The sequence below is a fragment of the Planococcus sp. NCCP-2050 genome, from assembly GCF_023708025.1.
Lineage (GTDB): Bacteria > Bacillota > Bacilli > Bacillales_A > Planococcaceae > Planococcus.
This window is the reverse complement of record NZ_BRCX01000001.1, coordinates 802819-860489: the sequence shown is the minus strand read 5'-3', so window position 1 is coordinate 860489 and position 57671 is coordinate 802819. Positions and strand designations below refer to the sequence as shown.

55 protein-coding genes (2 of these 55 only partly in view) are annotated in these 57671 nt (G+C 42.7%); 36 read left to right on the top strand and 19 right to left on the bottom strand.

Annotated features, from left to right (window positions below):
• The 4 genes from NFU07_RS04315 to NFU07_RS04300 form a co-directional block, all read right to left on the bottom strand.
• A protein-coding gene (locus tag NFU07_RS04315; RefSeq protein WP_251475212.1) for a hypothetical protein crosses the window boundary here: on the bottom strand, nucleotides 1–294 show its 5' portion. The gene continues 597 nt to the left of window position 1, outside the view; the window shows 294 of its 891 coding nt (coding positions 1–294); it begins with the start codon at nucleotides 292–294; its stop codon lies off the left edge, out of view.
• A 144-nt stretch (nucleotides 295–438) separates the two neighbouring features.
• On the bottom strand, nucleotides 439–1161 hold the full coding sequence (locus NFU07_RS04310) for an amino acid ABC transporter ATP-binding protein (RefSeq protein WP_246807304.1): 723 nt from the start codon (nucleotides 1159–1161) through the stop codon (nucleotides 439–441).
• The gene (locus tag NFU07_RS04305; RefSeq protein ID WP_052650895.1) at nucleotides 1154–1813 is read right to left on the bottom strand and encodes an amino acid ABC transporter permease; all 660 of its coding nucleotides are present in this window, start codon (nucleotides 1811–1813) and stop codon (nucleotides 1154–1156) included. Before NFU07_RS04305 ends, NFU07_RS04310 begins: the two co-directional genes overlap by 8 nt.
• Nucleotides 1814–1841: 28 nt before the next feature.
• Nucleotides 1842–2624, bottom strand: coding sequence for an ABC transporter substrate-binding protein (locus tag NFU07_RS04300; RefSeq protein ID WP_251475209.1), 783 nt, complete (start codon nucleotides 2622–2624; stop codon nucleotides 1842–1844).
• Between the two features lie 158 nt (nucleotides 2625–2782).
• Between NFU07_RS04300 and NFU07_RS04295 the strand changes: the two genes are divergently transcribed.
• The gene (locus NFU07_RS04295; protein WP_251475207.1) at nucleotides 2783–3391 is read left to right on the top strand and encodes a pyroglutamyl-peptidase I; all 609 of its coding nucleotides are present in this window, start codon (nucleotides 2783–2785) and stop codon (nucleotides 3389–3391) included.
• A 37-nt stretch (nucleotides 3392–3428) separates the two neighbouring features.
• Here NFU07_RS04295 and NFU07_RS04290 read toward each other — a convergent pair whose 3' ends face one another.
• A complete protein-coding gene (locus tag NFU07_RS04290; RefSeq protein WP_251475205.1) occupies nucleotides 3429–4088 on the bottom strand; it encodes an HAD family hydrolase in 660 nt (219 codons plus the stop codon).
• Nucleotides 4089–4265: 177 nt separating this feature from the next.
• Here NFU07_RS04290 and NFU07_RS04285 point away from each other — a divergent pair, with 177 nt between their 5' ends.
• Both NFU07_RS04285 and NFU07_RS04280 read left to right on the top strand, forming a co-directional pair.
• A complete protein-coding gene (locus NFU07_RS04285; RefSeq protein ID WP_251475203.1) occupies nucleotides 4266–5417 on the top strand; it encodes an acyltransferase in 1152 nt (383 codons plus the stop codon).
• Nucleotides 5418–5440: 23 nt separating this feature from the next.
• Nucleotides 5441–5734, top strand: a complete 294-nt coding sequence (locus NFU07_RS04280) for a hypothetical protein (protein WP_251475202.1) — start codon at nucleotides 5441–5443, stop codon at nucleotides 5732–5734.
• 100 nt (nucleotides 5735–5834) lie between these two features.
• Here the strand turns inward: NFU07_RS04280 and NFU07_RS04275 are convergent, their stop codons facing one another.
• From NFU07_RS04275 to aceA, 3 genes are all read right to left on the bottom strand, one after another.
• Nucleotides 5835–5963 carry a YhfH family protein gene (locus NFU07_RS04275; RefSeq protein WP_199876594.1) on the bottom strand — a complete coding sequence of 43 codons (129 nt, stop codon included), beginning with the start codon at nucleotides 5961–5963 and terminating at the stop codon, nucleotides 5835–5837.
• Between the two features lie 19 nt (nucleotides 5964–5982).
• Nucleotides 5983–7527: a malate synthase A gene (aceB, locus tag NFU07_RS04270; RefSeq protein ID WP_251477094.1), complete on the bottom strand. Its 1545-nt coding sequence runs from the start codon at nucleotides 7525–7527 to the stop codon at nucleotides 5983–5985.
• 61 nt (nucleotides 7528–7588) lie between these two features.
• Nucleotides 7589–8878: an isocitrate lyase gene (aceA, locus tag NFU07_RS04265; RefSeq protein ID WP_235196830.1), complete on the bottom strand. Its 1290-nt coding sequence runs from the start codon at nucleotides 8876–8878 to the stop codon at nucleotides 7589–7591.
• Between the two features lie 174 nt (nucleotides 8879–9052).
• Here aceA and NFU07_RS04260 point away from each other — a divergent pair, with 174 nt between their 5' ends.
• Together NFU07_RS04260 and NFU07_RS04255 are read left to right on the top strand one after the other, a co-directional pair.
• The gene (locus tag NFU07_RS04260; protein WP_251475197.1) at nucleotides 9053–9703 is read left to right on the top strand and encodes a LytTR family DNA-binding domain-containing protein; all 651 of its coding nucleotides are present in this window, start codon (nucleotides 9053–9055) and stop codon (nucleotides 9701–9703) included.
• A gap of 68 nt (nucleotides 9704–9771) precedes the next feature.
• The gene (locus NFU07_RS04255; protein ID WP_251475183.1) at nucleotides 9772–10266 is read left to right on the top strand and encodes a cupin domain-containing protein; all 495 of its coding nucleotides are present in this window, start codon (nucleotides 9772–9774) and stop codon (nucleotides 10264–10266) included.
• A 775-nt stretch (nucleotides 10267–11041) separates the two neighbouring features.
• Here the strand turns inward: NFU07_RS04255 and NFU07_RS04250 are convergent.
• Nucleotides 11042–12406, bottom strand: a complete 1365-nt coding sequence (locus tag NFU07_RS04250; protein ID WP_251475174.1) for an aspartate kinase — start codon at nucleotides 12404–12406, stop codon at nucleotides 11042–11044.
• Between the two features lie 124 nt (nucleotides 12407–12530).
• Here NFU07_RS04250 and NFU07_RS04245 point away from each other — a divergent pair, with 124 nt between their 5' ends.
• Genes NFU07_RS04245 through thrB form a run of 3 tightly spaced genes read left to right on the top strand, consistent with a single transcriptional unit; the run spans nucleotide 12531 to nucleotide 15783 of the window.
• A complete protein-coding gene (locus NFU07_RS04245) occupies nucleotides 12531–13823 on the top strand; it encodes a homoserine dehydrogenase (protein WP_251475172.1) in 1293 nt (430 codons plus the stop codon).
• Nucleotides 13820–14881: a threonine synthase gene (gene thrC / locus NFU07_RS04240; RefSeq protein ID WP_251475170.1), complete on the top strand. Its 1062-nt coding sequence runs from the start codon at nucleotides 13820–13822 to the stop codon at nucleotides 14879–14881. Before NFU07_RS04245 ends, thrC begins: the two co-directional genes overlap by 4 nt.
• Nucleotides 14878–15783, top strand: a complete 906-nt coding sequence (gene thrB / locus NFU07_RS04235; protein ID WP_251475168.1) for a homoserine kinase — start codon at nucleotides 14878–14880, stop codon at nucleotides 15781–15783. The genes thrC and thrB overlap by 4 nt, the downstream gene beginning before the upstream one ends.
• A 40-nt stretch (nucleotides 15784–15823) precedes the next feature.
• Here the strand turns inward: thrB and NFU07_RS04230 are convergent, their stop codons facing one another.
• A complete protein-coding gene (locus NFU07_RS04230) occupies nucleotides 15824–17248 on the bottom strand; it encodes an NAD-dependent succinate-semialdehyde dehydrogenase (protein WP_251475166.1) in 1425 nt (474 codons plus the stop codon).
• A 381-nt stretch (nucleotides 17249–17629) separates the two neighbouring features.
• On the opposite strand from NFU07_RS04230, the gene NFU07_RS04225 reads away from it, so the two are divergent.
• The 10 genes from NFU07_RS04225 to NFU07_RS04180 all read left to right on the top strand — a co-directional run bounded on the left by NFU07_RS04225 (nucleotide 17630) and on the right by NFU07_RS04180 (nucleotide 27680).
• The gene (locus NFU07_RS04225; RefSeq protein ID WP_251475165.1) at nucleotides 17630–18829 is read left to right on the top strand and encodes a hypothetical protein; all 1200 of its coding nucleotides are present in this window, start codon (nucleotides 17630–17632) and stop codon (nucleotides 18827–18829) included.
• A 49-nt stretch (nucleotides 18830–18878) separates the two neighbouring features.
• Complete coding sequence (locus NFU07_RS04220; protein WP_251475163.1) at nucleotides 18879–20054, top strand: amidohydrolase; 1176 nt, start codon at nucleotides 18879–18881, stop codon at nucleotides 20052–20054.
• A 22-nt stretch (nucleotides 20055–20076) separates the two neighbouring features.
• Complete coding sequence (locus NFU07_RS04215) at nucleotides 20077–21393, top strand: M20 family metallo-hydrolase (RefSeq protein WP_251475162.1); 1317 nt, start codon at nucleotides 20077–20079, stop codon at nucleotides 21391–21393.
• Between the two features lie 284 nt (nucleotides 21394–21677).
• Entirely contained in the window at nucleotides 21678–21851 is a 174-nt protein-coding gene (locus NFU07_RS04210) for a hypothetical protein (RefSeq protein WP_251475161.1), read from the top strand.
• 539 nt (nucleotides 21852–22390) lie between these two features.
• Nucleotides 22391–23389 (top strand): GNAT family N-acetyltransferase, encoded by a 999-nt coding sequence (locus tag NFU07_RS04205; protein WP_251475159.1) that lies wholly within the window; start codon nucleotides 22391–22393, stop codon nucleotides 23387–23389.
• A gap of 53 nt (nucleotides 23390–23442) precedes the next feature.
• Nucleotides 23443–23922, top strand: coding sequence for a hypothetical protein (locus NFU07_RS04200; protein ID WP_251475157.1), 480 nt, complete (start codon nucleotides 23443–23445; stop codon nucleotides 23920–23922).
• A gap of 24 nt (nucleotides 23923–23946) precedes the next feature.
• Nucleotides 23947–24258: an MGMT family protein gene (locus NFU07_RS04195; protein WP_251475155.1), complete on the top strand. Its 312-nt coding sequence runs from the start codon at nucleotides 23947–23949 to the stop codon at nucleotides 24256–24258.
• 99 nt (nucleotides 24259–24357) lie between these two features.
• On the top strand, nucleotides 24358–25092 hold the full coding sequence (locus tag NFU07_RS04190) for a gamma-glutamyl-gamma-aminobutyrate hydrolase family protein (protein ID WP_251475153.1): 735 nt from the start codon (nucleotides 24358–24360) through the stop codon (nucleotides 25090–25092).
• Between the two features lie 149 nt (nucleotides 25093–25241).
• Entirely contained in the window at nucleotides 25242–26297 is a 1056-nt protein-coding gene (gene cax, locus NFU07_RS04185) for a calcium/proton exchanger (protein WP_251475152.1), read from the top strand.
• Between the two features lie 84 nt (nucleotides 26298–26381).
• Complete coding sequence (locus NFU07_RS04180; RefSeq protein WP_397443716.1) at nucleotides 26382–27680, top strand: glucose-6-phosphate isomerase; 1299 nt, start codon at nucleotides 26382–26384, stop codon at nucleotides 27678–27680.
• 56 nt (nucleotides 27681–27736) lie between these two features.
• On the opposite strand, the gene NFU07_RS04175 is transcribed toward NFU07_RS04180, so the two are convergent.
• Nucleotides 27737–28174, bottom strand: coding sequence for a hypothetical protein (locus NFU07_RS04175; protein WP_251475148.1), 438 nt, complete (start codon nucleotides 28172–28174; stop codon nucleotides 27737–27739).
• Between the two features lie 11 nt (nucleotides 28175–28185).
• Complete coding sequence (locus tag NFU07_RS04170) at nucleotides 28186–29475, bottom strand: helix-turn-helix domain-containing protein (protein ID WP_251475146.1); 1290 nt, start codon at nucleotides 29473–29475, stop codon at nucleotides 28186–28188.
• Nucleotides 29476–29966: 491 nt separating this feature from the next.
• Between NFU07_RS04170 and NFU07_RS04165 the strand changes: the two genes are divergently transcribed.
• On the top strand, nucleotides 29967–30569 hold the full coding sequence (locus NFU07_RS04165; RefSeq protein ID WP_251475143.1) for a YflT domain-containing protein: 603 nt from the start codon (nucleotides 29967–29969) through the stop codon (nucleotides 30567–30569).
• A gap of 100 nt (nucleotides 30570–30669) precedes the next feature.
• Nucleotides 30670–31473: a YflT domain-containing protein gene (locus NFU07_RS04160; protein ID WP_251475142.1), complete on the top strand. Its 804-nt coding sequence runs from the start codon at nucleotides 30670–30672 to the stop codon at nucleotides 31471–31473.
• A gap of 19 nt (nucleotides 31474–31492) precedes the next feature.
• Here the strand turns inward: NFU07_RS04160 and brnQ are convergent, their stop codons facing one another.
• Nucleotides 31493–32824 (bottom strand): branched-chain amino acid transport system II carrier protein, encoded by a 1332-nt coding sequence (gene brnQ / locus NFU07_RS04155; protein WP_251475139.1) that lies wholly within the window; start codon nucleotides 32822–32824, stop codon nucleotides 31493–31495.
• 172 nt (nucleotides 32825–32996) lie between these two features.
• The gene (locus tag NFU07_RS04150; protein ID WP_251475137.1) at nucleotides 32997–33284 is read right to left on the bottom strand and encodes a hypothetical protein; all 288 of its coding nucleotides are present in this window, start codon (nucleotides 33282–33284) and stop codon (nucleotides 32997–32999) included.
• A gap of 357 nt (nucleotides 33285–33641) precedes the next feature.
• On the opposite strand from NFU07_RS04150, the gene NFU07_RS04145 reads away from it, so the two are divergent.
• Together NFU07_RS04145 and NFU07_RS04140 are read left to right on the top strand one after the other, a co-directional pair.
• On the top strand, nucleotides 33642–34277 hold the full coding sequence (locus tag NFU07_RS04145; protein ID WP_251475135.1) for an S-layer homology domain-containing protein: 636 nt from the start codon (nucleotides 33642–33644) through the stop codon (nucleotides 34275–34277).
• Nucleotides 34278–34481: 204 nt separating this feature from the next.
• On the top strand, nucleotides 34482–36749 hold the full coding sequence (locus tag NFU07_RS04140; RefSeq protein WP_251475133.1) for a phosphodiester glycosidase family protein: 2268 nt from the start codon (nucleotides 34482–34484) through the stop codon (nucleotides 36747–36749).
• A 38-nt stretch (nucleotides 36750–36787) separates the two neighbouring features.
• Here the strand turns inward: NFU07_RS04140 and NFU07_RS04135 are convergent, their stop codons facing one another.
• On the bottom strand, nucleotides 36788–37684 hold the full coding sequence (locus NFU07_RS04135) for an accessory Sec system S-layer assembly protein (RefSeq protein WP_251475130.1): 897 nt from the start codon (nucleotides 37682–37684) through the stop codon (nucleotides 36788–36790).
• A complete protein-coding gene (secA2, locus tag NFU07_RS04130; RefSeq protein ID WP_251475127.1) occupies nucleotides 37681–40047 on the bottom strand; it encodes an accessory Sec system translocase SecA2 in 2367 nt (788 codons plus the stop codon). Before secA2 ends, NFU07_RS04135 begins: the two co-directional genes overlap by 4 nt.
• A 218-nt stretch (nucleotides 40048–40265) precedes the next feature.
• Here secA2 and NFU07_RS04125 point away from each other — a divergent pair, with 218 nt between their 5' ends.
• The gene (locus tag NFU07_RS04125; RefSeq protein ID WP_251475124.1) at nucleotides 40266–41342 is read left to right on the top strand and encodes a glycosyltransferase family 4 protein; all 1077 of its coding nucleotides are present in this window, start codon (nucleotides 40266–40268) and stop codon (nucleotides 41340–41342) included.
• 75 nt (nucleotides 41343–41417) lie between these two features.
• Here NFU07_RS04125 and NFU07_RS04120 read toward each other — a convergent pair whose 3' ends face one another.
• Nucleotides 41418–42464 (bottom strand): LCP family protein, encoded by a 1047-nt coding sequence (locus tag NFU07_RS04120; protein ID WP_251475121.1) that lies wholly within the window; start codon nucleotides 42462–42464, stop codon nucleotides 41418–41420.
• A gap of 160 nt (nucleotides 42465–42624) precedes the next feature.
• Nucleotides 42625–43260 carry a YigZ family protein gene (locus tag NFU07_RS04115; protein ID WP_251475118.1) on the bottom strand — a complete coding sequence of 212 codons (636 nt, stop codon included), beginning with the start codon at nucleotides 43258–43260 and terminating at the stop codon, nucleotides 42625–42627.
• A gap of 159 nt (nucleotides 43261–43419) precedes the next feature.
• On the opposite strand from NFU07_RS04115, the gene NFU07_RS04110 reads away from it, so the two are divergent.
• From NFU07_RS04110 to NFU07_RS04080, 7 genes are all read left to right on the top strand, one after another.
• A complete protein-coding gene (locus NFU07_RS04110) occupies nucleotides 43420–44565 on the top strand; it encodes a sensor histidine kinase (protein WP_251475115.1) in 1146 nt (381 codons plus the stop codon).
• A 27-nt stretch (nucleotides 44566–44592) separates the two neighbouring features.
• On the top strand, nucleotides 44593–45267 hold the full coding sequence (locus NFU07_RS04105; RefSeq protein ID WP_052650931.1) for a response regulator: 675 nt from the start codon (nucleotides 44593–44595) through the stop codon (nucleotides 45265–45267).
• A gap of 44 nt (nucleotides 45268–45311) precedes the next feature.
• Nucleotides 45312–46481, top strand: a complete 1170-nt coding sequence (locus NFU07_RS04100; protein WP_251475112.1) for a nuclear transport factor 2 family protein — start codon at nucleotides 45312–45314, stop codon at nucleotides 46479–46481.
• Between the two features lie 142 nt (nucleotides 46482–46623).
• The gene (locus NFU07_RS04095; RefSeq protein ID WP_251475109.1) at nucleotides 46624–47460 is read left to right on the top strand and encodes a DegV family protein; all 837 of its coding nucleotides are present in this window, start codon (nucleotides 46624–46626) and stop codon (nucleotides 47458–47460) included.
• 37 nt (nucleotides 47461–47497) lie between these two features.
• A complete protein-coding gene (locus NFU07_RS04090) occupies nucleotides 47498–48823 on the top strand; it encodes an ATP-dependent helicase ComFA (RefSeq protein ID WP_251475106.1) in 1326 nt (441 codons plus the stop codon).
• 56 nt (nucleotides 48824–48879) lie between these two features.
• Nucleotides 48880–49479, top strand: a complete 600-nt coding sequence (locus NFU07_RS04085; protein ID WP_251475103.1) for a ComF family protein — start codon at nucleotides 48880–48882, stop codon at nucleotides 49477–49479.
• A 32-nt stretch (nucleotides 49480–49511) separates the two neighbouring features.
• Nucleotides 49512–49853 (top strand): PilZ domain-containing protein, encoded by a 342-nt coding sequence (locus tag NFU07_RS04080; RefSeq protein WP_251475100.1) that lies wholly within the window; start codon nucleotides 49512–49514, stop codon nucleotides 49851–49853.
• Nucleotides 49854–49891: 38 nt separating this feature from the next.
• Here NFU07_RS04080 and NFU07_RS04075 read toward each other — a convergent pair whose 3' ends face one another.
• A complete protein-coding gene (locus NFU07_RS04075; protein ID WP_251475097.1) occupies nucleotides 49892–50596 on the bottom strand; it encodes an SDR family NAD(P)-dependent oxidoreductase in 705 nt (234 codons plus the stop codon).
• 126 nt (nucleotides 50597–50722) lie between these two features.
• Between NFU07_RS04075 and hpf the strand changes: the two genes are divergently transcribed.
• From hpf to ftsE, 6 genes are all read left to right on the top strand, one after another.
• Nucleotides 50723–51304, top strand: coding sequence for a ribosome hibernation-promoting factor, HPF/YfiA family (gene hpf / locus NFU07_RS04070; RefSeq protein ID WP_251475094.1), 582 nt, complete (start codon nucleotides 50723–50725; stop codon nucleotides 51302–51304).
• A 276-nt stretch (nucleotides 51305–51580) separates the two neighbouring features.
• A complete protein-coding gene (secA, locus tag NFU07_RS04065; RefSeq protein WP_251475092.1) occupies nucleotides 51581–54097 on the top strand; it encodes a preprotein translocase subunit SecA in 2517 nt (838 codons plus the stop codon).
• 109 nt (nucleotides 54098–54206) lie between these two features.
• A protein-coding gene (gene prfB, locus NFU07_RS04060) for a peptide chain release factor 2 (protein ID WP_251477092.1) occupies nucleotides 54207–55308 on the top strand; the annotation gives its coding sequence in 2 pieces (ribosomal slippage) (nucleotides 54207–54278 and nucleotides 54280–55308; 1101 coding nt in all).
• A 190-nt stretch (nucleotides 55309–55498) separates the two neighbouring features.
• Nucleotides 55499–56371 carry a YitT family protein gene (locus NFU07_RS04055; protein WP_235196791.1) on the top strand — a complete coding sequence of 291 codons (873 nt, stop codon included), beginning with the start codon at nucleotides 55499–55501 and terminating at the stop codon, nucleotides 56369–56371.
• 48 nt (nucleotides 56372–56419) lie between these two features.
• Nucleotides 56420–56761 carry a cytochrome c551 gene (cccB, locus tag NFU07_RS04050; protein WP_235196790.1) on the top strand — a complete coding sequence of 114 codons (342 nt, stop codon included), beginning with the start codon at nucleotides 56420–56422 and terminating at the stop codon, nucleotides 56759–56761.
• 274 nt (nucleotides 56762–57035) lie between these two features.
• Nucleotides 57036–57671: the 5' portion of a cell division ATP-binding protein FtsE gene (gene ftsE / locus NFU07_RS04045; RefSeq protein ID WP_251475090.1), read on the top strand. The gene runs 51 nt beyond the window's last position; the window shows 636 of its 687 coding nt (coding positions 1–636); its start codon is at nucleotides 57036–57038; its stop codon lies beyond the right edge, outside the window.

The following is a 57671-nucleotide window of genomic DNA, read 5'->3' as shown; positions in this document are numbered from 1 at the left end:
ATCGATTTCTTCAAATATGATTTTTACGCCATTTTCCAAAGTCCGCTCGACAAGGGTATAAGTGCCAATCGGAAGCCCTAGCAACGTGATTTCATGTTCAGAAATAAGATCTTCATCTTCTTGTACAGGTTTTGCATCTGCTAGGGTGAAAAACGTCGGCTTTTCCACCATTAATTTCATTTCTCCTAACGAATAAACTTCTGTTTCGTTTTTCAGGAACATCATGCCGGTAAATAAGATCAGCGCCATGAAAAAGAAAACAGCTATTGAGAGTACAATCTTTCGAATCAACATTTCCACCTCTATTATTTCAAACTGCTTTGATTATATCATGAGGGCAGGAAAATAAACGGAGGAGATATGAGCATCGGATGAACAAGTGCTGATTAGAAAAGAAGTTGCACGTGAATAGAAAAAAGCGTCGCTTCGGGCGCTTTTCTATAACACTTTCTCCAAAAAGTCTCTAGCACGTTCTGTTTTCGGGCTGTTGAAAAATTCAATCGGCTGACCGTCTTCGACCAATACCCCGTGGTCGAGGAAGATGACACGGTCTGCTACTTCGCGGGCAAAGCCCATTTCGTGTGTGACAACGGCCATTGTCATGCCGGATTTTGCCAAGTCCTTCATGACTTCGAGCACTTCTTTCACCATTTCCGGATCGAGAGCGGAAGTCGGTTCGTCGAAAAGCATGAGTTCCGGTTCCATTGCTAAAGCCCGTGCAATGGCAACACGCTGTTTTTGTCCGCCAGACAAGCTGCTTGGATAGGCTTTTTCCTTATCCGACAATCCGACGCGTTTTAGCAATGTCCGCGCCTTTTCTTCGGCCAACGCTTTTTTCTCGCCTTTGACTTTCATCGGTGCATACGTCAAATTTTCTAAAACCGTCAGATGAGGGAAGAGGTGGAAATGCTGGAACACCATGCCGATCTGCTGGCGGATTTTCTGGATGTCTTTTTTGGGACCGGACAAGTCCTGTCCATTTACAATAACTGAACCGGAAGTGGGGGTCTCCAACAAATTCAAGCATCTCAGGAAAGTTGATTTTCCTGAGCCGGAAGGGCCGATGATTGAGACCACTTCGCCTTTTTTGATTTCTGTGGAAATATCCTTCAAAACTTCATTACTTCCAAACTTTTTATACAGCTTTTCTACTTTAATCACTTAGTTTCAACCTCCGTTCGAACAATCTGCCAAGAACCGTCAATCCCATGACCAGACACCAGTAAATCAAGCCGACGAATAATAACGGCTCGAAGTTGCGGAATAGGTCGGAGCCGACGACTTGTGCGCGGCGCATCAAATCAAGATAACCGATGGTCGAAACGATAGCTGATTCTTTCGTCAAAGTGATGAATTCATTCATTAAAGCAGGAAGGATATTTTTCAATGCCTGCGGCAAAATGATGTCTTTCATCATTGCGCGATAAGGGATGCCAAGAGCTTGTGCCGCTTCCATCTGCCCTTTATCCACAGCTTGTATGCCAGCCCGGATGATTTCTGAGATGTAGGCGGAAGAGTTTAATCCGAATGCCAGAATCGCAGAAAGGAAAGGCGAGATGTCGTAGCCCGTTAGTTGCGGGATGGAATAATAAATAATCATCAACTGCAAAATCAAAGGAGTGCCACGGAAAATCGATGTATAGGCATCAGCGAACCAACGCAGGGGTTTGATGCTGCCGATTTTGAATAATGCCAAAATCGTCCCAAGAATTGCTCCTAAAATGATGGCAAAGAATACGAATTTCAACGTCACCCAAATCCCTTCCAACATGAAAGGGATATACGGGACGATTTGCGAAAAGTCCAAGTTCATTGTATCCAACTCTTTTCTCTAAGGAAGATTACTCTTGAATCTCCCATTTCTCTTTTAGTTCATCAATCTTGCCGCTTTCTTCCATTTCAGCAAGGACAGCATTCACATCTTCCACAAGATCGCCGCCTTTCGGGAAAGCAACGGCCATTCCAGGAGAAGCGGTTGTCGGATCATCAAATGCATCCAGGTCTTGGGCTTCGATATAGCCTTTCGCCACGGCTTTATCCATATAAGCTGCATCGATGCGGCCGGACAATATCTCTTGGATCAAAGCTCCGGAATCATCCAATGCTTTCAGTTCAAAATTGATGCCTTCGTCTTCGATGATGCTATTCGCACCTTCTTCTTGAATTGTGCCGAGCTGGACACCCACGACTTTTCCTTCCAGATCTTCAAGGCTTTTCACATCCGACCCTTTAGGGGTTAAGAACATCTCGCCGGAATGGTTGTATTCTGTAGAAAAGTCGACGTTCTCTTTACGCTGTTCGGTAGCGGACATGCCGGCAATAACCATATCCACACGGTCGTTTTGAAGAGCACCGATCAAGCCGTCAAATTTCATATCGGTAATTTCGAGTTTATAGCCGAGTTCATCGGCAATGTGGTTGGCCAAATCAATATCAAATCCCACAATTTCCCCATCAACGTTGCGGGATTCAAAAGGAGGGAATTCTGCTGAAGTACCCATTTTCAACACTTTTGTTTCATCCGAAGCTTCCGAGCTTCCTGAAGTTGAGTCATCATTTCCGCAAGCTCCGAGCATTAATGCAGCGGATGCAGCTAAAGCCAATAAAACATTTTTCTTTTTCATATGTAATTCCTCCAAGTTTTCGAATATTTATTCAACTAAATGAATTTTAACAAATTAATATCAAATAATAAAGGGTTTTTTATTCTATTTAGTGAATAAAAATGTATTTCAATTTTTCTGTATTTTCAGCTATAATAGAGGGGAGAGGTGTGAAGAGGATGAAAAAACTATTGTTGACCGGTTTTGAACCGTTCTTGGACTATACTGTCAATCCGACGATGAAAATAGTGGAAGAGTTGGACGGGGAAATGATTGCCGGCTATGAGATTATCGGAAAGGTGATGCCAGTAGATTTTAATAAGTCAGGTAAACAATTCTTATCTTACATAGAAAAAATTAAGCCAGACGCAATTGTATCGTTGGGATTAGCAGCGGGGCGCTTTAAGATTACACCTGAGCGTATCGCTATCAATTTTAAAGATGGAGCAGCAGACAATGAAGGGCATAGGCCGGTAGACGAAGCGATTGTGTTCGGTGGAGAGCCCGCTTATTTATCAACGCTGCCCATCCGAAAAATGGTCGCCCGCTTGATTCAAAACGGATTGCCTGCAGATATTTCAAATACAGCAGGTGCATATCTATGCAATAATATTATGTATGAAGGCCTCCATCTAGCTGCTATCCGACAACTGAATATGCCGACTGGGTTTATCCATATTCCCGCTTCCCATGAATTAGGGATTCAACACGGCAATATTCCAAGTTGGCCGCACAGCGATTTAGTAAAAGGCATTCGCCTTTGTATTGAAGTGATGGGAGAAGAATAAAAAAGCGATCTGCCGAATTACCGGCGGATCGCTTTTCTTAGATAATTTCCCAGTTTCGCTGTTCAGCGACTGTACGGAGGCGTGCTTCTGGTTGAACGGCTACAGGATGGCCGACAAGTTCCAGTACGGGCAGGTCGGAATGGCTGTCCCCATAGGCGAAGCTATTTGCCCAATCGATTTCTTTCCCGGCCAATACTTCATGGATCTTTTGGGTTTTCATCGGCCCTTGAATATGATTGACCTTAGCTTGATGGTCCAGGATGCTATTTGCATAAGGAATTTCTGTGCCGATAATGGTTTGGATCGGCAAGTTATCGGTCACCGAATAAAGCAAAGGGGTAAAAGCCCCTGAAACCAACATCACATAATCGCCTTTTTCGACGTGATTTTTTAGCCGCTCAACAACTTTCGGGTTAAAATCATGATGCATTTTGTCAGCAATCTCTGAGAAGTAGGATTCCATTTCGGGTTTAGTGAAGCTTTTAAGCGCAGTTAGGTAAGCTTGAACAGAACGCTCGCGCATTTTTTGGACTGAGACAAGTTTTAATTTCGAACCGATATAGGGCGGCATGATTGCGCGGTAGAACTGGCGATACCTGCTGCTGTGGATCGGGTGGTTTTTTAAATGGTCCATCATCAACTGAAAAGTTTCTTTTGAATATAAGGTTCCGTCAAAATCGAATATCGCTACACGCATGAAAATCACTCCGGTCGTTGTAAATTTCTTGTAATAACATCATAACGGAAAGGAGGGGAGTCTTCTACTTGTTTATCCGATATATTAAAGGAACCTAAACGTACTAATTTTATGATAAGATGGAGGGAGGCAAGAGTGGCACTTTCACTTTGCAATTTCTTCCGGAGGTAGTGGGATTTGAAAAAAGAAATTAAATCGATATATTACATACGGGTGTTTGCAATGATGATGGTTGTTCTGGTCCACGTGACAGCGCCATATAGCCATCTGTTTTCACCGAATACGATTCAACATATGTCCTATCATTTCCTGAACAATATCGTGCGTGTGGAAGCCGGTTTGTTCATCATGCTCGTAGGAATTGTGTTTTTCTATAATTACCGGAACCGCGAATGGACCCCGAAAGTCCTTCTCGATTATTTCCGCAAACGGGTTGTATACATATTAATTCCATACGTTGTCTGGTGCATCATCTATGAAGCGGATGCAATCTATTATAACCATAAAGTGTTCGATCTCGCTGGCATCATTGACAATATTATTGACGGCGGCAGCAAATACCAGCTTCATTTTATCTCGCTAGTGGTCCAATTCTATTTGATTTTCCCAATTCTGATGTTCATTGTACAAAAGTCGGCTTTCCTACGGAAATACTTGTGGCTCGTCGGTATTGTCATTGAATTCGTCTATTATTTTGCGAATCTCAAATATCAGTTGGTCACGGGACCGTTCTTTATGTCCACGATGGCGGCATTTTTGCTGGGCGCTTGGATCGGTCTCCATTACGAGGAATTGACTGCGAAAGTCAGCAAAACTAAGACAGCTTGGCTCTTCTTGGCATTTCTTTCAATGGCGATCCCGTATGTGCTGATTCGTTATCAAAATGCGTTTAATACACGGGTGCCAATACCAGAGGAATTATATAAATTGATCGGCATCGGTTTCCTGGTAGTTGGTGGAATTTTCTTCTTTTATCTATCAGAGCGCTTTGTCATGTCATTCACTGAAAGCACCACGTTAAAAATCAAAAATATCGCTTATTACTCTTTCGGCTTCTATTTGATGCATCCTTACGTTATCACGCAAGTAAATATCTATTTTCCGATCAAGGATGGATGGTATTCTTGGCATTTCATGATTTTCTTCCAGTATTTCTTAGTGGCGGTCATTTGTTATTTCGTCATTTGGTGGTTCCACCGCTTTATTCCTTTTGCAAGTTTTGTTTTCGGGAAACTTCCAAAAAATGCGCCTTTGTTCTGGCAAGTGAAAAAGCCTGCTTCAGCTGATGTTTATCCCGTTTCCAGTGAAGGGTATAGAAAGGAAACGTAACGAGTTTGACAGGAGGTCATCGCATGACGGAAAAAAGGATCACGGTAGGGTATATCGAGTTGACGGAAGATGAATCACAAGAGCTTTATGAGCAAGTGAGCAAAGATAAAAAAATAGATGGCTATGAGGGTTTGCAAAGCTTAATGGAGGATTTCGATTCACTCATTATTGAACCGGAGTCTAAGCCACTGGCAGATGTGCTGGATGCTGAAGAGGCGCCGGCGGAAGAGAAACCTCGAGGCATTCGTTTCATTGAAATTTTTAACAAACTAGAAGAAGATTCGCGTTACCGCATTCAATCATCCAATCAGGATTGATGGATGGAACCGCTCCAGCAACTGCGCTGGAGTGGTTCTTTTTTGTCTATAAGTAATAAAAAAGAAGGCTCCTCCATATGTAGGAGAGGCCTTCAATCAATTATTCGTCTTTGCTTGCGATGCAGCGTTCGCATTCGTAGATGATGGATTCACGTTGTTCTTTGATTTCGCATCCGCATTCCCGGCATTCTTTCTTAGAGCGTGTTTCGTATGTTTTTGTCGTTTTCATAGGGATCTCCTCCAGTATGTTAGTTTAGTTTTTCATATCCTGGCAATGTCAAAAATTCGGCAAAATCATTTTGTAAAGTCAGCTCTGTAAACAATTCACGGGCTTCTGCGAAACGTCCTGATAGATAAATGGCATCTCCGACAGTTTCTTTGATCGTATTTGCTTCTTCTTCGATGATTTCATGGAATAACTCAATCGTTATGTCCCGTCCATCTTCCAAAATTCCATTTGGGTGGCGGATCCACTGCCATACTTGGGATCGGGAGATTTCGGCAGTGGCTGCATCTTCCATCAAATGATTGATGGGTGCGGCTCCGTTGCCGGATAGCCAAGAAGCAATATACTGGATGCCGACAGAGATATTGGCACGCAATCCCTCTTCCGTTATGTTGCCGGTCGGCACTTCCACCAAATCTTCTGCACTCACCTGAACATCTTCCCGCTTCCGGTGAATCTGGTTTGGCAAAGGCATCAAGTCGTCAAATTGCTCCATCGCCACGGCGACCATTCCTGGATGGGCGACCCATGTGCCGTCGTGGCCATCTGCTGCTTCCCGCCGCTTGTCTTCCGCCACTTTTCGGAAAGCCATTTCGTTCGCTTCCGGATTTCCTTTGATCGGAATCTGTGCTGCCATGCCGCCAAGTGCCGGTGCATTTCGCTTATGGCAAGTCTGGATGCATAATTGGGTATAGGCTCGCATAAACGGCACCGTCATCGTGACTTGTGCCCGGTCAGGAAAAAGGTATTCCGGACGGTTTCGCATGCGCTTGATGACACTGAAAATATAATCCCAACGGCCGCAATTGAGTCCAGCTGAATGGTCACGCAGTTCATAAAGAATTTCGTCCATTTCAAAAGCTGCGAGAATGGTCTCAATCAGCACCGTCGCCCGGATGGTTCCTTGCGGGATTCCGAGTTCGTCTTGTGCAAAAACGAAGACATCATTCCAAAGCCTTGCTTCCAAGTGGCTCTCCATTTTCGGAAGATAGAAATAAGGACCCGTGCCTCGGTCAATCAACTCTTTTGCGTTATGGTAGAAGTAAAGGCCGAAATCGACTAAGCTGCCTGAAGCAGCACGTCCATCTATCTCGATGTTCTTCTCGGATAAATGCCAGCCGCGTGGACGTACCATCAAGACAGCCGTGTCTTCGTGCAAAGAATATTTCTTTCCAGTTCCAGGCGCTTCAAAAGAAATCGTCCGTCTGACCGCATCGCGCAAATTGATCTGCCCGTCGATGACATTGAACCAATTCGGTGCGGTCGCATCTTCTAAGTCGGCCATGAACATCTTAGCGCCTGAATTCAATGCATTGATCAGCATTTTCCGGTTTGTCGGACCGGTAATTTCCACACGCCGGTCTTTCATATCATCTGGCAACGGAGCAATCGTCCAGTCGTTTTCGCGGATATACTTCGTTTCCGGAAGAAAATTCAGCGGTTTTCCACGATCAATTTCTTGCTGGCGGACTTGCCGCTCTTCAAGCAAACTTAACCGCCTGTCATCAAAATGTACGTGCAGCTTTTCAATAAAAGCCAGTGCTTCAGGAGTTAAAATTGTTTCCATTTCAGGTGTCACTGTATTTTTAATGGAGACATTCGATTTCGTGATCAATCAAATCACCCTTTCATTTCACCGATTGGAATTGGGCCGTTTCAGTCGAACCTTTCATGGCAGTGGTCGAGCTTGTGCCGCCCGAAATGATTTGTGAAACTTCATCGAAGTAGCCGGTTCCCACTTCACGCTGATGTCGAGTTGCTGTATAGCCTTTTGCTTCACTTGCAAATTCAGCTTGCTGCAATTTTGAGTAAGCGGCCATGCCGTTGTCTTTATAATCATGCGCAAGCTCGAACATGCTGTGGTTCAATGCATGGAAGCCGGCCAACGTGACGAACTGGAATTTATAGCCCATCTTCCCAAGCTCCACTTGGTACTTCGCTATGGTTTCTTCATCGAGCTTCGCTTTCCAGTTGAAGGAAGGCGAGCAGTTGTAAGCGAGCAATTTGCCTGGGAATTTCGCATGGATTGCATCGGCGAATTGTTTTGCCTCTTCCAAGTTCGGGTGCGAAGTTTCGCACCACACTAAATCAGCGTAAGGAGCATAAGCAAGGCCGCGTGCAATGGCTTGATCGATTCCAGCTTTCGTCCGGTAGAATCCTTCCGGTGTGCGTTCACCTGTGATGAACGGATGGTCTAATGGATCGATATCACTGGTAATCAAATCAGCGGCATCTGCGTCAGTCCGTGCGATTAATACAGTTGGTACACCGAGCACATCAGATGCTAAGCGAGCAGAAACCAAATTGCGCACAGCGTTTTGCGTCGGCTGCAAAACTTTCCCGCCTAAATGGCCGCATTTCTTTTCCGAAGCCAATTGGTCTTCAAAGTGGACGCCAGCTGCACCGGCTTCAATCATCGCTTTCATTAATTCGAATACATTCAACGGGCCGCCGAAGCCTGCTTCTGCATCTGCAACAATCGGTGCGAACCAGTCGAATCCTTCATTGCCTTCGACATGATCGATTTGGTCGGCGCGCTGCAATGCCTGGTTGATCTTTTTGACAACCGTCGGTACCGAGTCGACCGGATATAAACTTTGGTCCGGATACATTTGTCCAGCTGAGTTAGCATCAGCGGCAACTTGCCAACCGCTCAAATAGATCGCTTCCAGTCCGGCTTTGACTTGCTGGACGGCTTGGTTGCCGGTCAATGCGCCTAAAGCGTTGACGAAATCTTTTTCATGGATCGAGCGGAACAAACGCTCAGCTCCTTTTTTAGCTAAAGTATATTCAATTTGAATGGATCCACGAAGTTTAACGACATCTTCTGCGGAGTAAGGGCGTTCAATTCCATTCCATCTGCTGTCCTGCTCCCAGCTCTTTTTCAATTCTTCTGCTTGTTGTTGTTTGCTGACCATTTAACCATCCCTTTCGAATAAAAATTTTAATTCTACTGTATTAATACAGTTTGTTTTGATGTATATTAATATATAACAGAATAGTTTGACTGTCTTGAATATTGGATAAAACGAGTTATTCGCTGATGAAAGAAAGGATTTCACGACAAAGACATTTGAAAGGGGAATCGCTGTATGGATAAGTTGGTATTGGAACAAGTGGGCTTTATTATGGGGGATTGGATTCCGAAAGAAGCTTCGATTGCGATTGCGGTAGAGGGGAAGTATGTCTATTACAAAGCGGGAAAACGGGATCTCCATATCGGTTTAGGCGACAAAGTTTTGCCGGGGAGTATAGCTGCCCGTACATATATAGAAGGAAAGCGAATCGAAATGCTCGTCGAGGAATCGGTACTTGGAGCCGCTTATTTTGGTGTCGGCTACCCGATTGAAGTGGCTGGGAAAGCAGGCGTTCTAGTGATTATCTTACCGCCTGACCATATGATCCAGCCAAAACAGCCCGTACATTTTTTAACTGGAAAAGTGGAAGAAACATGGCGTCCAGTTCCGATCGATCGAATTTCACATATTGAAAGCAGCCAAAAGAAGACATGGTTTTATGCAGAAGAGGAAACCTATTGTTCAATCCATACTTTAAAATATTTGAAAGATCGCCTTCCGGATCTATTCCTGCCTATCCACCGTTCCTATATCGTCAATATTTCATTCATTAAAGAAATCTCCAGAGATTTTTCCTCCAATTATTTAATGACAATGAAAGACGGTTCGATTTTGCCGATCAGCCAAAACTATGTAAGCACGGTAAGGGAGCGGTTGGGTTTTTAAAACGTTCTCCGTTTTAAGCAAGCATTACTGGGGAAGAGAGGGGGTAAGAAGACAAAGGAGTGAAACAGATGCCAGAGGAACAATTTGTACATTTTGAAGATGATGGATCCATCCCGAATAATCCGAGGCTTCCGGTAGTCATTTATCCAAGCGTATTTAAAGGAAATCCGGAAGAAATCGAAGCGGTATTCAATCGGAATGATTGGACGAATAGCTGGACAGACGGTGTGTTCGATTATCACCATTACCACAGCAATACACACGAAGTACTGGGTGTGCGTTCAGGATCGGCAAAAATCCAGCTTGGCGGAGAACAAGGAAAGGCGTTTGACGTCCAAACAGGCGACGTGGTCGTTTTGCCAGCGGGAACGGGCCACAAATTGCTTGAAAGCACAGAAGATTTCCAAGTGGTCGGAGCTTATCCGGACGGACTCAAGCCCAATAAAAAATTGGGTGAACAAGATGAACGGCCGGAAGTGCTCGAAGATATTTTGGACGCCCCTTTGCCAAAATACGATCCGGTGCACGGAGAAGACGGCCCATTGCTAACGAATTGGTCATAAGAAAAGCGGAGGCAGCTCGTCAGCCGCGACAAGCGCTGGAAGCCTTAGCGGAAATGGCGTTCTTTGCCATTGCAGCTAAGACTGAAGCGACCTCGAGCGGCTAGCTGCCGGAGTCTGGACAATAAGAAAAGCGGAAAGAGCCATGGAGCTTCGAAAGGCATAAGGCGGACCGCGAGGAGGCTGTTGCCGCCGCAGTGGGCTGACTTATGCCCCGAGAAGCTGGTTCTTGCAGCTGGACAATAAGAAAAGCGGAGGCAGCTTGTCAGCCGCGACAAGCGCTGGAAGCCTTAGCGGAAATGGCGTTCTTTGGCATTGCAGATAAGGCTGAAGCGACCTCGAGCGGCTAGCTGCCGGAGTCTGGACAATAAGAAAAGCGGAAAGAGCCGTGGAGCTTCGAAAGGCATAAGGCGGACCGCGAGGAGGCTGTTGCCGCCGCAGTGGGCTGACTTATGCCCCGAGAAGCTGGCTCTTGCAGCTGGACAATAAGAAAAGCGGAGGCAGCTTGTCAGCCGCGACAAGCGCTGGAAGCCTTAGCGGAAATGGCGTTCTTTGCCATTGCAGCTAAGACTGAAGCGACCTCGAGCGGCTAGCTGCCGGAGTCTGGACAATAAGAAAAGCGGAAAGAGCCGTGTAGCTTCGACAAGTTTAAGGCGAATTGCCGAAGCGGCGCTTTTTGCCGCACAGGTAAGGCGTCTTAAGACCTCGAGAAGCTGGCCGGTTAGCCGGAAAATGAAAGCCCCCTGACATTGGAAATGTCAGGGGGCTTTGGATATTTTTATAACGAATAAGATGGAACAAAAAATTCCTTATACAATTCTTTCAAAATTTTTTGTTCGTCTTTCTGTAGGACGCCGAACACCAAACTGACTTCAGAAGAGCCTTGGTTGATCATTTCGATATTGGCACCCGTCCGTGAGATGGCTTCTGTAGCGCGGGCTGCGAGCCCAGTTGTATATTTCATGCCTTCACCTACTAGCACCACCATCGAGAACTTGCTGTTCAAATGGACGTCATCGGCGTTCAATTCATTTTTTACCCGGCTGACAATGCGAAATTCTTTTTCAGGAGTCAACTGGTGGCTCCGTATGATAACGGATAAATTGTCTATGCCGGATGGGATATGTTCATAAGAAACGTTTTCGTCTTCAAGAATTTGCAGCAGCTTCCGGCCAAAGCCGACTTCCCGGTTCATCAAATACTTACTGACGTATAAAGTGGAGAAGCCGCTGTCCGCTGAGATGCCGGTAACGGGGCGTTTGGAATAATCCCTTTCCGCAACAATCATCGTGCCTTGTGCATTCGGATTATTCGTATTTTTGATGCAGACGGGTACAGAAGCTTTAAATGCCGGCATTAATGCTTCATCGTGAAGGACGGCAAAGCCGGCATAAGACAATTCACGCATTTCACGGTAAGTCATCACTTCAATTTCCGCCGGGTTTTCTACGATCCGCGGATTCGCGGCGAAGACACAATCCACATCCGTGAAGTTTTCGTAAAGTTCCGCTTGGATAGCTGCAGATAAGATGGAACCGGTAATATCGGAACCGCCGCGGTCAAATGTCCGCAGCTCTCCGTTTCGGGTGAAGCCGAAAAATCCGGGGAAAACGGATATGGAGTTTTTCTTGCGCAAGGTCGATAAGTTGTCATTTGAAATCGGCAGCGCTTGCACGCGGGCGGGAGCTTCCGTGACGATGAGCCCCGCTTCTTTTGGATTGATGTATTCGGCCTGCAACCCGATAGAAGTCAAATAAGCTGCAACGAGCTTAGCGGAGTTGTCTTCGCCGCTCGCTTTGAATTGATCGAAGAATAGAGAAGGGTTTTCTTGGCTGAATGATAAACGGCCGGCAAGGTCCGCAGCTATGATAGCTGTAATCTCACTATCCAGCTCCAAATCGGCGGCAATTTGTGTATAGCGGTCCACCACTTTTTGGAGAGCCGGGGCTGTATCTCGTCCGGCTAATGCGGCTTCGGCTAAATCGATTAAAAGATCGGTTACTTTTGTATCGCCGTCGAATCGTTTGCCGGGAGCTGATACAACGATCACTTTTCGGGATGGATCTTCACGGATGATTGAGGCCACTTTTTTTAATTGCTGAGCGTTTGCGACGGATGTTCCACCGAATTTACATACCTTCATCTTATCAAGTCCAATCTGTTAATAGTGAATTTAGGGTTGTGTTAAATTTTATATAATACTATAATGTCTTTATGTAGAAAACAACTGTATTTTCACAGTGTACACACCTTGGGAGGAATCGTCAATGAAAAATGAAATTTCAATCGGCTTGCTTGGACTGGGAACAGTCGGGACCGGTGTAGCAAAAATTCTGCAGCAGCATCAGCAGGACCTTCACCACAAACTTGGCGTACCTGTCACGATAAAAAAGGTGCTGGTCCGAAACCATAATAAGGAAAGATTATCAAGTTTAGATCAAGAAGTCTTCACGACCAATATCCAGGAAATCTTGACCGATCCTTCCCTTGATATCATTGTAGAAGTGATGGGCGGCATCGACGGTGCAAAGAAAGCGATCGAAGAAGCGCTAAAGTCAGGCAAGCAAGTCGTGACAGCCAATAAAGACGTGATGGCTGAATATGGACATGAATTATTAAAACTTGCAGATGCTGAGAAATGCGATCTGTTTTATGAAGCAAGTGTCGCAGGCGGCATCCCGATAATCCGGACATTGGAAGACGGATTAGCTTCTGACCGGATATCGAGTTTAATGGGGATTGTCAATGGGACGACGAATTTCATCTTAACGAAAATGAAAAAGGAAAATATGAGTTATGAAGATGCGCTAGCCGAAGCTACCCGGCTTGGATATGCAGAAGCAGATCCATCCTCAGACGTAGACGGTTTGGATGCAGCCCGGAAAATGGTCATTCTTTCTTCTTTGGCTTACTCGACGGAAGTCCATTTGGATGATGTACTCGTAAGAGGCATGAAAGAAATCAAAGATGGAGACCTCGAAATGGCTGGGAAATTCGGCTATACCATGAAAATGGTCGGATCATCCAAAAAAGACGAAGAAGGCATCGAAGTTTCTGTGGAACCTATTTTCTTAGCGAATTCCCATCCATTGGCTTCTGTCAATAATGAGTTCAATGCAGTATACATATATGGCGATGCAGTGGGAGAAACGATGCTGTATGGCCCGGGGGCAGGTTCGCTGCCAACAGCCACTTCAGTGGTTTCGGATATCATTGCTGCTTGCCGCAATCTGTTACTGGAAGTGAACGGCAAACGCGTCCATTCAGCACAGCACGAACGCGTCATCAAACCGGAAACGAGCCGGTATTCAAAGTATTTCCACCGTCTGCTAGTGAAGGACGAAGTGGGCGTTCTGTCGAAATTGACTTCTATCTATAGTAAAAACAATGCAAGCCTCCAGTCGGTCATACAAAATCCGGCAGTAAACGAAGGCCAAGCAGAACTGATTTTATTGACCCATCAAATTTCACGCCAGCAGCATTTGGACGTACTCAAAGATTTAGAAGGGACGGCAAGCGTCATCAGCCATTACCGTATTGAAGGGGAGGAAACAGCATGAGATGGCCAGGATTGATCGAACAATATAAAGAGTGGCTGCCAGTAAGCGATGCGACGCCGGCATTGACATTGCAAGAAGGAAATACGCCGTTGGTGCATTTGGAGAAATTATCGGAAGAATGGGGCATCAACTTATACGTGAAATTGGAAGGCGCTAATCCTACAGGTTCCTTTAAAGACCGTGGAATGGTCATGGCAGTGGCAAAAGCGAAAGAAGAAGGGAAAACAGTGCTTGTCTGTGCTTCGACTGGTAACACTTCCGCTTCTGCAGCGGCTTACGGTGCAAGAGCGGGCATGCGCACAATTGTCGTCATCCCGGAAGGACGCATTGCACTCGGCAAATTGGCTCAAGCTAAAATGTATGGGGCAGAAATCCTTGAAATCAAAGGCAATTTTGATGAAGCATTGCAGATGGTCCGGGAAGTCGGCCAAGAAGCTGGAATTGCCCTTGTTAATTCGGTAAATCCGTATCGCTTGGAAGGACAGAAGACGATCGCTTTTGAAGTCATCGACCAATTAGGGCAAGTGCCGGATCTTTTCGCTCTTCCTGTTGGAAATGCAGGGAATATCTCTGCCGCGTGGAAAGGTTTTAGCGAATATGCCGAGAAAACAGGCGAAAAGCGTCCGGTATTATTAGGCGTTCAAGCCGCAGGGGCAGCGCCGATCGTCAATAATCAAGTTGTTGAAAATCCTGAAACCGTGGCAACAGCTATCCGCATCGGCAACCCTGCCAGCTGGCAGCTTGCATTGAATGCGCTCGACGAATCGAATGGCACTATACTCGCCGCAACAGATGAAGAGATTTTAAAAGCTTATCAACTTTTAGCTTCAACAGAAGGTGTCTTCGCAGAACCTGCTTCATGTGCGTCCATTGCTGGATTGAAGAAACAAGTCGAAAGCGGCATGATTGAAAAAGGCTCGACTGTCGTAGCGGTTTTGACAGGCAACGGCTTAAAAGATCCCGAAACAGCCATTTCAGTAAATGAACACAAAGCACAGCTCGTGCCTGAAGACATGGAACGATTTTGGGAGGATTTAAAAAAAGGAGTGAAATTATGAAATGGAATGATTTCACTGTAACTGTCCCAGCTTCAACGGCAAATCTCGGGCCAGGTTTTGATTCAATCGGGCTGGCTCTCGATCTCCATATGACGATTCACGTTTCAGAAAATCCTGTTTGGACCGTAGAATATGCGAATGAAGAGTATCGCCATCTTCCAAACTCAAAAGACAATTTGATTGTACAAACGGCCGAAAAAGTGGCGAGTCAATACGGAAAACTGCTAGCTCCGGCAAAATTGCTGATTGAAACCGATATTCCACTTGGCCGCGGACTTGGCAGCAGTGCATCAGCAATTGCCGGTGGAATCGAGATTGCCGATTGTCTGTTGGGATTAAGGCTTACCAAGCAGGAAAAGGTTAAGATAGGCACTGAAATGGAAGGGCATCCTGACAATATTTCAGCATCTTTGCTGGGCGGTGCTACGATTTCATATGCAAATGGGGAAGATCTCGCAGTCGTGCATGTACCGAAAGCCGATATCGGAATCATCATCTTAGTGCCGCAGGAAGTTTTTTTGACGAGTGAGTCCAGAGGTTTGCTGCCGGAAAAATTGGACTATAAAAAAGCGATCAGCAGCAGTGCAGCTGCCAATGTCGTGTCAGCTGCGATTGCTAGCGGAGATTGGCAAACGGCTGGGCGCATGATGGAAAAAGATGAGTTCCATGAAACTTATCGTAAAGCAAAATTTCCTGGATTCGATGAAATTCGTGCAGTTTGCAGGAAAGCGGGCGCATATGGTACAGCGATCAGCGGAGCCGGCCCGTCACTTTTCATCGTGATGGAAAAAGGAAAAGAACAGGAGCTTAGCCGGATTTTAAGTAAGCAATTCCCACATTACGAATGCCTCGCAACCAAACCTGCTGAGACGGGGATCAAATCCGTTCAAACAGTTTTATAAAAACCAAAAGGTCCAGGGAAAAAATCCCTGGACCTTTTTATTATAATTTGATCGAAATGTATTTGGTTTCAACGAATGCTTCGAGTCCTTCTTGTCCGCCTTCGCGCCCGAGTCCACTTTCTTTCATGCCGCCGAACGGTGCTTGTGCTGTAGAAGGGGAGCCGTCATTCCAGCCGACAATCCCATAATCCAGGTTTTCAGCAAGATACGTTCCGCGGGACATGCTGTCGGTAAAGAAATAGGCAGCTAAACCGAAACGCGTATCATTTGCGAGTTTTACGGCTTCCTCGTCTTTCTCGAATGACATGATGGGAGCCACTGGCCCGAACGTCTCCTCATTCATCACAAGCATATCGGAATTGGCATTCACCAAAACAGTCGGATTGTAGAAGTAAGCGTCGTTTTCAGATTTTCCGTCGCCGCCAATCAATACTTTCGCACCTTTAGAAACGGCGTCTTGTACATGTTTTTCCACTTTTTCATAGCCATCTTTATCAACGAGCGGCCCAATCGTTACTCCTTCGTCAAGGCCATTCCCGACTTTTAACTTAGCTGTCGCTTCCTGAAGCATTGTTGAAAACTTATCAACGATGCTGGACTGCACATAAATCCGGTTTCCGCATACACAAGTTTGCCCAGCATTGCGGAATTTTGAAGCCATGACGCCTTCGACAGCGAGTTCAAGATTCGCATCATCGAGCACGATAATCGGTGCATGACCCCCAAGTTCCAAGGAAAGGTTAAGCATCGTTTCTGAGCTTTGCTTCATCAGTTCCTTGCCGATTTCAGTTGATCCGGTAAAAGTCAGTTTCCGTACATCCGGATGGCTTGTAAATACCTTGCCGATTTTGCTCGCACTTCCCGTCACAAGATTGATAACGCCTTTTGGAAATCCAGCCTCTTCCGCCAGTTCGTAGATTCGAACGGCAGTGAGCGGCGTGAGTTTTGCAGGTTTAGCAACAAAGGTACAGCCGGCTGCTAGAGCAGGGGCCATTTTGCGGGCCATCATGGCTGCCGGGAAGTTCCACGGAGTAATAGAAACAACGACGCCCACTGGCTGTTTATTGATTTGAATTCGTTTGCCTTCTTTGCTTGCGGGAATCGTTCGGCCGTATAAACGTTTGCCTTCTTCTGCAAACCAAGAAATGAAAGATGCGGAATATTCAATTTCACCGATGGCTTCAGCTAAAGGTTTTCCCATTTCTTTTGTCAAGATTGCTCCGACTTCTTCTTTATGTTCAAGAAGTAAATCATGCCATTTCATTAACAATTCTGCCCGCTCATAAACTGTCGTCTTTGACCAGCTAGGAAATGCAGCCGAAGCAGCTTCGATGGCTGCTGTTGCTTCCGCTTCGCCGCCATTTGGAACTGTGCCGACTTGTTCACCGGTAGCCGGGTTCATGACTTGGATTACGTCATCTCCGTTTACAGTCCATTCCCCATTGATATAATGTTTGCCTTCCATTGTTCAATTCCTCCTTTTATTCACACGTACTCTAATTATATCTTTTACCTCTAACCTGAGTGCCTTAAACAAAACCATTTTTTCGGAATGAACGCATGAAAAACGGAAAGAACAAAAAATTTATAAATTTTTTTATTTAATTTGGCTAGAGCCACTAATATGCAATATATAGCTGTTGGAATCGGTTACATTTACTTGGTAGCACTTGTTGATTTATCCGTAATTTCATAATAGTCATTTTATTCTATTTATCTAATGTAAAAACTATGCTAATATTGCAACATTACTTTAATGGAGTAAAGTACGCCGTACTGGCCAGCGCGTATTAACCCATTAAAGCAAGAGAAAATCATACAGTTAAGAGAAAGAGGAGGAAGCACTATGGCGCAAATGCTGGCTTTAGCAATAATGATTTTTATACTTTTTATCGGTGAAATGATTTCAATACGGACGAAAGCATGGATCCCATCCATCTTTGTCAGCGGCGTGCTTTTCCTCATTGGTTACTGGACTTTCTTCCCGGAAGACATTGTTTCAATAGCCGGCGTTCCGCCAGTTGTTGCAACAATGCTCATTTACTTGTTGATCACAAATATGGGGACGTTATTGTCTCTTGAAGAATTAAAAAATCAATGGCGCACGATTTTAATTGCCCTTTCTGGAATTCTTGGGATTGTGGCTTTCTTGTTTGCGATTGGCACGTTCCTTTTCGATTTTGAGACGGTAGTTGTAGCGATACCGCCTTTAGTCGGTGGATTAGTATCCGCCTTGATCATGTCTGAAGGTGCCGCTGCTGCTGGATTGCCTACATTGGCTGTTTTTGCGATTGTCATCTATGTAGTCCAAGGTTTTGCTGGGTACCCGTTAACGTCGATCATGTTGAAGCGTGAAGGTAGAATGCTTTTAAACAAATACCGCAATAATGAATTGCCTGAACAAAAGCTGGTTTCATCACAGAAAACAGCAGAACCTGTCAACTCTGTTAAAGAACCGAGAATGTTCGCGAGGATGCCTGAAAAATACAATACGGATTTCTTCAAATTCTTTAGATTATCGCTAGTAGCTTACTTGGCTTATTTAGTGTCTACACTGGCTGCACCAGTCGTAGAAATCAGCCCATTCGTCCTTTGCCTTCTTTTCGGGGTTATTGGCCGTTCAATCGGTTTCTTAGAAAAACACCCTTTGATGAAAGCGAATGGTTTCGGTTTTGCCATCATGGCACTCTTGCTTTACATCTTCGATGGATTGAAAACAGCGACGCCAAGTATGATGCTTGAAATTTTGTATCCGTTAATCGGCTGTATCGTCATTGGTGTTGCCGGCATGTATGTCTTTTCATTCTTCATGGGGAAAGTGCTGAAAGTCAGCAAAGAAATGGCATTTGCCGTTTCATTGACTGCCCTTTACGGTTTTCCGGCTGACTATATTATCACTAACGAAGTCATCAATTCATTGACGAAAGATGAAAAAGAACGTGAAGTATTGACAAGCCATATGCTGCCGCCAATGCTTGTAGCCGGTTTTATCACAGTAACGATTGTTTCCGTTATACTAGCAGGAATATTTGTCGGATTCCTATAATCCCTATTCAATAGAAGAAAAAATTGTCAACTAGTGGAGGAGAGCATTAATGTTAAATGAAATCATCAAAAACGCGATTCAAGAAAACAATGAAGAAATGATTGAGATCAGAAGAAAATTGCATAGCGAACCGGAACTTTCGTGGGAAGAAGTAAAAACTTCTCAGTTTGTCTTCGAATATTTGACGGATCTCGGTATCGAATGCCGAAAAACAGAGCCCACGGGCGTTATCGGGAATTTAAAAGGAGGGAAAGATGGAAAAACAGTGGCGCTTCGAGCGGACATGGATGCATTGTCAGTTGAAGAGTTGAATGTTGATCTTCCTTATAAATCAAAAGAGGCTGGGAAAATGCATGCGTGCGGACATGATGCCCACACCGCGATGCTATTAGCAGCAGCTAAAGCGTTAGTCGCTGTTAAAGATGAAATTCCTGGAACCGTCCGCTTTATTTTTCAGCCAGCGGAAGAAGTAGCTACCGGCGCAAAAGCTATGGTTGAACAAGGCGCAGTCGAAGCTGTCGATGAGGTTTTTGGCATTCATATTTGGTCGCAGAGTCCGAGCGGCACAGTTGCCTGCAACCCGGGTCCGTCTTTCGCTTCAGCAGATATCTTCAAAGTCCATTTTAAAGGGCAGGGCGGCCACGGAGCTATTCCAGAAGATTGCATCGATGCAGCTGTCATTGCTTCTTCGTTTGTGATGAATGTGCAATCGGTCGTTTCACGCACCATTGATCCGCAGCAGCCGGCAGTCGTAACCATCGGGAAAATGATTGTCGGTACACGTTTTAATATTATTGCAGAAAATGCTGAGATTGAAGGGACGGTACGGTGTTTTGATGCCGCGACGCGCGACCATATTGAAAAACAATTAGAAGTATACGCAGCTAATACAGCGGCCATTTACGGCGGAACAGCGACTGTCGAATACATTCGTGGGACTCAAGCAGTCATTAACGGGGAAGAAAGCGCAGCGCTTGTCCAGCAAGTAGCATCTGAGGCCTTTGGAGAAGGATCTATATATAATGAAAAGCCGACGATGGGCGGAGAAGACTTCTCCTTTTACTTAGACGAAGTGCCGGGGAGTTTTGCTTTAGTCGGGAGCGGAAATACAGAAAAAGATACGGAGTGGGCACATCACCATGGCAAATTCAATATTGATGAAGATGCTATGGCCACTGGTGCTGAACTATATGCCCAATACGCGTGGGCTTATTTAACAAAATAATAGAAATGGAGGGTGTAATTTTATGGCTTTGGAGAATCCGGTATTCGAAGATTTAATGAAAGACTTTGATAGCCGTTTGACGCATTCCGGCATAGACGGGAAAAGAGTGGCAAGAAGAATTTATGAACTGTCGCATATCGGCTATACCCAAATCGGAGGAGTAAAGCGGCCAGGATTTTCAGATGAAGAAAAAATGGCTAAATCATTAGTGAAAAAATGGATGTTTGAAGCTGGGTTTGATGTTACGGAAGACGGGGCTGGAAATATAAGAGGCAGACTCGCAGGGAAAGATTCAAAAGCGAGAGCCATTGCTTCCGGATCACATTTAGACAGCGTACCGAATGGTGGGAACTTTGACGGCCCTCTTGGCGTTTTATCTGCTTTAGAAATAGTGGAAGCATGGAAAGCATCGAATTACATTCCTGAAATCCCTTATGAAGTCGTTGTTTTTTCAGATGAAGAAGGCTCGCGTTTTAACAGTGGGTTAAGCGGAAGCCGTGCGATGATTGGAGCTATCAATGAAGAAGAAATAGCAGGGATGCGTGATTACAATGGAGACAGCCTGGAACAGGTATTAGCTCATTATGGCAGCAGCATTCAACAGTTCAAAGAAGCAAAGCGAGATATAGGGGAACTGGAATTGTTTGTGGAAGTGCATATAGAGCAAGGGAAAAAATTAGAAAAAGCGGATCAGCCGGTTGGCATTGTGAGCGGAATTGCGGGACCTGCATGGCTGGAAGTTGAATTTACTGGGGAAGCAGGACATGCCGGCAATACCCCGATGATCGGGCGAAGAGATCCGTTGGTAGCAGCAGCCGAATTTATTCAACGGATACCTGAATTCCCAGGAGCAATCAGTGAAACTGCAGTTGCAACCGTAGGCAAATTAGAAGTTCTTCCAAACGGGATCAATGTGATTCCTGAAAAAGTGGTGCTGCATGCAGACATCCGTGACATCTATGAAGACACAAGAGATGCTCTTTTAAATCGGATTATCGAAGAAGCCGAGTCGATTGCCAAGAGCCGGAATATCCATCTCACAATTAAACAAAATACAAAGATTAAACCTGTACCGATTGACCAAGAATTGCAGGCACAATTAGCACAATCGCTTCGGAAGTTCGGTATTGAACCGACATATATTCCAAGTGGTGCTGGCCATGATGCGATGATTTTAGGCCGCTATATCCCGGTTGCGATGCTATTTGTCAGAAGCAAAGACGGCATCAGCCATAATCCGAAAGAATGGTCATCCTTGAATGACTGTATTTACGGAATACATGTTTTAAAAGACTTTATCGAAAACAAGATGGGTGAAATTAAAACAAGTTCATACTGAAAATTCCTTAGCTTTTTATCGCTAAAAATCCCGCTTTCTTTGAAAAGCGGGATTTTTATTTTAAATAATATAAAAATTTAAACTTTGATGTCTATTTGATAGAAAACAGGGTATATATGTAAAAGAACAATAAAAACAGTAAACTTCTGGGAGGCGATAAAATGGTATCTGCATTTAATAATGTGTCTGATTCACGAGCTTTTACGGAACATAAACTTTTAAAGAAATCGAGAGATTGTTTTTCTAGCGAGTCTGATCGGATAGCTGACACAGGCGAAAGATTTATGAAATACTTCATGAAAAACGCTACAAAAGAAGGTGTATTATTTAAGACGATCAAAGAGATTACGACGGAAATGAATACACCGCACCAGACCTTAACCCGAGTTTTAAAAACATTGGAAAACAAACAGATTATTTATCGCCGGAATGGAATTATCGGGCTATGGAAAGATTAAAATAAACTCCCTCTTCTAAACTGAAGAGGGAGTTTATTTTATGAGAAAAGCGTTCTTTTGTTTCCTGCCATAAAAATATATATTTATAATAGTCCATTAAACCTACTTTAGAACCTATAAATGTTTTTTGAGATGTTTTTGAAGTCTAAATACTCAAACTTTCTAAAGAAAATTTCATTTTTTTTTGAAAAAGTGTGGATAGAACTAATATTTTATGATATAAATGAACTATAATTATCTGAATTTTTAGAAATAATTGTTTATTGTTGAATTGAATCTCTCCCCTTTTCCAATCCTCTGCTTCGAGAGGGCAGCCGACTGAGCATATTTCTAAACTTTAGAGATACAGTTTATGCTTTTGTATCGGAAGTTCGTGGGAATAATAGGATTCTACCCTCACCTCCTTATTGAAACCTTTTTCACGGTGAAACATATGTTGGTTTGATTGGATAGAAGTTTGACGAGAAACACTCCGTATAGAGATAAAAGTGAACAGAAGAAAAGACGAATTTTTTTAGTTGAAAACAGGGGTGAGTAGAATGTTTGAGGTTGTATCCATACATGACCATATGCGCTGGGAAAAGATACTCCATCTTTTTCAAGCATCCGATATCTATTACACAAGCCAATATTTTTTAAGTGCGATGAAACTGGATCCGGGAGAAGCGTTGATGTTTTACTATATCGATGAGGAAGGCGAAATCGCTTATCCGTTTATCAAACGTGCGATTGAAGGGCAATCTTCATCCTACTTTGACATTACTACGCCTTTCGGCTACGGCGGCCCTTTAGTTAGGGGAGTGAAGAACATGCCATTACTGATTCAAAACTTTCTTCATGTATTCTCAGAATACTGCCGGCAAGAAAATATTATTGTCGAATATATCCGTTTTCATCCGTTAAAAGGGAATGCGGAATTGTTTAAGGAACATTTGAATCTGCTGCCTGTTTATGAGACATTTACGCTTCAGTTGGATCCCGTTTCACAAACTTCCTCTATTCAGTCAAATGAGCAATGGGAGAATGGCTTTGTCATAAAAAAGTTGGGAACAGTCCGGCATATGTTTGAATTTCTGGTGCTTTATTATTCGGGTGTCAGGCGAAAAGAAGATGCAGACAGCTATTATTTCTTTACGAATGATTATTTTGAAGCGTTAATTAGCTCATTAGGTCCAAACCTTCATTTATTTGGTGCTTATCACGAAAATAAATTAATATCCGCCTCCTATGTGCTGACTTTAGGCAATACCATTTACCATCATCTCGAAGGAAATCTGGAGGAGCCGGAATCCGAAGATGCGACGAAGATGCTTTTATTGAAAATAGCCGAGTGGGGAAGAGACAATTATTATGAATTCTTTCATCTTGGCGGCGACTATTCCGAAAATGAGGAAGTGAGTACCGGCGTAAAAGCGGAAATAAGCAATATGCCGGCTTCTGTATTTTATATATGTAAAAAAATACACAATAGCTCAATCTATAAACAATTGATCTCTGAGGAAGAATCCGACGTGATAAAACGCTATCGCAATATATGAGAAAAAGAATGCCAGGCATTCGAACATCTATATAATACGGGGGAGGATCATTTATGAGATACTTGCAATATAAGGGGTTAGTGGAAAGAGAATATAAAAAATCCTTGAGAAAAGTCATGTATGATTTATGTGTGGAAGAAGGGCTTACTGCGTCTGAAGGGGCCAAAAAATTAGGGATAGCAAAGGAAGTTTTCTCGTACTGGCAAAGATATTACCGGTTAGAACCTAGACAAATGCTATTTGATCAAACAATTAATGATTTAGAAGGAATGCAAGAGCTTTACGCAGGTGAAGCGGAAGCCGCGGATTTTTCAAAGCCGCTTCAATACGAAAAGGAAGAATCCGTCAAAGGATTGGAAGAATTGATCGAAAGAATGATCAGCTATTATAAATTCCTTCATTTTAAAACAGAAGGAATGGCGGCGGAAACAGCTATTTTGCCTCTATACGAATTTAGCTATGTAGTCGTTGAACGTTATCGGAACGGAGAGCTATTAAAAGAAGTAAAAGAAAAGGCAGTAGCAGAACAGTAAGTTAACTAGATAGGATTGAACAAAATGCAGCCGTTTACTGTAAAAGCGATCGAAATTATTGCGCGTATCCCAGAAGGGAAAGTAATGACCTATGGACAAATTGCAGCTCATGCTGGAAGTCCAAGAGGTGCCCGGCAAGTTGCGAGACTGCTCCACAGCATGAGCAGAAAACACGGATTGCCGTGGCATCGTGTTGTTAATGCCCAAGGGAAAATAGTTGTACAAGATGAAGAATCCCGTTTTGCCCAGCTTCATTCCCTTCAAGAAGAAGGTGTGGAAGTGGCGCAGGATGGGATTGTTGATTTGAATCGTTATCGATACGATCCTTCGCATTGAATTTTAGAAATCCTTTCTGCCGATAGTTTAACGGTGTTTTATATTGAAGAATGAGGGTAAATAAAATACTGTGGCTTTTTAAAAGAGAGGATTTTAAATATGAAAAATGAACATAAACCCGTTATTGGGATAACTGCACGTGTAGAAAAAGATCAAATGTATTCGTTGGATCCTGTTTATGGACGTGCCATTCTGCAAGCAGGCGGCTTGCCTTTAATCGTTCCGATTGTAGACGAAGAAGATATTCCGCTCCTTTGTGAACGATTGGATGGATTGATTGTTACAGGCGGTGGCGATATAAACCCAACTCTATACGGGGAAGAACCGCATATCCGTTTAGGAGCAGTTTACCCAGGCAGTGACCAATATGAAAAAGAACTGATCTTAAATTTCCTTGAATTGGATAAACCTTTTATCGGAATGTGCCGAGGCATGCAAATGCTGAATGTTTCACTGGGCGGAACCATCTATCAAGATCTAGAAGCGCAATATGAAGGAACATTGTATCAGCATAAGCAAATGGCTATGCGGACGCACCGGACCCATTCAGTGACGCTAGAGGATGAAAGCCGTTTGATTAAAATTATGGAAGAAAAAACGTTTAACGTTAACTCTTTCCATCACCAAGGGATTAAAGATGTTTCTGACAAGCTGAAAATTGCTGGACGCGCGGCTGATGGACTAGTTGAAGCGTTAGAAAGCGAAAATCACCAATTTGTTATGGGTATCCAATGGCATCCTGAAGAATTTGCGCTGCAAGGCGACGAAGCTTCAAAGAAACTCTTTGAACGTTTTGTAAAAGAATGTGCAAAAGATAAGGTGCAAAATCAATAAATGAATCAAATATATAATGTAAAGAGGCATGCGACCGGTACTTTCCGAGGCACATGCCTTTTCCCATTATTCTACCCCCTTCCTTCAATTTTTTAAAGTGTCGATTGTGATTTCTTCGGGTATGGAAAAGCTAAAAAGGAGGTGGGGAAATGAATCGGATTTTTAGCATATTGGTCATCGTCAGTGTCCCTCTAGCCATTATTGGTTCGTTTCTGGAATGGCCAAGTATTGTCATGTTTGTCCTTTGTTCAATCAGTATTATCGCTTTATCCAGTTTTATGGGACGCGCGACTGAAAGTTTAGCAATTGTAAGTGGGCCGCGTATCGGGGGGCTGCTAAATGCTACGTTCGGCAATGCGGTAGAACTGATTATTTCTATTTTTGCGCTTCAGGCGGGATTGGTCGGCGTAGTTTTAGCATCTTTGACAGGTTCCGTGCTTGGCAACTTGCTACTTGTGGGTGGTTTATCTTTCTTCTTGGGTGGCCTTAAATTCAAGAGACAGAAATTCAGCATCCAGGATGCTTCGCATAATTCCGGTTTGTTGATATTTGCGGTAGTCGTTGCATTTGTAATACCCGAAATTTTTTCGATGACTATGACAGATCGCGAGACCATTCAATTAAGCGTTGGTATTTCCATCATTATGATTCTATTGTATTTGGCAGGATTGATCTTTAAATTGGTTACTCACCGAGGGGTTTATATCCATTCAGAAGCCGATATTGAAGAAGAACGTGAAGAGCCCGAATGGACGAAGCCAAAAGCCATTATCATTTTGTTCGCTGCCACTTTAGTGGTCGCTTTTATTTCAGAGAATTTAGTCCATACGTTTGAAGAAGTAGGAGAACAATTCGGCTGGTCTGAACTATTTATCGGGGTCATTATTGTAGCGATTGTCGGTAACGCAGCAGAACATGCCTCTGCCCTAATAATGGCATTGAAAAATAAAATGGACGTCGCGGTTGAAATTGCCATTGGCTCGACTTTGCAAGTAGCCATGTTCGTAGCTCCGGTGCTCGTATTGATTTCTTTGTTCATGCCAGTCCAGATGCCACTGGTTTTCACGATTCCCGAACTTGTAGCGATGATTACAGCTGTATTCCTGGCGATTAATGTAACGAATGATGGGGAATCAAATTGGTTCGAAGGCTTAACCTTATTGGCCGCGTATCTGATCATGGGCATCGGATTTTATTTGCTGTAAATTATCTGTGACTTTCGACATATTCTCCCTTGTTCTGAAGGAATCATGGTAAAATAAATATATTAAAAGAAGGCGGTGGTTTCCATAGGAACTATATCTTTGAATGACAAATACATTAAATCGTTTGTAGAAAAAGATGAACTGACGGCTTTACAAGATTTCATTGAAAACGCACATAAAAAAATTCATGAAGGTACGGGTGCAGGGGCTGATTACCTTGGGTGGCTGAACTGGCCATCAACTATGGATGAAGCAGAAATTTCCCGTATTGAAGAAACGGCATCAAAATTGCGCGAAGATGTGGAAGTTCTAGTTGTTATCGGAATTGGCGGATCGTATTTAGGCGCTAAAGCAGTGCAGGAATTGCTAAGTCCAGCGTTTGGCCGTAAAGGACTGGAAGTTGTTTATGCAGGCCAGCACATTAGCGGCAGATACCTTGAAGAATTGCTTGCTTATATTGAAGGCAAAAAAGTGGCTGTAAATGTTATTTCGAAGTCAGGAACAACGACAGAACCAGCAATTGCTTTCCGGAAGCTTAAGGCGTGGATGTATGAAGCGTATGGGGAAGAGGAAGCAGCTCGCCGCATTATCGTCACAACGGATGAATCGGCTGGGGCGCTTCGCAAAACGGCTGATGAGGCAGGATACGTTTCGTTCGTGATTCCAGGTGACATCGGCGGACGCTATTCTGTGTTAACCCCGGTAGGGCTGCTGCCTTTGGCGGCGGCTGGCGTAGATATCCGCGAGTTGCTAAACGGGGCCAAACAAGCGGAAGCGGACTTGATCTCCACCAATTTAGAGGAGAACGCAGCTTATTCTTATGCAGCTTATCGCCAAGTATTAAATGCACGCGGCTATTCCACTGAAGTAATGGCAAGTTTCGAACCTGTTATGGCAGGCATGAACGAATGGTGGAAGCAATTGTTTGGTGAAAGTGAAGGCAAACAAGGCAAAGGGATTTTCCCGGCATCGGTCATTTATTCGACGGATTTGCACTCGCTTGGCCAATACTTGCAAAACGGTCGCCGCATGTTATTCGAAACCATGGTCAGTTTTACGGAAGATCAGCAGCAAAGCCAAATTCCATTTGATGAAGAAAATGGAGACGGCTTGAATTATCTTGTGGATAAAACTTTGCATGAAGTGAATCAGCAGGCGCTAAATGCTACAGCTATGGCCCATCATGACGGAGGCGTGCCGATTTTGCAATTGGAGATTCCAAAACTGGATGCCTATCATACAGGATATTTACTGTATTTCTTCATGAAAGCTTGTGCCATGAGCGCTTACCTCTCAGGGGTCAACCCATTCGACCAACCCGGAGTCGAACAGTACAAACAAAACATGTTCCAGCTTCTTGGGAAACCGGGATACGAGAAATAAAAAAAAGAAAAAGCAGCTGCCTTTAAATTAGGCAGCTGCTTTTGGTTTTTATAAGATTAAGCTTGGAATTTGTTTTTAACGGACCAAGGCTCGGGAACACGGTGTTGCATAGCCACATCTTTGCGAATAGACCAAGGTTCAGGAACACGGTGTTGCATAGCCACGTCCTTGCGAATAGACCAAGGTTCAGGAACACGGTGTTGCATAGCCACATCTTTGCGAATAGACCAAGGTTCAGGAACACGGTGTTGCATAGCTACATCTTTGCGAATAGACCAAGGTTCAGGAACACGGTGTTGCATAGCAAAGTTCTGATGAACAGACCAAGGTTCAGGGACGCGGTGTTGCATAGCAAAGTTCTGATGAACAGACCAAGGTTCAGGAACGCGATGCTGCATAGCCACATCATTTTCGTTTGGGTTAATCAAGGAAGTAGCAGCAAGACTTGTGAAAACTAGTGTAGAAGCCAAGATTAATTTAGATAATTTCCTCATTGAATTCACTCCTATTTAATTGTAATAAGATTCTTATAAGCCAAACGGGAATTATTAAAGGCAAAAGACGAGTCTTTGTACCTTTCTTGATTATAGTATAGATTACCCAATAATCCATAATAATAACCAATTTCATAAAAATTATCATTAACGCTTAAACTTGGCAAAAAAGTATCAACTACTAAGGATTCAAATTGGTCATACTCACCATTTAAATAATGGGACAAACAGAAGAATTCCATAATAGCTTCTTTGAAAGCATGGTTAGTTGGTAAATCAAGATTGAGATGCTTCTCAACAACTATCTTTTTCCCTTTATTTTGCCATCGAACAGCTTCTTCAATATTTTTTAATTCAATATTACATTTTATAATCAAGCAATAACTTAATAAGATATCAGCAGTATATTCAGCAGGAACAAATTCTAATGCTGTAGTTACATGATGAATACTAGATTCGAAATTTTGAAATAAAAAATGTGAATAACCCACATTAAATTCTGTAGTAAATCTCAAAATATCAATTTCAAGTTTTCTGCCAATAGTTAATGCGTTTTTAAAGTGTTCTGTAGCTATCTTGAAATTACCAATACGTTGTTGTGTCATTGCTATATTTAAATGACACTCTACAATACGTTTTGGAACAAATTCTTGCTGATATATTTTTAGAGCTAAGTCTGTATATTTAAAGGCTAATTCAGTTTCCCAACATTGAGAAGAAGAAATACCGATGGAATAGTATAGATCTCCCAGCTCAGATGGAGAGGTAGTGGAAGGCGCAATTTTTTCAGCCATCAAGTAAGTTTTCAAAGCTGTTTCATGATCGTTTAAAATATAATGATAATTTCCATTGTATTTATGGAAGAGGTAAAATTGCTCTTGATTCATGAATTCTTTGAAGCGTTCCATCTCTTTTAATTTCAATTCTGCGGTATCTAGATCACCTATGACGATGAAGTACCGAATTTGTTGAATACTATATTCTAATTCAATATCTTCATTTACATGCAACAACGGATGATCTTTAATATCGGAATACTGCTCCATGATCTTTCCTTTGTTCTGAGGATGTACTAATGAAGATTTAAAATTTTTAACCAAAACTTTTCCGACTGGATTGTCTTTAGGGGCCAGAGGGATTTCGAGCTTTTTACACAATGCTTCTAAGTCAGCTAAAGAAGGTTCTTTTAAACCGGATTCTATTTTTTTTAATTCTCTAGGAGAGAGGATACCGGAAGCAACTTCCTCTAAGCTGATTTTTTTCTTTAATCGATGATACTTCAGGCGCAACCCAGTGTCCATTGATTCTCTCCTTTCCGTTTGAATGGGCAGAACTTCAAGCATCCATGTAGGAGAGTTTCTTTCCAGCTTTGACGTTGGTTCCGGGAAGTAATGCATAGAAAGATTGTTAAGTACTATAGTTTCCGCCTCCACAACTTATATTATACGAAAATGTAATATCTTTAATCCATGATATCATCAATTTTCAAAATATACTGCCTTTTTAATGCCTATTTTTTGTAAATTAAATAAAAAGGAAGAATGACCTAGGCATAAAATTATTAATTGGATGAAATGGTTAATATATCTAAAAATCTTTTTCTCGGCTTTTATAATAACATATTAAATAAATATTAAAATGATTAATTTCGCATTACATAAATTAAAATTAAAACTTTTTACTTCTTTTGTAGTGAAGAAATACCTGTAGAATATTCCTTCTAGTTTAAGGTGATGATGGGAAGGGGAAAGCAATAACAAACACATTAAAACAATTGATGGAGGTTTTGAGGATGGCTACTGATAAAAAAGTGTTAGCGGTTGTGTTTTCTGAAAATGATTTAATTCATAAACTTGAGGATCTTCAAAAAGATGGATATGAAGAAAAAGATCTTCATCTACTTGCACAGGATTCAGATCGTCTGGACGACATTGATAATGGAAGTGATATCGATGTACAGAAAGCGGGGTCTTTTAAAGATAAGTTCAAAGGCTTTATAACAGGTGAAGGCAGTGTACTCGGTGGTGTGAAATCTTTAGATCTTTCTGAGGAAGAAACGAAAAAGTATACAGCTGACTTAGCTAACGGTGGAATACTGATTTATGCAGACGAGCGTAAAGGCATTGAAGAGGTTATTGGAGAAAGCGCTTTTAAAGACAGAGAAGGAAATCCTGTGGAATCTTCAACAAATGAATTTGTAAATTCAGTAGACAATAATTTTGATGAACAAGAAGACCGGTTTGCTAGGGGAGAAACATTCCAGCAAGATCCAACCTTAATGAAAGAACCGCACCATGTTTCCTTCAGTACGCAACAGAAGCCGGAAATTGAAAAAGAGCGTGGGTCAATGACAGACGCTGAAAAACATTCCTCAAGCGATAAAAAATACAAATAGACGAAGATTCAAATAAAATCCACTTATCGTCTGAATGTTTCAGTACTCCTTTTTATCGGGTACATAAAACAATAAGACGTTTGACAGGAGGCTGAACTAGATGGAACCGACAGATCGAGAGTTTATCGTGCTGTATAGCCAAGAGGAAATGCGCAGCAAAATAGAGGAGCTCAAATCCCTCGGCTACCGTGAAGAAGATTTTCACGTATTGGTTGATGATGAAGCTGTTTTAAGCGCTGAAGATACAAGCCGTATCGATGTACACGAAACCGGTACGCTCGGAAATACATTTAAAACGATGTTTACTGGAAGAGACGCAGTCAGAGAAAAGCTAAAAAGTTTGGATCTGGAAGAGCGGCAAGTTGACCGTTATGAAGAAGAGTTAGAAAACGGAGCGATTTTACTGTATATGGACAAATCGCTATCGAAAGGAGATCGGGACACTATGGCCTTAAATGAAAAAGAAAACCATGGAAAAGACGAAATCTATACTTCTGAAGTTTCACGTGAAGAACAATATGGAGTGCCGGGATACCAGGATGAAGCAAAAGATTCGCGTGTCAAAGGAGAAAACATTCATCCTACGACGGGTTCAGAAACAGCGGATGAAAGCGAACCAAAAGAGAAACTGATGGAACATGAACCTGGAATTGCATCAGGTGAAGGCAGCGATCTTTTAGATCAGCATGACGGGGTTAATCGCAGGGAAGATGAACAGTCGCCTGGAGTGGATCCAAATTTAGGGCCAGCCCCTTTTGGCCGCGATTCGGAAGAAGAACATCTTTTAAACGATACTCCTCGCCGGGATGATTACGAAAATGAAAAGAATCCGAGAGATGGCCGTAAACTCCATGAAGACGTGGATAAAAAAACGGGAACTCCTCCAACACCTAGATTATTCTAAAAAAAGCAACCTCATTGTCTTAATGAGGTTGCTTTTTTGGTTTCATTTGATAAATGGCGATCCCAAGAATAGCTGCGATGACAGCAGGGGTTATCCATCCGATGCCTTGTGCATAGAAAGGAAGGAAACCGAGTCCCGCATCGGTGACTGCAAAGTGGATGCCCGCTGCTTTTAAACCATCCAAAATACTAATAACCCCTGTCACACTAAGCGCCATTATATACACAAATGGCTGCCTTCCAAAACTTCCGTCAATGAAGGATAACAGGACCAATACAATGGCGACTGGATAAATCATTAACAGGACTGGCAGTGACACGGAAATTAACTGAGTTAAGCCGATGTTCGCAATAATCGTGCTGAAACCGGCGAAAATAAATACATATATGACATATGAAAATTTAGGAAAGATTTTATTTAAAAATTGTGCAGTAGCAGATACCAAGCCAATGGAAGTTGTCAGGCAGGCAAAGATGATCGCTGCCGCTACAATAATTCCGCCGAATTCTCCGTATAGTACCCTAGAAGCCAAAGCGATAATGGTGCCGCCGTTATCGTGGAATCCAATTGCCTCAACACTTGTGACCCCGATATAACTTAAAGAAAGGTAGACTGCAGCAAGACCAGCCGCTGCAATAATCCCTGCAAATACAGTAGTTTTGAGAATGCTTTTCTTGTCTGTTACACCTTTTGCTTGAACGGATTGGATAATAACGATTCCAAATACGAGAGCGGCAATCGCGTCCATCGTTAAATAGCCTTGAAGAAAACTTTCAAAAAATGCTTCTGTTTGATAGTTGCCAACTGCTTCGCCAATTTGTCCTAAAGGAGTTATGAGGCTTTTAACAGCGAGTGAACCGATAATCAGGATTAAGATAGGCGTTAGTATTTTTCCGATTCGGTCAACCAGCTTAGTGGGATTTAAAGCAAATAGAACAGTTATTGTGAAAAAAATGACGCTGAATACGAGTAATGGCCAAAATGATTTCTCTAAAGTTGTGGGGAGAAAAGGAAATACCCCGATTTCAAAAGCGACAGTAGCGGTACGGGGAATCCCGAAAAATGGCCCGATGGCTAAGTAAACGACAAAAGTGAATAATAAGCCGAAATAGGGATGTACTCGCCCGGCAATTGTTTGCAGATCACCGCCGGCTTTAGCAATAGCTAATATGCCTAATAAAGGAAGGCCGACTCCGGTTAAAAGAAAGCCGAAAATCGCAATTCCAATATTCTCTCCTGCTAATTGTCCCAAATAAGGTGGGAAAATAATATTGCCGGCTCCTAAAAACAATGCAAATAGCATAAGGCCGACCGTAATGGACTCTTTTAGAGTAAGCGTTTTCTTTTGCATAATAGACTCCTTAATTTATCTGTTTGCATAGAAATCTATTATAGCTGAATTCAATAAGTTTTGAAAACTTAATCTAGAAGAAATACATAGGCAAATAAATTGGACTGACTGAAACTTTGGAAGCCTCATAATAAAAAGCCATTTCAATTAAAAATGAAATGGCTTTGCGCTTTTATGCTTTTACTAATGTGGTTAAAGTGTTTTGTGCAGTCTGCTGAACGCTGATGCACAAATCTTGTTCTGCCAAGCGCTTTAAAGTAGAAAGGGGAGTGATCGGATTTTCTGCTACCGCTTTTCGCACTTCAGCATGTTGATCCAGGGATAAGTCAACAAGTAATCCTACACAAGAAATCGATTTGGCTAGTTGGGCACGATCTTCAAATTCCATTTTCAGAACATCCGCTTCATCCCAAGGCGACCAGTCACGTAAACTTGCATAAAAATCGATATTGCTATCCATTGTTTAGGTTTCACTCCTATAGTGAATTATTTTTGATTTATAAGAATATTATATCACGTATTATTTAAAATGAAAGGAATTTAATAAGGTTAGGTGCTATATTAACTATTAATGCCAATTCATTAGCAGTGCCATATTTCTTAGAGGGCTACTCATTTTTTCTCTTATCTATTTCATATTACGTTCAAAATAGGTTATTTTGTATTATTTTACTGAAGTGCTATACGTTATTGAACTTTTGCATTTTACAGAACTGTATTTAATAGGCAATATTCTAAGAAGAATACTTCAAAAGAACCTTGTAACAAATATTTACATATAGTATATTGGGTTCAGGAAATTGAAAGGAATGTTTCTTTGAAAAAATTATCTTTTATTTTGTCTCTTATTGTTGTTTTGGCATTGGTTATTTCTTCACCGATTTTTAACACAAAAGCAGCTGGCAGCTTTACGGATGTAAACGACCGCTATAAAGAAGCCGTCGAGCACATGGTGGAGCAAAAGTATACAAAAGGAATCAGTGCAACTCAATACGGTACGGACAATCAAATCACTCGCTTAGATGCAGCCGTCATGATCGCAAAAGTTCTCGGTTTTAATGAATCTTCAGCGACTCCATCTGCCGGCTTTACCGATGTACCGGATAACCGGGCTTGGGCAGTCAACGCATTATTTAAAGCAGGCGTCATTAACGGAAAGACAGCAACTTCTTTCGGCAGCTATCAAAATATGACGCGTGGAGAAATGGCGATCGTCTTGTCTTCCGCTTATAAATTATCTGCAAGCTCGGATTCAATTCCATTTACCGATGTGAATCCGCGTTATGTGAGTGCGGTTGCAGCGCTTGTAGAAGCGAAAATAACGAACGGAAAAGGCCCGACTAAGTTCGGAACAAACGATAATATAACGCGTGGAGAATTTGCCATCTTCATATTTAAGGGAGATAATCTTTCGAAAGATTTGACCCCACCAGAAGTAATATCTGTGGATTGATATTTTTCTGAAATTTGCACTTTTAGTGGTTGTGATTAAGGATAGGTATGGTAAAATAGAAATTGTAATTAACCTGTTTTTACTATAAAAGTGCAATGGCTTGGTTGAAGCGAGAAAAGGAATCCACAATTTTATTTGTGGATTCCTTTTTTTGTCGAAAATTTAAATTATTGCTTATGAAAATATACTTTAGGGAGTTATTGGATGAAATTTAAAAAATTATTGACTGTTTCTTTGGCAGCCGGACTCTTATTATCGGTGCAAGTAAAGCCTGCAAATGCAGATATGCTGTCGCCCGGAGTAAATTATGTAAATGAAAGCAAAAGTGTATCTGGAAAAGCGCAACGCATCAATCGAATGACAATTAACATGAATACGCCTTATACAACAATCAATATGGGGATTTCGAATCCGTTTACAGCGCTGTCAACGACTTCAAGTCTAAGCCGCCTACATACGAAAGAACAAAATCACGTGATCGGCGCAATTAATGCTTCGCTTTTTACATTCGAATCGGGTCTGCCTACATATTTGTTAGCAGAAGGCAATAACATCGTTAATTTAGGTGCTGTTTCAACAAATTACAATGATTTCATGCATACCCCGGCAGCTTTCGGCGTCACTGCCGATAATAAAGCAAAAGTCGGGAAGTATAATCTTTCGTATAGTATCTCTCATCATGGGAGAAGTGAACAGCTAACTTCGCTAAATAGAGAACGGAATAATGGGGAAAGTATTTTGTATACTTCAAGTTGGCCGTATGAAACTACTAGAACTAATAGTACCGGTTTAGAAGTAGTCGTATCAACTGACAGTTCTGTAAATACTGGGCATGATTTTGGTGAAACAATTCAAGGTAAAGTTACAGCCATTCGTCCTTACGGTCAATTTACAAGTGCTACCATTCCTCAAAAAGGATATGTTATTTCAGCAGTGAAAAAAGAGGAAGTCGACAAAATTCGCGACTTGAAAGTCGGCGATGCAATCGGGTTGACAGTAGATGTAGAAAAACAATGGAAAGGCTCTAAATTCATGTTAGCAACAGGGCCGCTGCTTGTTCAAAATGGTGCTGTTGATTTATCAATCGATTTGAATAGCCCGCGAGTAACACAGCGGACGGCACGCACTGCAGTCGCAACAAATGCCGATGGTTCTAATGCTTATTTTGTCACAGTGGATAGTGGGGTGACAGGAAGTTCAGGCATGACCTTGACTGAATTTGCGAATTATTTGAAGTCGATAGGAGCTTATAATGCCATCAATCTGGATGGCGGCGGCTCTACTACAATGGTTGCCCGGAAGTACGGCGATATCTTGCCGACTTTGGTTAACCGGCCTTCTACAGGCTATGAACGCAAAGTTTCCGCTATTTTAGAAGCAGTTAGCACAGCTCCATACGGCGTTGGCACTTATGCAACAGCTTCACCAAAACAAGCTGGAAGCATTCCAGTAGATTCAACACTTGGATTTAAAGTGGATAAAGTCTTGGATCAATATTATAATACCTTGCCGATTGACCAAGCGAAATTGAAGTTGCTTTCAGTTTCTGGGGGCGTTGGCAAGATTGAAAATAACCAGTTTATCGCGGTTAAAGAAGGGGCAGGAAGCGTTTCTGCTAAATATGAAAATGCCGCAATTACTATTCCGGTCACCGTCATACCTAAAGTTTCAGATAAACCTGTAGCTTTGAGTGCATTAGATTCAACTAGTGGCTTATCTGCAGAAGCAGCCCGTGGTACGGCATCGATTTCTACAGAGAAAACAATTGCTTCAAAAGAGGGAAGCGGTTCGGTTAAATTAGCATATGATTTTACGTCTTATAAAGACGGAGTTTCAGCAGCTTATCTGAAATGGAATAGCCCTTACCAAATACCGAATCAGCCGAAACGGATCGGTGCATGGGTATACGGAGATGGCATGAATCATTGGCTCCGCGGTTCTTTGACCGATGCAAATGGCAAAGAAGTTGTAATTAATTTTACTGCAGAAGATAAATTGGATTGGGTGGGCTGGAAATATGTTGAAGCGAACATCCCGGCAACTGCTGCAGCACCTTTCAGTTTAAACCGAATCTACGTTGCGGAAACAAAATCAACGAAAAAGACAAAAGGTTCTGTATGGATCGACAGTATCCAAGCCCTTTATACACCAGCTAAAACTGTTCAAGAAAGTTTCGTTCCGGATCCGTCTGTACGCATTGAAAAAGCGGATAAAAATTTCACGGTAACATTTTCACAGCCGATGAATGCAGAATTTATTCATGGGAAGTATGTGTATGTTGAAGATCAATATGGCGTACGCCAAGCAGTAACTGTTAAAAAAGGTGCTGCACCGACCCAATTAGTAGTAGAAGCGCCTGCTGGCGGCTACAAGAGTGGACAGAATTATCAATTGGTCGTCACGCATTTCGTGCCAAACTCTTCTAATATCAAAATGGTGAAAGACCATATTACCGAATTTAAAATTCAATAAGAAAAAGCTCAGCATAGCGCTGAGCTTTTTCTTATGTTCTATTTTGGGACCCGAGCAGTCCATCTAGACAAATCAGGTTCTTGAATTTGAAGCATGTCTTTCGGGAAAATGAACGTCCAAGGTTTTGAAGTATTAGCTTTCACTTCAAGTTTATCAAGCTCGAACGATCCGGACACAATCTGCTGTCCATTTGCGTCTAATACTTCAAGCGGCAATTTCTCTAATTGGATATGTTGGGTATGCCCATTCCGTATAAATACAGAAGCGGCTAAATTACCTTCAGGAGTCAATTTTGACTGGAATCCAGTAATATTGACTTCTCTCGGATTTAAGGCAGGCAATTCTTTCACAATGGCGCTAAGCGCATTTTTTTGTTCTTCAGGCAGGGCGTCTTCCCAAGCAGGATCAAGATCTAAAGAGTGGGGAACTAGAGACTGGACATTAAATGCTAAAGTCCAGTTCTCAGCCGGCACTTCAAGAGTTTTGAGGTTCTCTTTATCGAATTGGAATACCCATGGGCGATTCGATAATGCCGGAATGGCGCCGAGTTTCGATAAATCGAATTCTTGTGCTGCAAGTACCTGGCTGTCTCCATCTAATAGAAGAAGTTCAGCTTTTCCTAAAGTCATCGGACGGTCTAAAGAAGAACGGAGGAATGCTTGGACATTCCAGTTTCCAGTTCTTTTATCCAGTTCAATATCAATGCCAGACAGCGACAATTGATCCTTTTTAAGCGGTTGTAAATCATTCGACAAGAATTTCAATACATATTCCTGTTCTTTGCTGATCTTCCAGTCAGGAGAAATGGAAAGCGAGGTATGAACATCGCCTTTGGTGTCTGTCTGAGAAGTACTGCCTTCTACGACCTCAGTTGAAGAAATAGTGGAATCAAGTCCGGTTTTTGTCGTCTTATTAAAAAATGAAAAAATACTCATTCCGTTGCCTCCTTATCTTCGCTTTCAAGCATGTGCAAAAAGCCCAGTAATTCTGATGCGATTGAATAACGGAGATTTTGGAAATTTCCTGCAAAGAGTTCTAATCCTTCACGCTGATAAATCCGCATCGGGTCTTCTTGTTGGTAAGAACGCAAACCAATGCCTTCTTTTAAATGAGACATGCTCTCTAAGTGTTTAACCCACATTTGGTCGATATAAGATTTCATGACAAATGGGATAGTGGCCATTACGCGTTCATTGTCCGCATAAGCTTCGATCAATTCATTGACGGAATCTAAGGCCGGTTTTACAGCTGCATCCACTTTTTTGCGTTTGTCCAATTTATCTGAGAGGCCCACTTCCGGGCCGAGCAATTGCTGCAGCGAATGTTCCAAATCGCGCAGATGGGCAGCTGTATAATCTTGGTCTTCCGGCAGCGATTCTGAAATGATGAAGTCCGCAGCATCAGCAACCATATCTTTTAAGAGGCGGGTATTTTCATTGCCGTCTAAAACGCGGTTGCGCAAACCATATACAATTTTCCGCTGTTCATTGATCACGTCATCCAATTTTAAATTGTATTCACGCATAGAGAAATGAGAGCCTTCTACAATGCGCTGAGTGCGATCTGTTAGTTCTTGTACATCTTTATTTGTAATTTCACCATTTTTGTCAGTGGTCATTTTCTTCATGAATTTTTCTGTTTCTTCTTTTGCAAAACGTTTAAACATATCGTCTTCCAAGGAAATGATAAATTCCGTCGAGCCTGGATCTCCTTGGCGGCCAGAGCGTCCGCGCAATTGATTGTCAATCCGGCGACTTTCGTGTTTTTCTGTACCAATGACATGAAGACCGCCAATAGAAGCAACGCCTTCACCAAGCACGATATCCGTTCCGCGGCCAGCCATGTTCGTAGCAACCGTAATGTGGTTCAATTGCCCAGCTTGGGAAATCAAATGAACTTCTTGCTCTACACTTTTAGCATTTAGCAATTGGAATTCAAGGTTTTCAGCTTTTAAATAGTCAGCGACCATTTCAGATTGCAAAATGGAAGTGGTCCCAACTAAGACGGGTTGGCCTGTTTTATGGCGTTCGCTTACTTGGCGAGCGACTTCTTTGTATTTCTGATCAGCTGTCTGGAAAACGCGATCCGGCAAATCAACCCGAGCCCGTGGATTGTTCGTCGGCACTTGGATGACCTCCATGCCGTAAACTTCCATGAATTCTTTTTCCTGCGTTTTTGCAGTGCCCGTCATGCCGGAAAGAATCGGGTACATGCGGAAGTAGTTTTGGATGGTGATCTGCGCTTGTGCTTTGTTTTCGTCTGTAATTTCCACTTTTTCTTTTGCTTCGATCGCTTGGTGGAGGCCATCTGATAAAGTCCGGCCTTCCATCGTACGTCCAGTGAACATATCAACAAGCATAATTTTATCGTCTTTGACGATATAATCGACGTCTCGTTGGAACATCACATGCGCACGAACTGCCATAATTACATAATGGTATAAGGTTTGATGTTCCAATTCATACAGATTATCGACGCCAAAAGCTTTTTCCACTTTTTCAATGCCTGTATCAGTCAACGAAGTTGCTTTCGTTTCAGCATCAAAATCGTAATCGACGCCTTCTTTAAAACGGGCAGCCAAAAGTGCGCTTATTTGATGGAGTTCTGCGCTTGCTTTTGCTTTTCCGGCAACGATCAAAGGCGTTTTAGCCTCATCGATCAATACGCTGTCGACTTCATCAATGATTGCGTAATGGTAGGGGCGCTGCACTTTATCTTCGTTTGTTCCCGCCATATTATCCCGCAAATAGTCAAATCCGAATTCTGTGCCGACTCCATAAGTAATATCGGCTTTATAGGCAGTTTGCTTTTCGTCTGTATCCATTAACGGAAGGTTTAAGCCGACAGTCAATCCAAGGAAGCGATGAATTTGGCCGATTTGATCAAAATCCCGCTGCGCCAAGTAATCATTGACGGTGATCACATGGACGCCTTTTCCTTCAAGCGCTCGTGTATAGGAGGGCAGGGAAGCGACTAAAGTTTTCCCTTCACCAGTAGGCATCTCGGCAATGTTTCCTTCAGCCAGTACGAGCCCGCCAAGCAATTGCACATCGAAATGGCGCATATTCAAAACACGCTTCGACGCTTCACGGACTACAGCAAATGCGTCAGGAATAATCTTTTCGATTTTCTTTCCATCAGCTAATTGTTCGCGGAAGGAAACGGTCATATTCTTTAATTCTTCATCGCTCATAGCTTGATAGTTTTCTTCCAAGCGATTTATTTCTTCAACAATCTTTTTGTATTTTTTAAGTTGTCTTAAGTTCGGTTTATTAGAACGCTTGAATAACGTTGCCATGCATAATAGTCTCCTTTATGTACATCCATTGCTACTTGATTATTTTATCAAACTTTACCAACAAACTCCACTTAACAAAAGTGAAACCTTTTGTATTTTCAGGCGTCTTATAGACCAGAGAAGCAATTGCACATACATAAATACTTTATTTCCTGTAGAGACATGCTATAATGAAATTGGATTTGTATGTTGAATTAGAAGTTTTAAGGAGGAAGGACATGCTATACCTTACTTTGGTTTTGGCATTTATCGCTTCAATCGTACTAACTCCCATTGTAAAGCGAATTGCCTTTCGCGTAGGAGCAGTCGATCGGCCTAACTATAGAAAAGTTCATGCGAGAATTATGCCGCGACTCGGCGGATTAGCAATATTCGGTTCGTTTGTCATCGGTTACTTTATTTTGCGGCCGGAAGAAACGGTCTCAAATGCAGTAGACGCATCATTTATCTCGATTTCAACAGCCATTTTAATCGGTGCAGTTATAATCACTGTTACCGGCGTATTGGATGATATGTTCGAAATCACTGCAAAAGCGAAGCTCTTGGGCCAATTGGCTGCAGCTGCCATCGTTGTAGTGGGTGGGGGACTTGAAATATCTTTCATCAACTTGCCATTCGGTGGAGAGTTGGATTTTGGTTATTTCAGTATTCCGTTGACGATTCTTTGGATCGTGGGTATAACAAATGCGATCAATTTGATTGATGGCCTTGATGGATTAGCAGCAGGAGTTTCAACCATTGCGTTGATTACACTGGCAATTATGGCCTTCATCATGGGTGACCCATTTGTTATGTCGTTGGCTGCAATTTTAGCTGCCAGTTCAATCGGCTTCCTTTTCTATAACTTCCATCCTGCGAAGATATTCATGGGTGATACCGGAGCCTTATTCCTCGGCTTCATGATTTCCGTATTAGCATTAATGGGCTTTAAAAACGTAACAGTAGTCGCTTTGATCATCCCGATCATCATGCTTGGCGTCCCAATCTCAGATACATTCTTTGCGATTGTCCGCCGAGTACGCGAGAAACAATCGATTTCAGCCGCAGATAAATCACATTTGCATCATTGCTTATTGAATATCGGGTTCTCGCACCGGCAGACTGTATTGATTATCTATGGCATAGCCGCATTATTCGGTTTAGCAGCTTTATTGTTCTCTCAAGCTACATTATGGGGAGGCATCCTGCTGCTCAGCGTGATGTTGATTGCCATTGAATTGTTTGTCGAAGTAGTTGGATTGGCAGGGAAGAATTACCGACCGCTGATCAATTTAGTGAAATTCATCGGAAAATAAATAAAGGCGCGATAGCAAATTGCTATCGCGCCTTTATTATTTTCTTCCAAAAGAAAAACCGCAGCTCAGCTGCGGTCAATAACCTTCTTCAACATTCGTACGTTCAGCTAGATTAGTGTCACTGTTGTCGGATAAACTCGATGTATCTGGTTTTAATCCTAAATGGCTTTGAAGAATATCTTGGACTTCAAGAAGGGATTCGTCATCCAACTGCCAATAATAGATTCCAGTTGACATATCATCGTATCCTTCTAAGGATAAAGTATCGATATCCGGTTTCCCGTTTTTCGCATATTCGAAAAATGACTGCATATCTCTGAAAGTTAGGTTCGTGCGCATATTGTCGCCAATTGCATCAATAACGGATCCATATTTTGTAATGGAAGTTGCTGATAAAGCTTTGTCCATGATGCTTTCGATCAACATCTGCTGGCGCTTGCCGCGCTCGATGTCATTGTCGTAATGGCGGGTTCTTGCAAGAGCAAGAGCTTCGCTGCCGTTCAATTCTTGTAATCCTTCTTTAAGAACGATTGCACCGTGTATATCATTTTCATCTTTTTCTTCTAAATCATAAGGTACTTCTGCTTCGATTCCACCTAACGAATCAACAACTTCGATAAATGCCTGGAAATCCATGCGAACATAATAATCGACTGGAACTTCCAATAACTCTTCTACACTTTCAATTGTGGAACTCGGTCCTTCAAGTGCATAAGCATGGGTGATTTTGTCTTCATGTCCAGCATCCGGAATATAAGTGTATGTGTCGCGCGGAATGCTGACGAGTTTAATCGATTTGTCTTCATTGTTTAAAGTGGCCAGAACTAAAGCATCCGAACGGATATTGTGGTCGTCTTGATCTCGCGCTTCGCTGTCATCTACACCGATAAAAAGAATCGATATATTATCATGCAGCGGTTCGACTTGTTCTTCCCTTAAATCAGACATTTCACGGTCGCCGGCGGTTTCAAAAGCTCTATCCGCCGCATTTTCGGCTTTCTTGACGAGGTAAATACCGAATGCGGATCCACATATGAGCAAAGATAAGGCCAATGTCACGATTATTTTAATCGCTGTCCGTTTTTTGCTCGATTTCGACTTGCGATAACTTTTACGGTTCATGGTTATAACTCCTCTAATTAGGAATGGGCTAACCGAGTATTCAATTCGGGTCGATCCAATCTTACTATGATAGTAGACGCATGACAATAGTCTAAGTTGCATGCATTCTCTGATTCAACCTATTATACAGCGAGTTGAAAGATACGTAAACGAAAAAAGATTAGGATATTTTGAATTCAAGAAATTCTTTTTCCAGGCACGTGATAATCGCCTGTCCATTCGTCATTTCGTTGACCCAATCGATAAATTTGCTTTCTTGTTCGACCGGAACGTAGACCAATAATTCGACTCCTTCAGTGTATAGAATTTCCTTTAAAGGAAATTCGGATTGGCGAATTTCATTTTCCATTTTTCCTAACCATGTATAGTCTACATGGACGTTCATTAAGCAATGAAGCCGTCGTTCAACGACTCCGGATGCGGCAATTGCTTCTGTTGTCGCTTTTCCATACGCTCGGATCAATCCGCCTCCGCCGAGTTTTATGCCGCCGAAATAGCGGGTGACGACAACGACCGTATCTTTCAAGCCTTGTTTTTTTAAAACTTCCAGCATTGGAACACCTGCAGTGCCGCTTGGTTCACCGTCATCATTTGCCTTCTGGATTGAATCGTGTTCACCGATCATGTATGCTGAACAATTATGGTTAGCGTTTTTATGTTTTGCTTTGATGGAATCAATGAATTCCAAAGCTTCTTTTTCAGTTTCTGCTCTTTTTGCATGAGCTATAAAACGTGACTTTTGTATGATAATTTCCGTTTCTTTTCCATTCCCGATAGTTTTGTAATTTTCTCGCATTTTAGAGCCTCCTGGTGTAAAATGTAATCAGATAATTTGTAATGTGTTTTTAACATGGCCTTGCTTATAAAGTGATATACTTATTACAGCTGTGGCAGGCATAAAGGTGCAAGTAATTTTCTTCTATGTATAGTTTAGTATAGCTAAGGCGGTTTTAGAATGGCTAAAAAATTCGATGTGAAAGCATTAGACTCCATTTTTGATGAAGTGATGGAAAAAATGGAACGTTCCAAACAGGATATTTTCGTCATCAGTGAACAAAGTCGCCAAAGTTATGAAGATATGAAAAATGAACTTGAAGAAGTGCGATCGAATATTGCACGTGTGATAAAGACGGGAGATCTTTTGGAAGAAAAGACCCGAGCTGCTCGCAGGAGGCTTGCCGAAGTTTCTCAATTCTTTAACTCATTCACAGAAAGCCAAGTCAGGCAAGCTTACGAACAGGCTAATGAACTTCAAGTCAAGTTGTCAATCAATCGTTCTGAAGAAAAACAGTATCGCCAAAAACGCGATAGCTTGCAGCGGCGCCTGCAGTCCCTCCTTCAGACAATTGAGCGAGCTGAATATCTGGTCAACCGTTTGAACGTTACGATGAATTATCTAACTTCAGATCATGAAAAAGTTGATGAAGCACAAGACAGTGTAAAGCTAAAGCAAGATTATAGCCTTCGGATCATCGAAGCGCAAGAAGAAGAGCGAAAGCGCTTGTCACGGGAAATCCATGACGGGCCAGCTCAGATGATGGCAAATGTGCTTTTGCGTTCAGATTTGATTGACAGGACATTTCGTGAAAAAGGGCCGGAACTGGCATTCCAGGAAATTACCTCATTAAAAGAAATGGTAAGGGATGCCCTAACTGAAGTAAGGCGAATCATTTATGATCTTCGCCCGATGGCTTTAGATGATTTGGGATTAGTTCCTACATTAAAAAAGTATATTGATACCACTGAAGAGTATAACAAAGGAACACGTATGAATTTCCAGTCAACAGGAAAGGAAGTGCGGCTTCCGAGCAATTACGAAACGGCTATTTTCCGATTGGTTCAAGAAGCGATTACCAATGCGGTTCGTCACGGGAAAGCTTCAGAAATTGAAGTCAATGTGGAATGGCTGGAAAAACAAGTGACCATCATCGTAAAAGACAATGGTTCCGGATTCGATAAAAGCATCGTAAAGAGCCAGTCATTTGGATTGATGGGCATGAAAGAGCGGATCGAATTGATAAATGGGGATTTTATCATCAATTCTTCACCTGGCAATGGTACAGTACTGATGTTTATTATTCCATTAACACTAGACAGTTAAGATACGGTATTCGAGGAGGACAACATAATGACAAAAATTATTATTATCGACGATCACCAACTCTTCCGTGAAGGCGTTAAGCGGATTCTTGATTTTGAAGATTCGTTTGAAGTTGTAGCAGAAGGTGGAGATGGAACAGAAGTCGTCAAATTGTATGAAGAATATAAACCCGATGTGGTCTTGATGGATATCAATATGCCACAAAAAAATGGGGTAGAGGCAACAGGCGAGTTGATCGAGAATTTCCCTGATGCGAAAGTCATTATGCTGTCAATTCACGATGATGAGTCTTACGTTACGCATGCATTAAAGACAGGTGCTCTTGGCTATATGCTGAAGGAAATGGATGCAGAGGCGATTATTCAAGCCATTAAAGTTGTGGCAAAAGGCGGATCTTATTTGCACCCGAAAGTAACACGCAATTTGGTGATGGAATTCCGTCGCTTGAGCGAGCGTGAAAACAAAGGTTCGTTCCATCAAACAGAAATTCGCCGTCCGTATCATCTATTGACGAAGCGTGAAAGTGAAGTCTTGCAATTATTGACAGATGGACAAAGCAACCGTGTAATTGGCGAAACCCTATTTATTTCTGAGAAAACTGTGAAAAACCACGTTTCCAGCATTCTTCAGAAAATGCAAGTAAATGACCGTACACAAGCCGTCGTTACCGCCATTAAAAATGGCTGGGTTGAAGTACGCTAACTGAAAATATGATAAACCCGCAGCTATGATGCGGGTTTTTTCTTTTGGTCCAGTCTGATACGGCTGTTTCCGCTTTTCCGTGTCCAGCTCCGCCGCCTAGCCGCTCGAGGTCGCTTCAGCCTTATCTGCAATGGCAAAGACCGCCATTTCCGAAAAGGCTTCCAGCGCTGGTCGCGGCTCGCAAGGCGGCTCCGCTTTTCTGTGTCCAGACTCCAACAGCCAAGTTCTCAGGTCATAAGCCGCATCGCCTGTGCGGCAAAGACCGCCGCTTCGGCAATTCGTCTTATGCCCGTCGAACTTATACGGCTGTTTCCGCTTTTCCATGTCCAGCTCCGCCGCCTAGCCGCTCGAGGTCGCTTCAGCCTTATCTGCAATGGCAAAGACCGCCATTTCCGAAAAGGCTTCCAGCGCTGGTCGCGGCTCGCAAGGCGGCTCCGCTTTTCTGTGTCCAGACTCCAACAGCCAAGTTCTCAGGTCATAAGCCGCATCGCCTGTGCGGCAAAGACCGCCGCTTCGGCAATTCGTCTTATGCCCGTCGAACTTATACGGCTGTTTCCGCTTTTCTCATTCGACACAGTTTCTTCATTGTATTCTATTCGTGCGTATGGCAAAATGAAGCGCAGGAGGAATGTATGATGAAAAAGATGATTTTGGCCGCAAGTGTGGCTTTATTGCTTGCTGCTTGTTCCGATTCTGAAGAGCCTTCAGTAAACAGCAATACAGCAGATGATGGAAATGTATCAAATGAAAACAATGCTGTGGACCATGGCGTGGAAGATGTAGAAGGTGAAGAAAAGGAAGAAGTCGGATTTACCTTGAATGATAAAGGCGAAGCGGAAGCTGCCGAAGTTCCAGAAGCCGAAGCAGAAAAGATTTTAGCTGCCTATCAAGAATACATCGATGCTTTTAATGCGGAAGATGTCGATCGGTATATGGAAGTGATTGCAAAGGAACCGGACGGTTTTGATAGAGAAGAAGATCGCGCCGCGTTGACAGAAGCTTTTACAAATTTTGATACAACCTATAAGCCAAGCAATGAAACCATTGTTGAATATGAAGAGAACCGGGCAGAAGTTTATGCTCAGATCGAAGTGACGATGGCAGAACCGAATTCGGATAAATCTGCAAAGCAATCAGGACGGCAAGTGGTAGTCTTTAAAAATGAAGATGGCGCTTGGAAAGTTACTAGCCTGCATTTTATCGGAAACCAATAATAAGCTTCCCGGAAATTTCGGGAAGTTTTTATTTTTTGGCTGAAAGTTTCTGAACTTAGCGCAGATCGCAAAAATATTTAGTTTAACTTAAGGGTTATTTTTAATGCATTATTTGGTAAACTGGCAATGGAGGCTGATTAGTATGAGAACAGCGATAGTAACAGACAGTACGGCATACATACCCGAAGAAATCCGCAAAGCTGAAAATATTCATATGGTTCCGCTTCAAGTGACTTTTGGAAATGAATCGTTGGCTGAAGAGGAAGAACTGCATGTGGATGAGTTTTATAAGAAAGCGGTAGAAGAATTACCTAAAACTTCACAGCCGCCGCTTGGTGAGTTTGTCACGAAGTATCAAGAACTTGCAAAAGAATACGATGAAATCGTTTCTATCCATTTATCGAGTGGCATCAGCGGAACTTTCCACGGGGCTCAACAAGCCAATGAACTAGTCAAAGATGTGGAAGTTTTTGCTTTTGATACAGAAATCTCCTGTGCAATGCAAGGCTTCTATGCATTGAAAGCGGCTGAGTTGTCTCGAGCAGGAGCGGACGGAGCAACAATCATTCAGGCATTGGAAGAAATGAAAAAGACGATGCGTGCTTATTTTATGGTAGAAGACCTTAATCATTTGCGAAGAGGCGGAAGGCTTTCAAATGCGCAAGCCATCGTTGGCGGTCTGCTGCAAATTAAGCCGCTATTGCATTTTCAGGACAAATTAATCGTACCGTTTGAAAAAATCCGGACGCGGAAAAAAGCGATGAAGCGAATCGAAGATATGCTCGGTGAAGACGTGGAAGCTGGAGTGCCTCTTAAAGCGGCTATTATCCATGCCAACCGTCCGGAAGATGCACAGAAATGGTACGAGGAATTGCACGAGAAGTACCCGGAAGTAGAATTCGTTATTTCCTATTTCGGTCCTGTTATTGGAACACATTTAGGAGAAGGCTCAATGGGGCTTGGCTGGGTAAGAAAATAACCGGCCAAGGTCCTTTTTTAAAAAAAGGGGGCAATTTATGAAAGAAGTAGAAGACTTTTTAACCGGTAAAGTTTGGCTGAAAGAATTCACGCCATTTTCCCAAATTGAAATCGATCAAGCCATTTCACAAGGGTTTATAACACGCATTTCAGGCATTACTGATAAACAGGAATGCAGCAGATGCTTAGAAAAATCGGTAAACCTGACTTCTTTTTATTGTGAAAAATGCGAAGGCGCCTGTTTGTATTGCCGCCACTGCCTCAAAATGGGCCGTATCAGTTCTTGTACGGAGCTGATTACTTGGACGACCCCATCTCCTAGACCCCTGAAAACCCACTCGTTTCAATGGAGTGGACACCTAACTCCTTCACAAAATTTAGCTTCCCAGCAAGTGATTGAAAGTCTTCAAATCAACCGATCTCACCTTATCTACGCGGTATGCGGCGCCGGAAAAACAGAAGTGCTTTTCGCTCCTCTCTATGAAGCCCTTAAGACAGGCAAACGGGTTTGCATTGCAGCTCCGAGGACAGATGTTGTCCTTGAATTGTCTCCGCGTATTCGCGCGGTCTTTCCGGATACCGTCATCCATACGCTTTACGGCGGTTCGCCGGCTGAAGCAGGATTCGCTGAAATTGTCATTGCCACTACCCATCAACTTTTCCGTTTTCAAAATGCATTTGATCTGATAATAGTGGATGAAGCAGACGCCTTTCCATATTCGATGGATCCGGCCTTAAAAAGAGCAGTTATGAAAGCGAAAAAACACGAAGCGCCGGTTGTCTACGTTTCTGCCACACCGTCTGCCCAGTTAATCAAGGAGACACCGGGCCGTTCAGAGATCTTTAGGCGATATCATGGCCAGCCTTTGCCGGTACCCAGGTTCGATTCGCTTTGGAACTATAAAAAGCGGTTGAGAAAAAACAGCATCCCTAAAAAGCTGGAAACTTGGATTCGTTTAAGGCTTTCCTGGCAAGAACCATTTCTGTTATTTTTCCCAACGATTGAATTGATTGAAGAAAGCATCGCTTTATTTAAACAATTGGACTCTGCTATTGAAGCTGTACATTCCAAAGATCCCAATCGAAAAGAGAAGGTGATGGGCTTGCGGCAAGGAAAAGTTCCTGGACTGGTAACATCCACGATATTGGAGCGGGGCATTACGGTGCCGAATGTTCAAGTGGCGGTTATCGGAGCTGATGAAGGAATTTTCGATGCAGCGGCTTTGATCCAAATTTCCGGAAGAGCGGGAAGGGCAGCCGACTTTCCAACAGGGGATGTTGTCTTTTTCCATAATGGAATAACTAGGCAAATGGATAGAGCCAAAAATACAATAATCGCTTATAATAGAAAGACCATTTCATGAATTGCCTCCTATGCAGCAGGAAGCTGCCCGTGCCGGCAACATGGAGAAGTTTGTTTATGAATGACTTAAACGAAGCAGTTTGTATAAAATGCAAAGCGGAATTTGAAATCATCACAGGCAGCACTTGTTTATATTGCGATGCGCCCGGGGAAGGTGTTTGTGCAGATTGCCTGTATTGGGAGCGGACGGAGTATGCTGGATTGATCATAAAAGGGCAAAGCTTATATCGATACAATGATGCGATGCAGAATTATTTCCATCAATATAAATTTTTGCAGGATGTGATTCTATCCGAAGTTTTTGCAAAAGAAGTGCAGCACGCATTAGCTAAATCGAACGCTGTGATTGTTCCAATTCCCATGAATCCGAAAAAATTGAAAGAGCGGACCTTTGCCCAAGTGGACTCGATGCTGGAGTCAGCGAGGCTTCCGTACAAACATTTATTGCTAAAGAACGAAGATGTCCAAGGAAAAAAAACGAAAGCAGAAAGAATCGCCTCTGCTCCATTATTCCAGTGGAATGGGGAAACGGTTCCGAAAAAGATTATTTTAGTCGATGATCTCTATACAACAGGGACTACGATGCGCCATGCGGCAAAAGTTTTAAAAGATGCAGGTGCGGATGAAATCGAATTGTTTTGCTTGATTCGCGGTTAAAGGGAATTCAAAAACATTTTGGAGGGATGCAAATGTTTTACAATAGACAGGAACATTATCGGTATGCGTTTGGCCATCCGCAAGAATTGATCATCCATTTAAATGAGCCGGGAGAAACGTCTGAGCATTATGGACTTTTGCTTGATGTCTCTCCGCGAGGCGGAAAATTCTTCTTAGAGAAGGAATTAGATGGGATTAAGGAAGAAATCGATGTCGAGTTCACTTTAAACCATGAAAAAATTTATTTAAAAGCCATCCTTTTATGGAAAGAAAGCACGACAGAAGGCTGGATGTATGGCATGGAATTCCACAAAGATCCGATCAAAGAAATGCTCATCAACAATGAATTAAAAGCATATTTGGAATTTGAATAAAACTGCCGGGCGCCTAACAAACGCCCGGCAGTTTTATTTTAATGTTCATAAATCATTTTTCTGGTCATGCCACCGTCGATATTGAGGCATTCGCCGGTAATAAAGGAATTTTCAGGATTGGACAAGAAAAGGCAGGCACGGGCAATGTCACCCGGTTTGCCGACGCGCCCGCTCCAATGCTGCTCGTGGTCAACCTTCCGGAGTTCTTCTTCCCCGGTATGGATCCATCCGGGGGCAATCGAATTTACCCGAATCCCTTTTTCACTTAAAGTAGCTGCCAATGAATGAGTCAGTGCAAAAATCCCGCCTTTTGAAGCGGAGTAAAGCTCGGTATTCGGTTCTGACATAAATGCCCGTGTAGAGGCCATATTGACGATTGAACGGATATCTTCCGTCATATAACGCGCAGCTTCGCGGCTGCAAATGAATACACTTTTTAAATTCGTATTGAGGAGCTCATCCCAATCTTGTTCTTCAATCTCCCAGATAGAGGTGAACTTTGAAACGCCTGCATTATTGATCAGGATATGAATGGCCCCGTAGTCTTTATGGATGTCTGAAAATACTTGGATTACTTCATTGAAATTCCCGACATCGCATTTGCGGAAATCCATTCCCGGCAACTCACTTTCTTGGATATCCAGTCCGATTACCCTTGCCTCTTTCGCTAAAAAATGTTCTGCAATACTTCGGCCAATGCCTTGGGAAGCACCGGTCACTACTACTGTTTTATTTGTAAACATGGCCTTCATCTCCTTGTGATTTACTTTACCTGAATTTAACTTCCTTAAAACTTTTTAGTTTTAAGCAGGAAACTTCAGGGGATATATAGAAATGTAAAGGTAAGCACAAAAGAAGGAGGAGTTCATATGCTTCAATACAATATCAAGGCCGACAATGTCGAAGTAACTCCGGCAGTTCGCGAGTACATCGAAAAGAAAGTGGATAAGATCGAAAGATACTTTCCGGAAGGTACAAACGCGACAGCGATGATTAATTTAAAAGCGCTTAACCACAGCCAAACCAAAGTGGAAATTACAATCCCTATGAAAAATCTCGTATTGCGTGCAGAAGAACGGCACGATGAATTATATGCGGCAGTAGATTTAATCATTGGAAAGCTTGAACGCCAAATCCGAAAATACAAAACGAAAATCAACCGTAAATTCCGCGACCGTGAAGGGATGGGCATGGCGTTCGCTGCAGCTGAACAAGTGACTCAAACTTCAAATGACGCAGAAAACTCTTATACAGATGAAGACGATGAAGATTTGACAATCGTCCGCACAAAGCAATTTGAACTGAAACCTATGGATGAAGAGGAAGCTGTATTGCAAATGAACATGCTTGGGCATACTTTCTTCGTCTTTACAGATGCCGAATCCAATGAAACCAATATCGTTTACAAACGGAAAGATGGCACATATGGTTTGATCGAAACAAGCTCATAATAATAGTCAGAAAGCCTCTCGTTATGAGAGGCTTTTCTTTTATATTGGGGAAAAAAACTATTTTTTTGCTGTTTCTAGTAGTTTAACAGACTGTACAGGAAGTTTGCACGCGGTTGCCTGCAGTGTTAAAATAAGTAGTGAGAATTTTTGCCAAGGACTAAGCGATGTTGATTACTTTAGTTATTAAGGACTAATTCAATTGGAATGAGAATATTAAAGCAAAAGCGATCTGGCTGGACTTGTTATAGCCGGACACTACGCAGGGAGCGGTTATAGATGCTTGGAGTATTAAATAAAGTATTTGACCCGAATAAACGGGACCTAAAAAGATTAGAAAAAACTGCCGATCAGGTCGAGGCCTTGGCTTCGGAATATGCGGCTTTATCAGATGAAGCTTTAAAAGCAAGAACGGAACTATTTATTGAACGGTCTGCCAAAGGTGAATCCTTGGATGATTTATTGCCTGAAGCATTTGCAACAATACGGGAAGCTTCTAAACGAGTGTTGGGCATGTATCCATTCCGTGTTCAGATTATGGGGGCGGCAGCACTTCACGAAGGCAATATCTCTGAGATGAAAACGGGTGAAGGTAAAACTTTGACTTCAACCATGGCGGTTTACCTGAATGCCATTTCAAAAAAAGGCGTTCATGTAGTAACTGTCAACGAATATTTGGCGAGCCGCGATGCAGGTGAAATGGGTCAATTATTCGAGTGGTTGGGACTGACTGTCGGATTAAACTTAAATAGCTTGACGAAAGACGAAAAACGCCAAGCTTATCAAGCGGATATCACATATAGCACGAATAATGAACTTGGTTTTGATTATCTGCGGGATAACATGGTGCTTTACAAAGAAGACATGGTTCAGCGCCCATTAAACTTTGCAGTTATCGATGAAGTCGACTCCATTTTAATCGATGAAGCGCGTACACCATTGATCATTTCCGGCCAGGCGGCGAAAGCGGCGCAATTGTATATGCAAGCAAATGCTTTCTCCCGGATGCTGGTCAAAGATACCGATTATACGTACGATGAAACGACTAAAGGCGTTGTGTTGACAGAAGACGGCATTGAAAAAGTGGAAAAAGCTTTTAATATCGATAACTTATTCGACATTCGCCATGTACGCTTGAATCACGCGATCAACCAATCGTTAAAAGCGCAAGTGACCATGCATAAAGATGTAGATTATGTCGTCCAAGACGGTGAAGTAGTGATTGTCGATCAGTTTACGGGCCGTTTGATGAAAGGGCGCCGCTATTCAGATGGATTGCACCAGGCAATTGAAGCCAAAGAAGGTTTGGAAGTTCAAAATGAATCCATGACCATGGCGACAATTACGTTCCAGAACTTTTTCCGTATGTACGATAAACTTTCTGGTATGACCGGTACGGCTAAAACGGAAGAAGAGGAATTCCGCAATATCTACAATATGAATGTTATTGCGATTCCAACAAATAAACCGATCATCCGTGACGATAGAGTCGATTTGATCTATGCGACAATTGCCGGTAAATATAAGGCGGTTGCAGAAGATATTGCAGAACGCCATGAAAAGGGCCAACCTGTGCTAGTCGGTACAGTAGCAATTGAAACATCTGAAATCATTTCGGATTACCTCTCGAAAAAAGGCATTAAGCATTCCGTGTTAAATGCGAAAAACCATGCGCACGAAGCGGAAATTATTTTAAACGCCGGACAAAAAGGCGCCGTTACGATTGCGACGAACATGGCTGGACGCGGAACTGATATTAAACTGGGTGAAGGTGTAATCGAAGCGGGCGGTTTGGCAGTTCTGGGTACGGAACGCCATGAATCCCGGCGCATCGATAACCAGCTTCGAGGCCGTTCAGGGCGTCAAGGTGATCCGGGTGTTACGCAGTTCTATCTTTCATTAGAAGATGATTTGATGCGCCGTTTCGGTTCGGACGCAATGCGCAATATGATGGGCAAACTGGGAATGGACGATTCACAGCCGCTGCAGTCTAAGATGGTCAACCGCTCAGTCGAGTCTGCTCAAAAACGCGTAGAAGGAAATAACTTCGATGCACGGAAACGTTTGCTTCAATATGACGACGTTTTGCGCCAGCAACGTGAGATTATTTACAAGGAACGGATGGAAGTTCTTGAAACCGATAATATGCGTGCATTAGTAGAGCGCATGCTTGATAGCTCTATTGAACGTATGGTCCATGCGCATACTTCTGAAGAGAACCCTGAAAATTGGAATTACAAATCGCTAGTAGATGTGGCTTCAGCGAATTTATTGCCGGAAAACACCATTACTGTTGATGATTTAAAAGGGAAGACACAAGAGCAGTTGATCGATTTCATCAAAGCGGAGGTTATTAAACGCTATGATGAAAAAGAAGAAGAAATGACTTCTGAACGCATGCGCGAATTTGAAAAAGTTGTATTGCTTCGTTCAATCGATACAAAATGGATCGATCACATCGATGCAATGGACCAATTGCGCCAAGGAATCCACTTGCGTGCATATGGCCAAAATGATCCGCTTCGTGAATACCAAAATGAAGGATTCGCGATGTTCGAGGAAATGGTCTTGTCAATCGAAGAAGATGTTGCGAAATATGCAATGAAAGCGGAAATCCGCAATAATCTTGAACGCGAAGAAGTGGCGAAAGGCCAAGCGGTCAACCCGAAAGAAGACGGACCGGCACCGAAAAAGAAAAAAGCGCCAGTCCGCAATGATATGGCTGTCGGACGCAATGAACCTTGCCCATGCGGCAGCGGTAAAAAGTTCAAAAACTGCCATGGTGCAACAGCTTAAAAAAGCACCGTTCATTCAATAAAGAGCAGTTAAATGATTGAATATAAGCAAGCCACAGGACCGAAGAGCAAATGCTCTTCGGTGTTATTTTGAGGAGGAACATATAATGATGGAATTAGCAGACATCCGAAACGAACTTGACAAATCAGCCAGTAAATTGGCGGACTTTAGGGGGTCTCTTTGACTTAGAAAACAAAGAAGCCAGAATCCAGGAATTGGATGAAATGATGTTGGATCCGAATTTTTGGAATAACCAAGAATCGGCTCAAACGGTCATTTCTGAATTGAATGGATTGAAAGATATTGTGAATACGTATCACCGTTTTACGGAAACACAGGAAAACTTGGAAATGACGCTGGAATTGCTCCGTGAAGAAAACGACGAAGAATTGCACGAAGAAATCAGCGATGAAATGCAAACCTTTAAAAAAGAATTAAGCGATTACGAATTAACGATGCTATTAAGTGAACCGTACGATAAAAACAATGCCATTTTAGAACTGCATCCAGGTGCAGGCGGAACCGAATCACAAGATTGGTGTTCGATGCTTTTGCGCATGTACACGCGCTGGGCTGAAAAACGCGGATTTAAAGTAGAAACGCTTGATTACTTGGCAGGAGATGAAGCAGGAGTAAAATCGGTGACTTTAGGCATCAAAGGGCATAATGCGTATGGCTATTTGAAAGCGGAAAAAGGCGTTCATCGTTTAGTCCGCATTTCCCCATTTGACTCTTCTGGTCGCCGCCATACTTCGTTTGTTTCATGTGAAGTCATGCCGGAATTCACAGGGGAAATCGAAATCGATATCCGTACAGAAGACTTGAAAATTGATACGTACCGGGCAAGCGGTGCAGGCGGGCAGCACATCAACACGACAGATTCTGCTGTCCGAATCACGCACTTGCCGACAGGGGCAGTGGTTACTTGCCAACAAGAACGGTCTCAAATCAAAAACCGCGAAAAAGCGATGCAGATGTTGAAAGCGAAACTCTACGCATTAAAAATCCAGGAGCAGGAAGCACAGCTTCTTGAAATCCGCGGAGAACAAAAAGAAATCGGCTGGGGCAGCCAGATTCGCTCATACGTTTTCCATCCTTATTCGATGGTCAAAGACCACCGTACAAATTACGAAACCGGGAACCTGCAAGCTGTAATGGATGGCGATATCGATGGCTTCATCAACTCACTGCTGCGTTCTAAAATGCAGTAAGAAAAGCGGAGCCGCCTTTTATCACTGCGACTTAAAGAAAATCCAGCATAATTATAATGAAGCCTCCACCACGCAACATATGCGTAGTGGAGGTTTTTCTCTTTACCTTGATGAAGTTCACAATTGGCTGGAGCTTTGTTATACTCTGACAGGGTTGAACTCGAGATTAGGTAGGAATGAGGAAAGTTTAATGGGTAAAAAAAATCAACGAAATAGAAAAGAGCCGCATCCAATTCTTAGTGTAATTTTAGAATATGCCAGTGTCATTTTGGGATCGGCCATTGTAGCAATTTCTTTTAATGTATTCTTGCTGCCGAATGAAGTGGCGTCAGGGGGAGTCAGCGGGATCAGTACCATTTTAAAAGGTGTTTTCGATTGGAAGCCGGCCTTTGTGCAATGGGCATTTAATATTCCTCTTTTTATCGCCGGCGTCATTTTGCTCGGCAAGAATTTTGGTTTGAAAACAGCGGTGGGAACCATCTTCCTTCCATTCGTTGTCTTCATGACGGAATCATGGGAGCCTTGGACGATGAATCCATTGCTCGGATCTTTGTTTGGCGGAATCATGGTAGGGCTAGGACTGGGGATTGTCTTTCGCGGACAAGCTTCTACAGGCGGAACTGATTTAGCCGCTCAAATTATTACAAAGTATACCGGTTTGACGCTCGGGACAAGCGTTGCGTTAATTGATGGACTGATCGTGCTTGCGGCTGCTTTGGTCTTCGATATTGAAAAAGGGTTATATGCATTGATCGGCTTATACGTAACAACCAAGACAATCGATTTAGTCCAAGTCGGATTTGGAAGATCGAAATTAGTTTATATCATTACGAATAAACAGGCAGAAATCCGAGACGCTATTTATGAAGAAATCGATCGCGGCGTTACAAAGTTATCGGCTACTGGAGGATATACGGAAGCAGAAAAGCCGATGATCATGGTCGTTGTCCATCAGACGGAGTTTACGCGCCTAAAGAACTTGGTGAAAATTATTGATCCGACAGCTTTTGTTATCGTGTCAGATGCTGCAGAGGTTCTTGGAGAAGGTTTCAAACGGGCATAACTTTGGTATACTCTAGTAGGTAGGTAAAATAGCGAGGAGGTACCCAGTATGAAAAAGCAATTAATGGCTTTATTATTTGGTTCAGCACTGGTTCTTGGTGCTTGCGGCGGAGGAGAAGAATCAAGTGAGCCAGCAGAAACGCCAGACAGCGGCAGCTCAGAAGAATCTTCAGTGGATCCCGAGCAAGTTGTACAACAAAATTGCATCTCTTGCCATGGTGAAAACTTGGAAGGCGCAGGCAATTTCCCGGCTTTGAATGACGTCGGTGCACGGTTATCAGAAGAAGAAATTCGTGGAGTTATCGATAACGGCCAAGGTGCTATGCCACCGGATATCATTGAAGGCGAAGAAGCAGATGCAGTTGCAAAATGGTTATCAGAGAAGAAATGAACCGGCTGAAAAGCCGGTTTTTTCTATTTCACAAAAATGTCACAAATATCTTTCAATGCAAAAATGCAATAAAATTAAGTAAAATGATACTATTTTGATGTGTAATTCTTGAAAAAGGCATTACTATTAAACCATAAAATATTTCATATTGAATTTTAATTGATACATAAATGTAATAAAAAAAGAGGTTTAAGGTGTTATAATGAGTCTGCTAGAAATTTTCAGGTGAACTTAAGGTTTAGGGAAACTCTTAATATATATAGGTGGTTAGTAAATGATTCAAATGAGAAATGTCTACAAAAAGTATCCGAACGGCATTGTGGCACTTAACGGAATGAACGTTGAGATCGACCAAGGTGAATTCGTATATGTAGTAGGTCCGAGTGGAGCGGGGAAATCGACATTTATCAAGATGATGTATCGGGAAGAACGTCCAACCTCTGGCCAAATGTTCGTAGACGGCATTGATATTGCTACATTAAAGAACTCGAAAGTACCGTTGCTTCGCCGCCAGATCGGCGTCGTCTTCCAGGATTTTAAATTGCTTCCTAAATTGAACGTATACGAAAACGTAGCGTTTGCGCTAGAAGTAATAGAAGAAAAACCGGAAGAGATTCGCAAGCGTGTATTAAAAGTCTTGGATTTAGTAGGTTTAAAACATAAAGCACGAATGTTTCCAACAGAATTATCGGGTGGGGAGCAGCAGCGGGTGTCAATCGCGCGTTCAATCGTCAATAAACCGAAAGTGGTTATTGCAGATGAGCCTACTGGAAATTTAGATCCTGAAACTTCATGGGATATCATGAGATTATTTGAACAGATCAATAAAAGCGGTACAACAATCTTGATGGCGACCCATAACCGGGAAATCGTTAACTCAATGAGACACCGCGTTATCGCCATTGAAGGC

Bases quoted from the DNA above. Each gene is read 5' to 3' on its own strand.
- NFU07_RS04305 (WP_052650895.1), bottom strand. From the start codon at position 1,813: ATGAACTTGGACTTTTCGCAAATCGTCCCGTATATCCCTTTCATGTTG.
- NFU07_RS04300 (WP_251475209.1), bottom strand. From the start codon at position 2,624: ATGAAAAAGAAAAATGTTTTATTGGCTTTAGCTGCATCCGCTGCATTA.
- NFU07_RS04295 (WP_251475207.1), top strand. From the start codon at position 2,783: ATGAAAAAACTATTGTTGACCGGTTTTGAACCGTTCTTGGACTATACT.
- NFU07_RS04290 (WP_251475205.1), bottom strand. From the start codon at position 4,088: ATGCGTGTAGCGATATTCGATTTTGACGGAACCTTATATTCAAAAGAA.
- NFU07_RS04280 (WP_251475202.1), top strand. From the start codon at position 5,441: ATGACGGAAAAAAGGATCACGGTAGGGTATATCGAGTTGACGGAAGAT.
- NFU07_RS04275 (WP_199876594.1), bottom strand. From the start codon at position 5,963: ATGAAAACGACAAAAACATACGAAACACGCTCTAAGAAAGAATGCCGG.
- aceB (WP_251477094.1), bottom strand. From the start codon at position 7,527: ATGGAAACAATTTTAACTCCTGAAGCACTGGCTTTTATTGAAAAGCTG.
- aceA (WP_235196830.1), bottom strand. From the start codon at position 8,878: ATGGTCAGCAAACAACAACAAGCAGAAGAATTGAAAAAGAGCTGGGAG.
- NFU07_RS04260 (WP_251475197.1), top strand. From the start codon at position 9,053: ATGGATAAGTTGGTATTGGAACAAGTGGGCTTTATTATGGGGGATTGG.
- NFU07_RS04255 (WP_251475183.1), top strand. From the start codon at position 9,772: ATGCCAGAGGAACAATTTGTACATTTTGAAGATGATGGATCCATCCCG.
- NFU07_RS04250 (WP_251475174.1), bottom strand. From the start codon at position 12,406: ATGAAGGTATGTAAATTCGGTGGAACATCCGTCGCAAACGCTCAGCAA.
- NFU07_RS04245 (WP_251475172.1), top strand. From the start codon at position 12,531: ATGAAAAATGAAATTTCAATCGGCTTGCTTGGACTGGGAACAGTCGGG.
- thrC (WP_251475170.1), top strand. From the start codon at position 13,820: ATGAGATGGCCAGGATTGATCGAACAATATAAAGAGTGGCTGCCAGTA.
- thrB (WP_251475168.1), top strand. From the start codon at position 14,878: ATGAAATGGAATGATTTCACTGTAACTGTCCCAGCTTCAACGGCAAAT.
- NFU07_RS04230 (WP_251475166.1), bottom strand. From the start codon at position 17,248: ATGGAAGGCAAACATTATATCAATGGGGAATGGACTGTAAACGGAGAT.
- NFU07_RS04225 (WP_251475165.1), top strand. From the start codon at position 17,630: ATGGCGCAAATGCTGGCTTTAGCAATAATGATTTTTATACTTTTTATC.
- NFU07_RS04220 (WP_251475163.1), top strand. From the start codon at position 18,879: ATGTTAAATGAAATCATCAAAAACGCGATTCAAGAAAACAATGAAGAA.
- NFU07_RS04215 (WP_251475162.1), top strand. From the start codon at position 20,077: ATGGCTTTGGAGAATCCGGTATTCGAAGATTTAATGAAAGACTTTGAT.
- NFU07_RS04210 (WP_251475161.1), top strand. From the start codon at position 21,678: ATGAAATACTTCATGAAAAACGCTACAAAAGAAGGTGTATTATTTAAG.
- NFU07_RS04205 (WP_251475159.1), top strand. From the start codon at position 22,391: ATGTTTGAGGTTGTATCCATACATGACCATATGCGCTGGGAAAAGATA.
- NFU07_RS04200 (WP_251475157.1), top strand. From the start codon at position 23,443: ATGAGATACTTGCAATATAAGGGGTTAGTGGAAAGAGAATATAAAAAA.
- NFU07_RS04195 (WP_251475155.1), top strand. From the start codon at position 23,947: ATGCAGCCGTTTACTGTAAAAGCGATCGAAATTATTGCGCGTATCCCA.
- NFU07_RS04190 (WP_251475153.1), top strand. From the start codon at position 24,358: ATGAAAAATGAACATAAACCCGTTATTGGGATAACTGCACGTGTAGAA.
- cax (WP_251475152.1), top strand. From the start codon at position 25,242: ATGAATCGGATTTTTAGCATATTGGTCATCGTCAGTGTCCCTCTAGCC.
- NFU07_RS04175 (WP_251475148.1), bottom strand. From the start codon at position 28,174: ATGAGGAAATTATCTAAATTAATCTTGGCTTCTACACTAGTTTTCACA.
- NFU07_RS04170 (WP_251475146.1), bottom strand. From the start codon at position 29,475: ATGGACACTGGGTTGCGCCTGAAGTATCATCGATTAAAGAAAAAAATC.
- NFU07_RS04165 (WP_251475143.1), top strand. From the start codon at position 29,967: ATGGCTACTGATAAAAAAGTGTTAGCGGTTGTGTTTTCTGAAAATGAT.
- NFU07_RS04160 (WP_251475142.1), top strand. From the start codon at position 30,670: ATGGAACCGACAGATCGAGAGTTTATCGTGCTGTATAGCCAAGAGGAA.
- brnQ (WP_251475139.1), bottom strand. From the start codon at position 32,824: ATGCAAAAGAAAACGCTTACTCTAAAAGAGTCCATTACGGTCGGCCTT.
- NFU07_RS04150 (WP_251475137.1), bottom strand. From the start codon at position 33,284: ATGGATAGCAATATCGATTTTTATGCAAGTTTACGTGACTGGTCGCCT.
- NFU07_RS04140 (WP_251475133.1), top strand. From the start codon at position 34,482: ATGAAATTTAAAAAATTATTGACTGTTTCTTTGGCAGCCGGACTCTTA.
- NFU07_RS04135 (WP_251475130.1), bottom strand. From the start codon at position 37,684: ATGAGTATTTTTTCATTTTTTAATAAGACGACAAAAACCGGACTTGAT.
- secA2 (WP_251475127.1), bottom strand. From the start codon at position 40,047: ATGGCAACGTTATTCAAGCGTTCTAATAAACCGAACTTAAGACAACTT.
- NFU07_RS04125 (WP_251475124.1), top strand. From the start codon at position 40,266: ATGCTATACCTTACTTTGGTTTTGGCATTTATCGCTTCAATCGTACTA.
- NFU07_RS04120 (WP_251475121.1), bottom strand. From the start codon at position 42,464: ATGAACCGTAAAAGTTATCGCAAGTCGAAATCGAGCAAAAAACGGACA.
- NFU07_RS04115 (WP_251475118.1), bottom strand. From the start codon at position 43,260: ATGCGAGAAAATTACAAAACTATCGGGAATGGAAAAGAAACGGAAATT.
- NFU07_RS04110 (WP_251475115.1), top strand. From the start codon at position 43,420: ATGGCTAAAAAATTCGATGTGAAAGCATTAGACTCCATTTTTGATGAA.
- NFU07_RS04105 (WP_052650931.1), top strand. From the start codon at position 44,593: ATGACAAAAATTATTATTATCGACGATCACCAACTCTTCCGTGAAGGC.
- NFU07_RS04095 (WP_251475109.1), top strand. From the start codon at position 46,624: ATGAGAACAGCGATAGTAACAGACAGTACGGCATACATACCCGAAGAA.
- NFU07_RS04090 (WP_251475106.1), top strand. From the start codon at position 47,498: ATGAAAGAAGTAGAAGACTTTTTAACCGGTAAAGTTTGGCTGAAAGAA.
- NFU07_RS04085 (WP_251475103.1), top strand. From the start codon at position 48,880: ATGAATGACTTAAACGAAGCAGTTTGTATAAAATGCAAAGCGGAATTT.
- NFU07_RS04080 (WP_251475100.1), top strand. From the start codon at position 49,512: ATGTTTTACAATAGACAGGAACATTATCGGTATGCGTTTGGCCATCCG.
- NFU07_RS04075 (WP_251475097.1), bottom strand. From the start codon at position 50,596: ATGTTTACAAATAAAACAGTAGTAGTGACCGGTGCTTCCCAAGGCATT.
- hpf (WP_251475094.1), top strand. From the start codon at position 50,723: ATGCTTCAATACAATATCAAGGCCGACAATGTCGAAGTAACTCCGGCA.
- secA (WP_251475092.1), top strand. From the start codon at position 51,581: ATGCTTGGAGTATTAAATAAAGTATTTGACCCGAATAAACGGGACCTA.
- NFU07_RS04055 (WP_235196791.1), top strand. From the start codon at position 55,499: ATGGGTAAAAAAAATCAACGAAATAGAAAAGAGCCGCATCCAATTCTT.
- cccB (WP_235196790.1), top strand. From the start codon at position 56,420: ATGAAAAAGCAATTAATGGCTTTATTATTTGGTTCAGCACTGGTTCTT.